The 55,097-nt window shown below is 65.1% G+C and carries 53 protein-coding genes, 1 other RNA gene and 3 pseudogenes (1 of these 57 only partly in view); 21 read left to right on the plus strand and 36 right to left on the minus strand.

Translation table 11 applies throughout. From position 1 onward, the window contains the following. Window positions 1-19: 19 nt before the first annotated feature. The 8 genes from ACVWZM_RS20975 to soxX form a co-directional block, all read right to left on the minus strand. Complete coding sequence (locus ACVWZM_RS20975) at window positions 20-1,060, minus strand: MBL fold metallo-hydrolase (protein ID WP_253588628.1); 1,041 nt, start codon at window positions 1,058-1,060, stop codon at window positions 20-22. Window positions 1,061-1,399: 339 nt separating this feature from the next. Further along, complete coding sequence (locus ACVWZM_RS20980; RefSeq protein WP_057021234.1) at window positions 1,400-1,855, minus strand: DsrE family protein; 456 nt, start codon at window positions 1,853-1,855, stop codon at window positions 1,400-1,402. Next, a complete protein-coding gene (gene soxB, locus ACVWZM_RS20985; protein WP_057021267.1) occupies window positions 1,852-3,600 on the minus strand; it encodes a thiosulfohydrolase SoxB in 1,749 nt (582 codons plus the stop codon). The genes ACVWZM_RS20980 and soxB overlap by 4 nt, the downstream gene beginning before the upstream one ends. Window positions 3,601-3,634: 34 nt before the next feature. After that, window positions 3,635-3,949 carry a hypothetical protein gene (locus ACVWZM_RS20990; protein ID WP_456854547.1) on the minus strand — a complete coding sequence of 105 codons (315 nt, stop codon included), beginning with the start codon at window positions 3,947-3,949 and terminating at the stop codon, window positions 3,635-3,637. Continuing rightward, on the minus strand, window positions 3,946-4,806 hold the full coding sequence (gene soxA, locus ACVWZM_RS20995) for a sulfur oxidation c-type cytochrome SoxA (RefSeq protein ID WP_057021235.1): 861 nt from the start codon (window positions 4,804-4,806) through the stop codon (window positions 3,946-3,948). The genes ACVWZM_RS20990 and soxA overlap by 4 nt, the downstream gene beginning before the upstream one ends. Further along, on the minus strand, window positions 4,803-5,114 hold the full coding sequence (gene soxZ / locus ACVWZM_RS21000; RefSeq protein ID WP_057021236.1) for a thiosulfate oxidation carrier complex protein SoxZ: 312 nt from the start codon (window positions 5,112-5,114) through the stop codon (window positions 4,803-4,805). Before soxZ ends, soxA begins: the two co-directional genes overlap by 4 nt. 69 nt (window positions 5,115-5,183) lie before the next feature. Further along, a complete protein-coding gene (soxY, locus tag ACVWZM_RS21005; RefSeq protein ID WP_168859289.1) occupies window positions 5,184-5,678 on the minus strand; it encodes a thiosulfate oxidation carrier protein SoxY in 495 nt (164 codons plus the stop codon). 33 nt (window positions 5,679-5,711) lie between these two features. Further along, a complete protein-coding gene (gene soxX, locus ACVWZM_RS21010; RefSeq protein ID WP_051448082.1) occupies window positions 5,712-6,002 on the minus strand; it encodes a sulfur oxidation c-type cytochrome SoxX in 291 nt (96 codons plus the stop codon). 265 nt (window positions 6,003-6,267) lie between these two features. On the opposite strand from soxX, the gene ACVWZM_RS21015 reads away from it, so the two are divergent. Next, a complete protein-coding gene (locus tag ACVWZM_RS21015) occupies window positions 6,268-6,942 on the plus strand; it encodes a DUF938 domain-containing protein (protein WP_057021239.1) in 675 nt (224 codons plus the stop codon). A 6-nt stretch (window positions 6,943-6,948) separates the two neighbouring features. Here ACVWZM_RS21015 and ACVWZM_RS21020 read toward each other — a convergent pair whose 3' ends face one another. Beyond that, window positions 6,949-7,821 carry a protein-L-isoaspartate O-methyltransferase family protein gene (locus ACVWZM_RS21020; protein ID WP_057021240.1) on the minus strand — a complete coding sequence of 291 codons (873 nt, stop codon included), beginning with the start codon at window positions 7,819-7,821 and terminating at the stop codon, window positions 6,949-6,951. 86 nt (window positions 7,822-7,907) lie between these two features. Between ACVWZM_RS21020 and ACVWZM_RS21025 the strand changes: the two genes are divergently transcribed. The 4 genes from ACVWZM_RS21025 to ACVWZM_RS21040 all read left to right on the plus strand — a co-directional run bounded on the left by ACVWZM_RS21025 (window position 7,908) and on the right by ACVWZM_RS21040 (window position 12,719). Further along, window positions 7,908-8,399, plus strand: a complete 492-nt coding sequence (locus ACVWZM_RS21025; protein WP_057021241.1) for a type II toxin-antitoxin system HicB family antitoxin — start codon at window positions 7,908-7,910, stop codon at window positions 8,397-8,399. Between the two features lie 301 nt (window positions 8,400-8,700). Continuing rightward, the gene (locus ACVWZM_RS21030; protein ID WP_456854549.1) at window positions 8,701-9,945 is read left to right on the plus strand and encodes an MFS transporter; all 1,245 of its coding nucleotides are present in this window, start codon (window positions 8,701-8,703) and stop codon (window positions 9,943-9,945) included. 172 nt (window positions 9,946-10,117) lie between these two features. Then, on the plus strand, window positions 10,118-11,332 hold the full coding sequence (locus tag ACVWZM_RS21035) for an MFS transporter (protein ID WP_456854551.1): 1,215 nt from the start codon (window positions 10,118-10,120) through the stop codon (window positions 11,330-11,332). Between the two features lie 223 nt (window positions 11,333-11,555). Then, entirely contained in the window at window positions 11,556-12,719 is a 1,164-nt protein-coding gene (locus tag ACVWZM_RS21040; protein WP_057015126.1) for an IS4 family transposase, read from the plus strand. 84 nt (window positions 12,720-12,803) lie between these two features. On the opposite strand, the gene ACVWZM_RS21045 is transcribed toward ACVWZM_RS21040, so the two are convergent. Next, window positions 12,804-13,238, minus strand: coding sequence for a helix-turn-helix domain-containing protein (locus ACVWZM_RS21045; protein ID WP_057019001.1), 435 nt, complete (start codon window positions 13,236-13,238; stop codon window positions 12,804-12,806). An 82-nt stretch (window positions 13,239-13,320) separates the two neighbouring features. On the opposite strand from ACVWZM_RS21045, the gene ACVWZM_RS21050 reads away from it, so the two are divergent. Next, window positions 13,321-14,184: a class I SAM-dependent methyltransferase gene (locus ACVWZM_RS21050; protein ID WP_456778590.1), complete on the plus strand. Its 864-nt coding sequence runs from the start codon at window positions 13,321-13,323 to the stop codon at window positions 14,182-14,184. Next, window positions 14,177-14,674, plus strand: a complete 498-nt coding sequence (locus ACVWZM_RS21055) for a DUF2938 domain-containing protein (RefSeq protein WP_456854553.1) — start codon at window positions 14,177-14,179, stop codon at window positions 14,672-14,674. Before ACVWZM_RS21050 ends, ACVWZM_RS21055 begins: the two co-directional genes overlap by 8 nt. A 374-nt stretch (window positions 14,675-15,048) precedes the next feature. Here the strand turns inward: ACVWZM_RS21055 and ACVWZM_RS21060 are convergent, their stop codons facing one another. Both ACVWZM_RS21060 and ACVWZM_RS21065 read right to left on the minus strand, forming a co-directional pair. Then, window positions 15,049-15,543 (minus strand): VOC family protein, encoded by a 495-nt coding sequence (locus ACVWZM_RS21060; protein ID WP_057018998.1) that lies wholly within the window; start codon window positions 15,541-15,543, stop codon window positions 15,049-15,051. Window positions 15,544-15,680: 137 nt separating this feature from the next. Continuing rightward, window positions 15,681-16,226 carry a carboxymuconolactone decarboxylase family protein gene (locus tag ACVWZM_RS21065; RefSeq protein WP_456782856.1) on the minus strand — a complete coding sequence of 182 codons (546 nt, stop codon included), beginning with the start codon at window positions 16,224-16,226 and terminating at the stop codon, window positions 15,681-15,683. A gap of 170 nt (window positions 16,227-16,396) precedes the next feature. Here ACVWZM_RS21065 and ACVWZM_RS21070 point away from each other — a divergent pair, with 170 nt between their 5' ends. Continuing rightward, window positions 16,397-17,581 (plus strand): acyl-CoA dehydrogenase family protein, encoded by a 1,185-nt coding sequence (locus ACVWZM_RS21070; protein ID WP_456854555.1) that lies wholly within the window; start codon window positions 16,397-16,399, stop codon window positions 17,579-17,581. Between the two features lie 152 nt (window positions 17,582-17,733). Further along, window positions 17,734-18,873 carry an acyl-CoA dehydrogenase family protein gene (locus ACVWZM_RS21075; RefSeq protein ID WP_456782855.1) on the plus strand — a complete coding sequence of 380 codons (1,140 nt, stop codon included), beginning with the start codon at window positions 17,734-17,736 and terminating at the stop codon, window positions 18,871-18,873. Window positions 18,874-19,191: 318 nt separating this feature from the next. Here the strand turns inward: ACVWZM_RS21075 and ACVWZM_RS21080 are convergent, their stop codons facing one another. From ACVWZM_RS21080 to ACVWZM_RS21120, 9 genes and pseudogenes are all read right to left on the minus strand, one after another. Beyond that, complete coding sequence (locus tag ACVWZM_RS21080) at window positions 19,192-20,229, minus strand: amino acid ABC transporter substrate-binding protein (protein ID WP_141339963.1); 1,038 nt, start codon at window positions 20,227-20,229, stop codon at window positions 19,192-19,194. Window positions 20,230-20,287: 58 nt separating this feature from the next. Then, window positions 20,288-20,881: a L,D-transpeptidase gene (locus ACVWZM_RS21085; protein ID WP_057018994.1), complete on the minus strand. Its 594-nt coding sequence runs from the start codon at window positions 20,879-20,881 to the stop codon at window positions 20,288-20,290. Window positions 20,882-21,051: 170 nt separating this feature from the next. Then, the gene (locus ACVWZM_RS21090) at window positions 21,052-21,180 is read right to left on the minus strand and encodes a DUF2474 domain-containing protein (protein WP_156436394.1); all 129 of its coding nucleotides are present in this window, start codon (window positions 21,178-21,180) and stop codon (window positions 21,052-21,054) included. Then, window positions 21,180-22,181, minus strand: a complete 1,002-nt coding sequence (gene cydB / locus ACVWZM_RS21095; protein WP_456854557.1) for a cytochrome d ubiquinol oxidase subunit II — start codon at window positions 22,179-22,181, stop codon at window positions 21,180-21,182. Before cydB ends, ACVWZM_RS21090 begins: the two co-directional genes overlap by 1 nt. Window positions 22,182-22,336: 155 nt before the next feature. After that, window positions 22,337-23,585, minus strand: a pseudogene (locus ACVWZM_RS21100) (cytochrome ubiquinol oxidase subunit I); the annotation flags it as partial. Window positions 23,586-23,775: 190 nt separating this feature from the next. Beyond that, entirely contained in the window at window positions 23,776-24,354 is a 579-nt protein-coding gene (locus ACVWZM_RS21105; RefSeq protein WP_310881109.1) for a thioredoxin family protein, read from the minus strand. Window positions 24,355-24,371: 17 nt separating this feature from the next. After that, window positions 24,372-25,127, minus strand: coding sequence for a cytochrome c biogenesis CcdA family protein (locus ACVWZM_RS21110; RefSeq protein ID WP_076834956.1), 756 nt, complete (start codon window positions 25,125-25,127; stop codon window positions 24,372-24,374). A gap of 411 nt (window positions 25,128-25,538) precedes the next feature. Next, window positions 25,539-26,150 (minus strand): sigma-70 family RNA polymerase sigma factor, encoded by a 612-nt coding sequence (locus ACVWZM_RS21115; protein WP_456854559.1) that lies wholly within the window; start codon window positions 26,148-26,150, stop codon window positions 25,539-25,541. Window positions 26,151-26,396: 246 nt separating this feature from the next. Further along, window positions 26,397-27,464: an acyltransferase family protein gene (locus ACVWZM_RS21120; protein WP_456854561.1), complete on the minus strand. Its 1,068-nt coding sequence runs from the start codon at window positions 27,462-27,464 to the stop codon at window positions 26,397-26,399. Between the two features lie 211 nt (window positions 27,465-27,675). Here ACVWZM_RS21120 and hrpB point away from each other — a divergent pair, with 211 nt between their 5' ends. The 3 genes from hrpB (at window position 27,676) to ACVWZM_RS21135 (ending at window position 32,516) form a co-directional block, all read left to right on the plus strand. Beyond that, window positions 27,676-30,144: an ATP-dependent helicase HrpB gene (gene hrpB / locus ACVWZM_RS21125; protein ID WP_456854563.1), complete on the plus strand. Its 2,469-nt coding sequence runs from the start codon at window positions 27,676-27,678 to the stop codon at window positions 30,142-30,144. Between the two features lie 219 nt (window positions 30,145-30,363). Further along, window positions 30,364-31,815, plus strand: a complete 1,452-nt coding sequence (locus ACVWZM_RS21130) for an NCS1 family nucleobase:cation symporter-1 (RefSeq protein WP_456854565.1) — start codon at window positions 30,364-30,366, stop codon at window positions 31,813-31,815. A gap of 188 nt (window positions 31,816-32,003) precedes the next feature. Continuing rightward, window positions 32,004-32,516: a TIGR02281 family clan AA aspartic protease gene (locus ACVWZM_RS21135; RefSeq protein ID WP_092078840.1), complete on the plus strand. Its 513-nt coding sequence runs from the start codon at window positions 32,004-32,006 to the stop codon at window positions 32,514-32,516. A 276-nt stretch (window positions 32,517-32,792) separates the two neighbouring features. Here ACVWZM_RS21135 and ACVWZM_RS21140 read toward each other — a convergent pair whose 3' ends face one another. Together ACVWZM_RS21140 and ACVWZM_RS21145 are read right to left on the minus strand one after the other, a co-directional pair. After that, the gene (locus ACVWZM_RS21140) at window positions 32,793-33,182 is read right to left on the minus strand and encodes a hypothetical protein (RefSeq protein ID WP_456854567.1); all 390 of its coding nucleotides are present in this window, start codon (window positions 33,180-33,182) and stop codon (window positions 32,793-32,795) included. 241 nt (window positions 33,183-33,423) lie between these two features. Then, window positions 33,424-33,999, minus strand: a complete 576-nt coding sequence (locus ACVWZM_RS21145) for a hypothetical protein (protein WP_456854568.1) — start codon at window positions 33,997-33,999, stop codon at window positions 33,424-33,426. Between the two features lie 441 nt (window positions 34,000-34,440). Here ACVWZM_RS21145 and ACVWZM_RS21150 point away from each other — a divergent pair, with 441 nt between their 5' ends. After that, window positions 34,441-35,940, plus strand: a complete 1,500-nt coding sequence (locus ACVWZM_RS21150; protein ID WP_456854570.1) for a phosphomannomutase/phosphoglucomutase — start codon at window positions 34,441-34,443, stop codon at window positions 35,938-35,940. 120 nt (window positions 35,941-36,060) lie between these two features. On the opposite strand, the gene ACVWZM_RS21155 is transcribed toward ACVWZM_RS21150, so the two are convergent. The 6 genes and pseudogenes from ACVWZM_RS21155 to ACVWZM_RS21180 form a co-directional block, all read right to left on the minus strand. Beyond that, window positions 36,061-37,527: a methyl-accepting chemotaxis protein gene (locus tag ACVWZM_RS21155; protein ID WP_456854572.1), complete on the minus strand. Its 1,467-nt coding sequence runs from the start codon at window positions 37,525-37,527 to the stop codon at window positions 36,061-36,063. Continuing rightward, window positions 37,508-37,819 (minus strand): hypothetical protein, encoded by a 312-nt coding sequence (locus tag ACVWZM_RS21160; RefSeq protein WP_456854574.1) that lies wholly within the window; start codon window positions 37,817-37,819, stop codon window positions 37,508-37,510. Before ACVWZM_RS21160 ends, ACVWZM_RS21155 begins: the two co-directional genes overlap by 20 nt. Window positions 37,820-37,980: 161 nt before the next feature. Beyond that, window positions 37,981-38,481, minus strand: a complete 501-nt coding sequence (locus ACVWZM_RS21165) for an Lrp/AsnC family transcriptional regulator (protein WP_016848075.1) — start codon at window positions 38,479-38,481, stop codon at window positions 37,981-37,983. Window positions 38,482-38,557: 76 nt separating this feature from the next. Then, on the minus strand, window positions 38,558-39,505 hold the full coding sequence (locus ACVWZM_RS21170; protein WP_456854576.1) for a sugar kinase: 948 nt from the start codon (window positions 39,503-39,505) through the stop codon (window positions 38,558-38,560). 78 nt (window positions 39,506-39,583) lie between these two features. Next, a pseudogene (nudC, locus tag ACVWZM_RS21175) lies at window positions 39,584-40,535 on the minus strand (NAD(+) diphosphatase). A gap of 7 nt (window positions 40,536-40,542) precedes the next feature. Next, complete coding sequence (locus ACVWZM_RS21180) at window positions 40,543-40,962, minus strand: HIT domain-containing protein (RefSeq protein ID WP_253588645.1); 420 nt, start codon at window positions 40,960-40,962, stop codon at window positions 40,543-40,545. A gap of 111 nt (window positions 40,963-41,073) precedes the next feature. On the opposite strand from ACVWZM_RS21180, the gene ffs reads away from it, so the two are divergent. From ffs to ACVWZM_RS21205, 5 genes are all read left to right on the plus strand, one after another. Then, window positions 41,074-41,170: signal recognition particle sRNA small type (ffs, locus tag ACVWZM_RS21185), an RNA gene on the plus strand. Between the two features lie 112 nt (window positions 41,171-41,282). Then, the gene (locus tag ACVWZM_RS21190) at window positions 41,283-43,136 is read left to right on the plus strand and encodes a DNA polymerase III subunit gamma/tau (RefSeq protein WP_456854578.1); all 1,854 of its coding nucleotides are present in this window, start codon (window positions 41,283-41,285) and stop codon (window positions 43,134-43,136) included. Between the two features lie 23 nt (window positions 43,137-43,159). Further along, window positions 43,160-43,480: a YbaB/EbfC family nucleoid-associated protein gene (locus tag ACVWZM_RS21195; protein ID WP_028335943.1), complete on the plus strand. Its 321-nt coding sequence runs from the start codon at window positions 43,160-43,162 to the stop codon at window positions 43,478-43,480. Beyond that, window positions 43,481-44,086, plus strand: coding sequence for a recombination mediator RecR (gene recR, locus ACVWZM_RS21200; protein WP_028335942.1), 606 nt, complete (start codon window positions 43,481-43,483; stop codon window positions 44,084-44,086). 147 nt (window positions 44,087-44,233) lie between these two features. Beyond that, a complete protein-coding gene (locus tag ACVWZM_RS21205) occupies window positions 44,234-44,677 on the plus strand; it encodes a hypothetical protein (protein ID WP_456854580.1) in 444 nt (147 codons plus the stop codon). 299 nt (window positions 44,678-44,976) lie between these two features. Here ACVWZM_RS21205 and ACVWZM_RS21210 read toward each other — a convergent pair whose 3' ends face one another. Beyond that, entirely contained in the window at window positions 44,977-46,347 is a 1,371-nt protein-coding gene (locus ACVWZM_RS21210) for an AmpG family muropeptide MFS transporter (RefSeq protein WP_229192583.1), read from the minus strand. Between the two features lie 187 nt (window positions 46,348-46,534). Next, window positions 46,535-47,752, minus strand: coding sequence for a DNA recombination protein RmuC (locus ACVWZM_RS21215; protein ID WP_456854581.1), 1,218 nt, complete (start codon window positions 47,750-47,752; stop codon window positions 46,535-46,537). Between the two features lie 170 nt (window positions 47,753-47,922). Between ACVWZM_RS21215 and def the strand changes: the two genes are divergently transcribed. The 3 genes from def to truA all read left to right on the plus strand — a co-directional run bounded on the left by def (window position 47,923) and on the right by truA (window position 50,384). Further along, on the plus strand, window positions 47,923-48,450 hold the full coding sequence (def, locus tag ACVWZM_RS21220) for a peptide deformylase (protein WP_038385628.1): 528 nt from the start codon (window positions 47,923-47,925) through the stop codon (window positions 48,448-48,450). A 150-nt stretch (window positions 48,451-48,600) separates the two neighbouring features. Then, complete coding sequence (fmt, locus tag ACVWZM_RS21225) at window positions 48,601-49,536, plus strand: methionyl-tRNA formyltransferase (protein ID WP_456854583.1); 936 nt, start codon at window positions 48,601-48,603, stop codon at window positions 49,534-49,536. Between the two features lie 110 nt (window positions 49,537-49,646). After that, complete coding sequence (gene truA, locus ACVWZM_RS21230) at window positions 49,647-50,384, plus strand: tRNA pseudouridine(38-40) synthase TruA (protein WP_057018975.1); 738 nt, start codon at window positions 49,647-49,649, stop codon at window positions 50,382-50,384. Window positions 50,385-50,521: 137 nt separating this feature from the next. On the opposite strand, the gene dapE is transcribed toward truA, so the two are convergent. The 5 genes and pseudogenes from dapE to ACVWZM_RS21255 all read right to left on the minus strand — a co-directional run. After that, the gene (gene dapE, locus ACVWZM_RS21235) at window positions 50,522-51,688 is read right to left on the minus strand and encodes a succinyl-diaminopimelate desuccinylase (RefSeq protein ID WP_057018974.1); all 1,167 of its coding nucleotides are present in this window, start codon (window positions 51,686-51,688) and stop codon (window positions 50,522-50,524) included. Between the two features lie 17 nt (window positions 51,689-51,705). Next, window positions 51,706-52,317 carry a DUF805 domain-containing protein gene (locus tag ACVWZM_RS21240; RefSeq protein ID WP_229192578.1) on the minus strand — a complete coding sequence of 204 codons (612 nt, stop codon included), beginning with the start codon at window positions 52,315-52,317 and terminating at the stop codon, window positions 51,706-51,708. A 241-nt stretch (window positions 52,318-52,558) separates the two neighbouring features. After that, a complete protein-coding gene (gene dapD, locus ACVWZM_RS21245; protein ID WP_028335932.1) occupies window positions 52,559-53,404 on the minus strand; it encodes a 2,3,4,5-tetrahydropyridine-2,6-dicarboxylate N-succinyltransferase in 846 nt (281 codons plus the stop codon). Between the two features lie 169 nt (window positions 53,405-53,573). Further along, window positions 53,574-54,265, minus strand: a pseudogene (locus tag ACVWZM_RS21250) (pyrimidine 5'-nucleotidase). Between the two features lie 186 nt (window positions 54,266-54,451). Beyond that, window positions 54,452-55,097, minus strand: partial view of a DUF1036 domain-containing protein gene (locus tag ACVWZM_RS21255; protein WP_456815294.1) — the 3' portion only. Its footprint extends 341 nt past the window's final position; 646 of the gene's 987 nt are visible here — the last part of the coding sequence; its start codon lies beyond the right edge, outside the window; the stop codon is at window positions 54,452-54,454.

The raw sequence follows: 55,097 nt of genomic DNA on the forward strand, positions 1-55,097 counted from the left end.
GAGCTAAAGGGTTATGAGACTATCCCATCACCACCGGCCCGCCGGCCTTCTTCCAGGCGTCGATGCCGCCATCGATATGCGCGGTGTTGGCCAGTCCCGCCTTCTTCGCGGCGGCCACCGCCATCGCCGAGCGCTCGCCGAAGGCGCAGAAGAACACGACGCGGCGGCCGGTTGCGGCGGCGACCTCGCGCAGCATGCCGCCGGGCTGCAGGGTGGCGCAAATCCCCGGATAGGGCGCGTGCAGCGCGCCCGCGAGCGTGCCGTGCTTGGCCCGCTCGGCGCTCTCGCGCAAATCGACCAGAAGGATATCGGGGCGGCCGAGACTCGCGATGGCGTCGCGCGCGCTGAGGGAGAGGCCTTCCTTGGCGAGTTCGTCCTGGTGCAGGCCGACATGCATGTTGGCGGGCACCACGACGTCCATCAGCTTCGGGTTCGGCAAATTGAGGTTGTTCATCAGCTCGACATAGTCGTCGATCGATTTGACCTGCAGCCGCGGATTGTAGCGCTTCTCCTCGCCGATGGTGGAGACGGTGTCGCCCTTGTAATCATGCGCGGGGAACACCATGGTCTCCTCCGGCAGCTTCAGCAGCCGGTTGAAGATCGAATCGTACTGCGCCCGCGCGCTGCCGTTCTGGAAGTCGGTGCGGCCGGTGCCGCGGATCAGCAGCGTGTCGCCGGTGAAGACGCGGTCGCCCATTAAATAACTATAGGAATCGTCGGTGTGGCCGGGCGTGTACAACGCCTCGAGGCAGAGGCCCTCGATCGTCACCTTGTCGCCGTCGGAGACGCGCATCGACACCACGTCGGCCTTGCTCTGCTCGCCCATGATGGTGATGCACTGGGTGCGGTCGCGCAGCTCGCCGAGGCCGGTGACGTGATCGGCGTGCAGGTGCGTATCGACGGCCTTGACCAGCCTGAGGTCAAGTTCCTGGAGCAGCTTGCAGTAGCGATCGGCCTTCTCCAGCACCGGATCGAGGATCAGTGCCTCGCCGCCGGCGCGGCTCGCGAGCAGATAGCTGTAGGTTCCGGATACGCTGTCGAAGAGCTGGCGAAAGATCATGACGGCTTACCTATTCTCCGGGCCGAGGTCACATGGAGGATATTATTCCATAGATAGGGTCCGTTCAAAGCAAATCCATCCCCACCCCAGCCGGATCCCGTCACCCTGAGGAGCGCGCTCTTGCGCGCGTCTCGAAGGGTGGACGGCCCGGGTCTTTCCGCGAATGGGACAAGGCATCTGGGCCGTGCATCCTTCGAGGCTCGCTCCGCTCGCGCCTCAGGATGAGGGGATATGCATCGAGGTCGTGGAAGAGACGAAGTTACGGCCGCACGTAACTCCAGCCTGCTCCTGCGGGCGCGCGTTCGCGCGACCCGTTGGCTCGCAATGACGACGGGGCCGTTACGGCCGGACCAGCGTGTATCCGTTCTCGGTGAGCAGCAAGATCTGCGCGACGCCGACCTGCACGGGGGTGGCGGCGGCGATGTAGTCCGGCCGCTTGCCGCTGTCGCGTTCGATCGTGTCGACGGTGTTGAGGCAGATGTCGACCCGCGCGCCCTGCGCGACCAGGCTCTCGACCAGCTTGCGGTTCGGGTTGTCGGGCTTGAGCAGGTCGATGCCCGGGCCGAAGGCGACGATCTCGACCGCGACCTTGTCGGGGTCGTAGTGCTTCATCAGATTGTTGGCGACGCTGATGACGAGGCCTTGCTTCCTCGGATCGTTGTCGGAGAGCTGCAGCACGACCTTGTGCTCGGCGAACGGCTTGTCCTGCAACGGCGCCTGCTGGGCACGCGCGAGCGGCGTCGCCAGCGCGAGCGCAGCAAGGCCGAATGCCGCGATCAGCGCGCGGCGCGTCATCCGTGCCTCGCGATGCCCGGGTTGTCCTCGACGCCTTTCAGCGTCACGCCGGGTTCGTCGCGGTTCGGCGGCCGGCCGGAGCGCAGGTGCCTGGCGACGACATCCCAGATCGGCGCGCCGCTCTGCTGGTTGACCGAGGCCCAGCCTGCGACCTTGTAGTGCTTGCCGGCTTCGAGACGCTTGCCGTTGCCCAACTTCAGCTCGGAAATGCGCTTGCCGACAGTCTCGGCCGGCGTGCAGGTGTAGGCGAGGCCGCCGACGCGAACCATGTCGCCGCCCTGCTGATAATAGGGATCGACGTTGAACAGATTGTCGCAGACGTCTTCCAGCACATCCTTGATCTGGCTGCCCGTCATCTTGGCGACGTAGGTCTCCGGATAGGTGATCGCGGTTTCCGACAGCACGTCTTCCATGGTTAGCGGCTGGCCGGCGAGCGTGGTGATGCCCCAGCGGAAGCCCGGCGACAGCGCGATCTCGGCGTCGAGCTCGTTCAGCAGCGCATCGCAGATCAACTGGTCGACGGTGCCGGAGAAATTGCCGCGGCGGTAGAGCAGCCGGTCGGCCGAGGCCAGCTTGGTGTTCCATTCGTCGGCATGCGGATCGCGCATCTTGTCGATCAGCGTCTGCATCGCAGGATCGGGCTTCAGCAATTCGGCGAACACCGGCAGCAGCCGGTAGCGGACGTTGGCGACCTTGCCCTTGGCAAGATCGAGATCGAGCACGCCGATGAACTTGCCGTTGGAGCCGGCATTGGTCACCAGCGTGACGCCGCCGGCATTGGTCACCGTGATCGGGATCGGGATCGCGTCGTGGGTGTGGCCGCCGAGGATGACGTCGATGCCGGTGACGCGGCTGGCGAGCTTGAGGTCGACATCCATGCCGTTATGTGACAGCAGGATCACCGCCTCGACCTTGTCGTTGTTGCGATGGCCGTCGACGAGCTTCTGCAGCTCCTCGTCGCGGATGCCGAACTTCCAGTCCGGCGTGAAGCGCTTCGGATGCGCGATCGGCACGTAGGGGAAGGCCTGGCCGATGATCGCAACGCGATGGCCGCCGATCTCCTTGATGAAGGACGGCTTGAACACCCGTCCCGAAGCCGGGTCGAACGCCTTGGCGTCGTTGAACGCGGCTTCCTCGGTCAGGAACACGTTCTGCGCCAGGAACTCGCCCTTGAAGCGGGAGAGGTTGTCGCGCAGCACCTGCTCGCCATAGGTGAATTCCCAGTGCCCGGTCATCGCCTCGATGCCGAGCAGATTGGCGGCCTCCACCATGTCGGCGCCGTTCATGGCGTTGGCGAGCGCCGAGCCCTGCCAGAGGTCGCCGCCGTCGAGCAGGATCGAACGCTTTTCGCCGACATCGGCGCGCAGCTTGTCGACCAGTGTCTTCAGGTGGGCGAAGCCGCCGAGCCGGCCGAAGCGGCCGGCGGCCTTCTCGAATTCGACGCAGGTGAAGGCATAGGCGTCGGCGCTGTCGGGCCGGATGCCGAAGCGGTCGAGGAAGGCCTTGCCGACGAGGTGCGGCGGCTGGCCGGCCATCGCGCCGACGCCGAGATTGACGCCGGGCTCGCGGAAGAACACCGGCTTCAGCTGCGCATGCGTATCGGTCATGTGCAGGATGCGGGCGTTGCCGAACCGCTCGAGGTCGTAGACGCTGGCGGTATCGGCGCTGCGCGCAAGGCGCGGCAGACCGGCCGTCAGCGTTGCGGCGGCCGCAGCTTTCAGGAATTCCCGGCGGCGGATGATCATCATTCTCTCCGCGCGGCCCCTGGCCTGCGCGCTCTTAACGAACTTCCATGTCCTTCCAGCGTTCCTTTTCGCTGGTGGCCTGGAAGATCGAGGCCTTTGCCAGTGCCTCGGCCTCCTTGGCCTTGGCGACGGCGGTGTCGAAATCACCAGCCTCACCGGCCTTTTTTGCGGCAGATAGTGTCGAGGCGGTGGTGGTCCACTGATTGCGCAGGCTGCCTGCCTCCTTGTTGGCGGCTTCGGCGGCGGCGTAGGCGGCCTTGTAGTCGGCTTCGGAGGCGGCGAGGGCACAGGTCGCCGCTGCGATCAGCAGGGCTGATGCTGCGAGGACAGTTTTGATGGCCGCGCTCATGGCCGTGCTCCCGGACCCGAAATCGGCAGCCCGTTGCTGACATAGGACAGATAGTATTCGAGGTTGCGGTACTCGTCGTCCTGCGGATTGAGCGGCACGCCGCGGATCTGGCTGTTGCAGGTGGTGAAGCGGCGGCTGGTCGTGCCCATGCCGCTCCATTCGGAGCGGTAGATCGGCATCGCGTTCAGGATGCCGAGCGCCGGCGCCAGCACCTCGGCGCGGATCCGCTCGCCCGGGCTCTGGATGTGGCAGGTGGCGCAGGAGAAATTGAGCTGGCCGCGGCGGGTGTAGAAATACTCCTTGCCCTTCTGATAGGCCTCGAGCGCGCGCGGATCGTTCGGGATCTTGATGTCCATCGGCTTGCCGCGCGAGGTGAAGGCCATGTAGGCGGTGAGCGCCGCCATGTCGTCCTTCACATAGGAGAACGGCGCCTCGCCATTAGCTTCGCGGCAGCGGTTGAGCGCGAGCTCGAGCGTGACGACCTTGCCTTCCTTCTCGTCGAAATAGGGATAGTTCTGGCGGATACCGATGCCCTTGTTCGGGAAGCAGTCGGCGTAGGTCTTGCCGTTCTTGAACGGCGTCGCGAACATCTCTTTGCCGGCTTCGAGCGAGAACTCGTAGGGCGGAAACTGCTCCTTCTCCTCCCACTGCCTGTGCAGGTCCTCATTCATCGAATAGGGACCGTTGACGAAATCCTCGAGCTTCAGCTTGGGGAATTTGCTGGTGAAGAATTTCTGGAACGCGGCCTTGTCGGCGGCGGGATCGACGGTGTCGGCCGCCCGCGCGGCCGGCGCGAGCGCCAGCACGCCGAGCGCGAACGTCGCGAGTGCTGCACGGATTGCGAGGCGCCGCGTCATTGAATCTTCGCCGTGGCGGTGTCGGTCGCGCCCTTGTTGTCGACCCAGCTGACCTTCAGATCGTCGCCCTTCTTGCCGCCCTTGAAGGCGAACTTGACATAGGGATCCTTGGAGACGCCGCCGCCCCAGTCGGCGACGAACACCGGCTTGCCGTCATATTCGAAGGTGAGCTGCTGGATGAAATGCGGCGGAATGATCTCGCCCTTGGCGTCCTTGACGAAGCCGGAATCCATCGGATGCTGGATCAGAGCCTGCACCTCGGTGGTGTCGCCGTTTGACGTGGCGCGCACGCGAATGCTCGATGCCATCTGATTATCCCTATTGTTTGCGCATGATCTTGTCGGAAAACCGGTTCCCACTTTCCGGATCATGCGTACTCAGCCGCCGCAGCCGCCGACGGTGACCTTGATTTCCTTTTTGGCGCTGTAGAGCTTGCCGCCGGCCTCGACGATCGCGGTGACGTTGCTGGTCTTCGCCATCTTGATGCGGTTGGAGACGGTCGGCAGCGTGCCGGCCGGAATCCTGTATGAGGCGACCAGCGAGATCGGATTCTCGCTCACCAGAAACGAGATCGAGGTGACGTCGGCCAGCGTCGTGGTGGCGGAGATCGGCACCACCGCGCCGTTCTCGGCGATCTCCGGCGCATCCATCTTGATCTTGTCCGACGGCTCGGCGGTCTTGCCATAGAGCGCCTTGATCGCGTCGGCCTCGTTCTTCTGCTTGAATGCGTCTTCGGGATATTTGTCGTTGGCGGCGGCGAGCGCCTGCGGCACGTCGAACGGAATGCCCCCGAGGCCGATCAGCGCGGCGATGCCGGCGCCCTTCAGCACCATGCGGCGCGCTTTGAAAAATTCGGTGGTCGTGATGTTCATCGAAAAAAATCTCCTCAAGCGACGGTCGCGGCGTCACAGCGTCTGCAGGAAGTCCACCACCGCGTCGATTTCCTTCTCGCTCAAAATCCGGTTTCGGCCGAACGGCGGCATCACCGTCTGCGGATTGCGCTTGGTTTCGTCGGTCACGATCGCGATCAGCTCGTCACGGCTGTATTTGGCCTTCAGGCCGCTCAGCTCGGGGCCGATCGTGCCGGGCAGGTCGCCGCCCTTGATGACGTGGCAGGTCAGGCAATTGCCCTTGCCGCGGTCGAAGGCGAGCTTCTGTCCCTCGGCGGCGGACTGGGCCTGCGCGGGCGCGGCCATGGCGGTGCCTGCGAGCAGCGCCAGGACGAAGGCTGGCTTGGAGAAAGTGGCGATCAAGGACGTTTCCCGGGCTTCAATCTCGATGATCCCATCGCAATATAAAGAGTGGAAAGCACAAAGGCCATCGGCTGGCAACACGGAGAATAGGCGCGTTGCGACGGGGTTAATGCCACAGGGGCAGTCCGGCACTGGAGCGCATGTCCTGCGCCTTCCGCCTGTCATGTTTGTGCGGTTGAGATGCGGCTGAGGCGTAGGGAGAAGCGCGGTGGCGGAATTCGTGGCGGAGTTTGGCAAGGACGGCCGGCCGGTCGAGGCGGACGGGCGGCTCGATGCGCCGGCGTTCCATCGCAACCATCAGCCGATCTGGGCAGTTCTGAAAGATCACCTCGCCGGCCAATCCGGCGATGTGCTGGAAGCCGGCAGCGGCACCGGCCAGCATGTCGTCTATTTCGCCGGTCAGACGCCCGACATCACTTGGTGGCCGAGCGACCTCCATGCGGCGCACCTGCGCAGCATCGAGGCCTGGCGCGCGCATGCCGCCCTTCCGAACATCCGGCCGCCGCAGCCGATTGATCTGTCCGACCCGGCTTGGTCGCCGGTGCCGTCGGACGGCAAAGGTCCGGACAAACTGCTCGCGATCTTCTGCGCCAATGTGATCCACATCGCGCCGTGGCGCGTGGCCGAGGGCCTGTTCGCCGGCGCCGCGCGGCACCTGCGCGCCGACGGCCGGCTGTTGCTCTACGGCCCGTTCAAGCGCGGCGGCAAGCACACCGCGCTCAGCAATGCCGTGTTCGACACGTCGCTGCGCGAGCGCGACGCCGAGTGGGGGGTGCGCGATATCGCCGATCTCGAGACGCTTGCGGAGCGCGTCGGGCTCAAGCTCGCCGGCAGCTTCGAGATGCCGGCCAACAACATGATTTTGGTCTTTGCCCGCAAGTAGCCGCGCTCAATCGTAAGCCAGGCACCAGCCTGGCCCACGCAGCCAGCAACGTTCATCGGGGATCCCGGCGTCGCGATAGAGCTGCGTCACCTTCTGCCAGCCGCCGCGGGCGAAGGCTTCGGCGAGCGTTTTTTCGGACGTCTCGTCCCGGCCGCCGTCGCAGGGAATGATCGCGACCGGTGATATCCAGTCCGCCCGGTACGCTGCCTCCTCGCGCCGGATCCGGAACACGGCGCCGGATCGCGCCACCTGCTCCGGCGCGCCGCCCTTGAATCCCTCATCCGAAGTCAGCGGCAGGATCAGACGGCCGCCGGCGGCGAGCCCGTCGAGCCATCGCGCGACAGGCCGGGTGCAGCCGGCGTTGACATAGATCACGTCGGCGGACTCGAACGCGACCTGTGTGCCGTCGCCCTGGATGATCTCGACATTTGCGCAAGCGGCGAGATTGGCGCGAGCGTCTGCCGCAAGGTCCGGATCGTATTCGATGCCGGTCACGCGGCCGGACGGTCCGACCAGATGCGCGAGGATCGCGGTGTAGTACCCCGTGCCCGTGCCGATATGCACCACGTGCTCGCCGGCGGTGGGTGCGGCCTGGTGCATGAGATAGGCATGCAGCGAGGGCTGGCCGTTGTTGAGACGTCGCTCGGGTCGCAAGGCGACGAGATCGTTGGTGTAGAGATAGACCGGGTCGGCATCGGGCGTCGGCGCATAGTCGCGGCTCCACCAGCGCAGCATCATCCATGGTCCCGGGCCGACGAAGTCCTCGCGGCGAATGGCGGCGAAGGCCTCCGTCAGCCGCGGATTGATGGTGTTGGCGGCGGCCAGGATCTGCTTGGCATAGGCCGCGCGGACGATGCGGAGTTCGGCTTGCGGGTCCATTGCCGCGCGCTCCCACGATGTCGCGTGTTGTGTGATTTGACACACCGAGGTGTGTGAAATAGCATACTGCGGCGACGGAGGCCAGAATGAAGAGACGGCTTTATCCGGCCGTGCTGGAGCGCGGTCCGCGCGGCGCGTTCGGGGCGTGGTTTCCGGATTTTCCCGGCTGCGTCGCCGCGGGACGATCGCAGGAAGACGCGATCGAGCGCGCCGAGCAAACGCTGGCGCAAACCGTCGACGGCTGGGTCGAGCAAGGCAAGCCATTGCCGGAGCCGACCCCGATCGAGCGCATCGTGCTGCCGAAGGGCTCCGACGTTGCAGCCTTCTTCATGGTCGGCGTCGATCCGCCCGACCCGTCCGAGCGCGTCAACGTCTATTTGCCGAAGAGCCTGATCGCACGGATCGACAAGCATGCCGCCGGACTCGGCATGAGCCGTTCGAGCTTTTTTGGTTTCGCCGCGACGCTTGCGCTTGAATGGCACGTTCACAAGCCGCACCTCGTCGGGCCGCGCTCCAAGGTGCACAAGACCGGCGCGCTGCGCGCCGAGAAGCGGATGGGCAAGAAGCCGGCGCGGTAGGCGATCGATCATCGAGCAGCTCTCTCACCGTCACCCTGAGGAGGCCGCAGAGCGGCCGTCTCGAAGGGTCGACGGTCCGGCTGTTGGCCGTGCATCCTTCGAGACGCGCTACGCGCTCCTCAGGATGACGGTACTGATAGAAGTGCCGGGCTGCTGTGACGTCACTCTGTGAGAGCAAGCGATCCCCTCGTGCGCCTCCTGCATGGCGTACGTCCGTTTGCGCCGGTTGATCGGCCTCGACCCGCTCTCCATAGTGCGCCCGATTGGGGGCTCCCGCCGGGGCTTCGGGGCGGGACCACCGATGATTGACGTGACGGCTGCGGATGAGGCGAGCGACGACGCGCGGGCGCGCAGCAATGTGTGGCGGCTTGCGGCGGCGCAGGCGCTGACCGGCGCCAATTCGGCGGTGATCTTCGCCACCGGCTCGATCGTCGGCGCGACGCTGGCACCCGACGTCTCGCTCGCGACGGTGCCGCTCTCGATGTATGTGCTCGGGCTTGCCGCCGGCACGCTGCCGACCGGCGCGATCTCGCGCGCCTATGGCAGGCGCGTCGCCTTCATCATCGGCACCTTCTGCGGCGCGCTCACCGGCGCGCTCGGCGCCTGGGCGATCCTGCATTCATCGTTCTGGCTGTTCTGCGGCGCGACCTTCCTCGGCGGGCTCTACGGCGCCGTCGCGCAGTCCTACCGCTTTGCCGCGGCCGATGGCGCCAGTGTCGCGTTCCGGCCCAAGGCGGTGTCCTGGGTGATGGCCGGCGGCGTGTTCGCCGGCGTGCTCGGGCCGCAGCTCGTGCAATGGACCATGGACATCTGGCCGCCCTATCTGTTCGCGTTCTCCTTCGTGATGCAGGCGCTGGTCGCGCTGGTGGCGATGGCGGTGCTCTCGGGCGTCGACGCGCCGAAACCTGCGGCTGCGGACCTGCATGGCGGCCGCCCGCTGCTCGAGATCGCAAAGCAGCCGCGCTTCATCGCCGCGGCGCTGTGCGGCGTGATCGCCTATCCGATGATGAATCTGGTGATGACCTCGGCGCCGCTCGCCATGAAGATGTGCGGGCTGTCGGTCAGCGATTCCAATTTCGGCATTCAGTGGCACATCGTTGCGATGTACGGCCCGAGCTTCTTCACGGGCTCGCTGATCGCGCGGTTCGGCGCGCCCGTGATCGTCGCGCTCGGGCTGGCGCTCGAGGCGGTCGCCGCGATGATCGGACTGTCAGGCGTCACTGCGCCGCACTTCTGGGCGACGCTGTTCGTGCTCGGGATCGGCTGGAATTTTGCGTTCGTTGGCGCTTCCGCGCTGGTGCTGGAAACGCACCGGCCGCAGGAGCGCAACAAGGTGCAGGCGTTCAACGATTTCCTCGTGTTCGGCATGATGGCGATCGGCTCGTTCTCGTCGGGCCAGCTGCTCGCGCATTACGGCTGGAATGCCGTCAACTGGGTGGTGTTCCCGCCTGTGCTGCTCGGCCTTGCCGTGCTTTCGTTCGCTTCATTCGCCAAGCGACGCGCGAAATTGCGCGCGGTGGAAGAAATCCCGGATCCCAGCATCTAAAGCTTGTCGTTTGACCATGGTCTGTTCGGAAAACCGCTTCGCACTTTTCCGGACCATGCTGCTGCCAATTGCTGACACTTCGATCGGCTTCGAAATGATCCGCTTGCAACGCTGTTCACATCATGGGATCGGGTTGGTCCGGCCATGACGATGTGAGAAGCAAAAGCAAGAAATGGACGCATCCTCAGCCACGCTGCCTGATGAATCCTCGCTTGGCTACGAAGGCTGGCGCATCGTCGTCGTCTGCTTCCTGCTCGCGACCTTCGGCTGGGGACTGGGCTTCTACGGCCAGAGCGTCTATGTCGCCGAGCTGCAGCGGCTGCACGGTTGGCCGGCATCGCTGATCTCGTCGGGCACGACCTTCTTCTATTTGTTCGGCGCCGCGCTGGTCGCCTTCGTCAGCGAGGCGATCAAGGCGTTCGGCGCGCGCAGCTGCCTGATCGCCGGCACCTTTGCGGTGGCGATCGCAGCGGTTGCGATCGGCGAGGTGCGCGAGCCCTGGCAGCTCTATCTCGCCGATGCGCTGCTGGCGTTCGGCTGGGCCGGCACCAGCCTCGGCATCATCACCAACACGCTCGGCCTGTGGTTCGACAAGAAACGCGGCATGGCGATCAGCCTGGCGCTGAACGGCGCGAGCTTCGGCGGCATCGTCGGCGTGCCGCTGCTGGTGGCGGGGATCGGCACGTTCGGCTTCTCCGGCGCGATGATCGCGGCCGCGGGGCTGCTGATCGTGGTGATGGTGCCTGTCATCCTGATCTTCGTCGGGCAACCGCCGGTGCATCTGCACGCGGTCACGGCCGCCGCTGCCGACGCGCCGTCAGCGACCCAGGTGCGCAGCCGGGCGCTGCGCGACATCCGCTTCCTCTCGGTCTCGATTGCCTTCGCGCTGGTGCTGTTCGCCCAGGTCGGCTTCATCGTGCATCTGATCGCCTATCTCGATCAGGTAATCGGCCGCGAGCGCGCGACGGTGGCGATGGCGCTCTTGACCGCGATGGCCGTGGTCGGGCGCGTCTCGTTCTCCTTCGTGATCGACCGGCTCAACCAGCGGCTGGCATCGGCGCTGTCTTTTATCAGCCAGGCGGTCGCGCTCGCCGTCATCATCAATGTGCACAATGACGTGGCGCAGATCGCCGCCTGCGCGCTGTTCGGCTTCTCGGTCGGCAATCTGATCACGCTGCCGGCGCTGATCGTGCAGCGCGAGTTCGATCCGCGTGCGTTCGGCGTGCTGGTCAGCCTGATCACCGCGATCAACCAGATCACCTACGCCTTCGGCCCCGGCGTGGTCGGGCTGCTGCGCGATCTCTCGGGCAGCTATTCGCTGCCGTTCTACGGCTGCATTGGCCTGGAGCTGATCGCGGCGGCGACGATCATGGCGAAAGGGAAGTAGCTTTCCACCTCCCCTTGAAAAGGGGAGGTCGCTTTGCTCACAGAGCAAAGCGGGTGGGGATCTGCTCTCTCCGCTTGCAACATCGCCTGCGGCTGACCCCCATCCCGACCTTCCCCCTTTCAGGCAGGGGTGTCCGGGGAATGATTCACTGTGTCGCGGTGCATGCTCGGCAGGACCGAGGCAAATCGGTCTTTTCTGGTTGTCGAGACACAGAGGGCCGAGCATGCGATATCGCGGTAGCATTTTTGGAAGGCTGCTTGAACCGATCAATCGACGGCAGTTTCAGACGGTTGTGGATCGTCTGGACGGGGATGCCTACGACAAGTCGTTCAGGAGCTGGGATCATCTGGTGGCGCTGATCTATGCCCAGCTTAGCGGCAACAGCAGTCTGCGCGGGGTGGTGACTGGCTTCAACGCCAATTCGCAGCATCACTATCACTTGGGAACCGGCAAGCTGTCGCGCTCGACGTTGTCCGATGCCAATGCCCGCCGTCCGATCGGCATTTTCGCGCAAACCTTTGCGGCGCTGTCGGCGATGGCGCGTCGCCAGCTGCGGAGTGAAGGCATGGAGATGGTGCGTCTGATCGACGCCAGTCCGATCCCGCTCGGCAAGGTCTGCAGTTGGGCGACGTGGAACGGCCGCATCCGCGGCATGAAGCTGCATGTCGTCTACGACCCAAGGAGCGATGTCCCGACCTGCGTCGAGATGACGGCCGCGAACGTCAATGACATCGAGATCGGCCGACAGACCCCAATCCAGCCCGCCACCACCTATGTGTTTGACAAGGGCTATTGCCGTTTCGACTGGTGGCAGAAGATCAATGATAGCAAGGCTTTCTTCGTTACCCGGGCGAAGACGAGCATCCGTCTTCGCTCGCTCAGGCATCGCGCCATCCGCAAGCGTAACGGGGATGGCTTCGAAATCCTTGCCGATGACGAGGTGAAGCTCACCAGCAAGGGCGATTCGCGCCTTCCAATCCCGCTCCGCCGCATCAAGATCAGACGCGAGAAAGGCGGCAAGATCACACTCCTGACCAACGACCTTGCCCGTAGCGCCGTCGAGATCGCCGCCCTCTACAAGAGCAGATGGCAAATCGAGCTGCTGTTCCGCTGGATCAAGCAGCATCTCGATATTCGCAAGTTCCTCGGCGCCAACGACAACGCGATCCGCCTTCAGGTGCTCGCTGCGATGATTGCCTACCTGCTGCTGCGCATCGCCGCTCACACCAACTGCATCAAAATGCTCCCGCTCAGGTTCGCCGAACTCGTCGGCCAGCTCCTGCTCACGCGTCGATCCCTCGCTGCCATCGACAAACCTCCGCCCATCAACCCCAGCCGTCGGAAATCAACCATCTCACCTGACCAGATGGAGCTCCGCTATGCCTGAATTTCCCCGGACACCCCTGCCTTTCAGGGGGAAGGGGAATAAAGACCTGTCCCCGGATATCGCTTCCCTCATCCGGGCTACGTTCTACGACTTGCGGCGTGACTTCCGCGCCTTCTTCTCGCCGATCTTGCCGGCCGCCGCGACCCGCAGCAGGCGGCGGAAGGTCGGGCATTCCATGTGGCTCGGCGCCGGGCAGACGGCGGCGTGGCGCAGGCCGTCGCGCATCGCGTTGAGCCTGCGGATGGTGCGGTCGAGCTCGTCGGCCTTGGCAGAAAGCATTTTCCGGTCGATGCGCGGTCTTCCATCGGGCGCGAACATCCTTGCGATCTCGTCGAGCGAGAAGCCGGAGGCGCGCCCGAGCGCGATCAGCGCCAGCCGGTCCAGCACCGCCGGATCGAACAGGCGGCGCAACCCGCGCCGGCCATGCGAGGCGATCAGACCTTTCTCCTCGTAGAAGCGCAAGGTCGAGGCGCGCACGCCCGATAGCTCCGCCACCTCCGCGATATCGATGTCCCGCATGGCCCTTGACCTCAAGTTCACTTGAACTGGCAGTATCCAGCCTATCGCTTGCGTAAGGCAAGCATCAACAAGGACGAGAATCATGGGTGTCGCAGCGCAAGTCGACGACGAGCAGGTCAAACTCTGGAACGGCGCCGCCGGCCGCGCCTGGGTCGAGACGCGCGAGGTGCTGGAAGGGATGTTCAGGCCGCTTGAAGAACTGCTCGTTCAGGCGGTGTCCGATGCCGCGGCAAGCCGGGTGCTCGATATCGGTTGCGGCACGGGCGCCACAACGTTCGCCGTTGCCCAATTGCTCCGCCAGCAGGGGCATTGCACCGGCATCGACGTTTCCGAGCCGATGATCGCGGCGGCGCGCGCCCGCGCGGAGCGGGAAGGGCGGCCGGTCAGCTTCATCTGCGCCGACGCGCAGACCTATCCGTTCGCGCCCGCGAGCTTCGACATGATCATCTCGCGCCTCGGCGTGATGTTCTTTGCCGATCCGGTGCAGGCTTTCGCCAATCTGCGCCGCGCGGCCCGGCCGGATGCTGCGCTCCGCTTCATCGCCTGGCGCGGCGCCGCCGAGAACCCGTTCATGACGACGGCGGAACAGGCAGCGAAGCCGTTGCTGCCGGATCTTCCGCCGCGGCGTCCCGATGCGCCGGGGCAGTTCGGCTTTGCCGACCGGAAGCGGGTCGAAACTATCCTGGAGGATAGCGGCTGGGACGCGATCGCGATCGAACCGGTCGATGTCGCCCTCGGCTTTCCGGCATCACAGCTGGCCCACTATGTGAGCTGGCTCGGCCCGGTCGGGACGATGCTGCAGGCGATGGAGGAGCCGCGCCGCACGCGAGTGATCGAGACCGTGCGCGGTGCGTTCGATCGCTACATCCACGGGACCGAGATTCGCTTCACCGCGGCGTGCTGGATGGTCGCGGCACGAGCGCCGGCGGAGGCCGCGCATGGTTGAAGCCGCGGAATTTGTGGCGAGCGCGGTGCTGACCGGGATCGGTGCGACCGTCGTGATGGACATCTGGGGGATGGTTCGAAAGCGCCTGCTTGGCATCCCGTCGCTGGACTATGCCCTGGTCGGTCGCTGGCTCGGCCATCTCGTATCCGCTCGCCTGCGCCACGACCGCATCGCCGCGTCACCACAGGTCGTGGGCGAACGGATCATCGGATGGACCGCGCATTATCTGATCGGGATCGGCTTTGCCGGCGTGCTGCTTGCGATCTTCGGCCTCGATTGGGCGCGGCAGCCCACCATCGCTCCGGCTCTGATGGTCGGGATCGGCAGCGTGGCCGCGCCGCTCCTGGTGATGCAGCCCGCGATGGGCGCCGGCATTGCCGCGAGCCGTACGCCCCATCCATGGGCGGCGCGGCTGCAGAGCCTCGTGACGCACACGGTGTTTGGGATTGGGCGCTTTATGCGGCCGGCTGGCTCGCGCACCCGTTCCTGAACTCGTAGCCCGGATGAGCGAAGCGCAATCCGGGAACAGTATCACCCCACGGTGCCAACCCCGGATTTCGCGGAGCCTGTCATCGGGCGCGCGCTCGCGCGACCCGTTGGCTCCATCCGAGCTACCTCTTCACCTCCCCTTGGAAAGGGGAGGTCGCTTTGCTCGCAGAGCAAAGCGGGTGGGGATCTGCTCTCTCCACTTGCAGCAGAGCCCGCGGCTAACCCCCATCCCGACCTTCCCCCTTTCAGGGGGAAGGGGAAAGCACTCGTAGCCCGGATGGAGCGAAGCGTAATCCGGGAGCAGTATTACCTCATGGAGCGAACCCCGGATTTCGCTGCGCTTCATCCGGGCTACGAAATTATCGCCTTGCGGAATTACGTCGCACGCTGTTTCAGCAGGTCGTCCAGGTCCAGCCGTCGCGTGAACATCGCGAGCTTGCCGTCCGCGCTGCGCGGCCATTCGGCCTCGGGGCGATCCCAATAGAGCTCGACGCCGTTCTCGTCGGGATCGCGCAGGTACAGCGCCTGGCTGACGCCGTGGTCGCTGGCGCCGTCGAGCTCGATGCCGGCCGACAGCACCCGGTGCAGCGCGTCGGCGAGCGCCGGGCGGGTGGGATAGAGGATGGCGGTGTGGAACAGGCCCGTGGTGCCCGGCGGCGGCGGATGGCCGCCCTTGCTTTCCCAGGTGTTGAGGCCGATGTGGTGGTGATAGCCGCCGGCCGAGATGAAGGCCGCGTCCGCGCCCAGGCGCTGCTGCAGCTCGAAGCCGAGCACGCCGCAATAGAAGCCGAGCGCGCGCTCGAGATCGGCCACCTTGAGATGGACATGCCCGATCCGGGTGCCCGCGATGATGGGGGGATTCTCTGGCATGAGCGGACTCCGTTGACGTCAATGCCCCTGCCATCAGGGGCGAGGTTTCGCCACCTGATATAGTCCGGATTTGCCGACGCCGGAGCGTTCGATCCGGAAACGCAAGGTTTTAGAAAGGCGCCACGGTCCGCCGGCGTCTAGCAGAGCTCCGACAGCTCGCCGCCGGGCAGCTGGAACTCGAACGTGTTCAGCGTCATCGACACCATGGTGTAGTAGCCGCAGAGGCCGATCACCTCGACCAGGCCGCGCTGGCTCAGCACCTCGACCGCCTCGTCATACAGTGCCTTCGGCAGGCCGTGACCTTCGTGCAGCGCCTTGGCGACGTCGTAGATCACCCTGGCCTTGGGATCGTCGAACGTCGGCGTCCGGCGCACGCGAATGTCCTCGATGATCTTCGGGTCGAGGCCGCCCTTCAGCGCCAGGCGCTTGTGGGCATACCATTCGTAATGCGCGGTCCAGTGCCGCGCGGTGACGAGGATCGCGATCTCCGACAGCTTTGGGGAAAAGATCGTGTCGAAGCGCAGCACCTCGCCGAGCCGCGTCGCATGCCGTGCCATCTCCGGGCTGTTCAGCCAGGCCATCATCGGCGCCGGTGGCGCGCCGCGCTTGCCGGCGATCGACTCGTCGTAGGTTTCTTTCTGGGCGGCGTTCATTTCGCTAGGCGAAAGCAGCTTCAGCCGCATGTCCGTTTCCTCTTGTTTTTCAAGCGTTACCCCATCTCGGCGATACACCCGATCGCGCGCAGTGAGTAGCGACGCCAGAGCATGGCGCGGCCGCGAGGCATATTGAATTCGGCGGCTGCGTAGGTCTAAGGTCGAATCCAATTCGACGATTTTTTGACTGGAAACGCACCATGGCCGACCTCGAGAAATTCCGCGCGGAGACCCGCGCCTGGCTGGAGCAGAATTGCCCGGCGGAGATGCGCAAGCCGATGACCTCGGATGGCGACACCTTCTGGGGTGGCCGTAACACGAAATTCTCGTCCGAGGCGCAGCGCGTCTGGTTCGAGCGGATGTGCGACAAGGGCTGGACCGTGCCGCATTGGCCGAAGGAATATGGCGGCGGAGGCCTCGACGGCGAGGAGGCCAAGATCGTGCGCCAGGAGATGGCTGCGATCGGCGCGCGTCAGCCGCTGACCTCGTTCGGCATCTCCATGCTGGGACCGGCGCTGCTGAAATACGGCACCGAGGAGCAGAAGAAGGAGCATCTGCCGAAGATCACCGCGGGCCTGATCCGCTGGTGCCAGGGCTATTCCGAGCCGAATGCCGGCTCCGACCTCGCCTCGCTGCAGACCCGCGCGGTCGGCGACGGCGACGATTACATCATCAACGGCCAGAAGATCTGGACGTCCTACGCCAACTACGCCGACTGGATCTTCTGCCTGGTGCGCACCGATCCGGCGGCGAAGAAGCATGACGGCATCAGCTTCATCCTGTTCGACATGACCTCGAAGGGCGTGTCGACCAAGCCGATCCTCCTGATCTCGGGCTATTCGCCGTTCTGCGAAACCTTCTTTGACAATGTTCGCGTGCCGAAGTCGCATGTCGTCGGATCAGTCAATCGCGGCTGGGATGTCGCGAAATATCTGCTGCAGCACGAGCGCGCGATGATCTCCGGCATGGGCGAGCGCGGCGTCGGTCGTCCGCTCGGCCAGATCGCCGCCGACTCGGTCGGTGCGGACGCGCAGGGCAAGCTCGATGACGCGCAGCTGCGCAGCCAGATCGCGAGCTTCGAGGTCGACGAGGCCGCGCTCGCTGCCGCCGCCGAGCGCGCGGTCGATCTCGCCAAGGCCGGGCAATCGCATCCGGCGTTCTCCTCGGCGATGAAATATTACGGCACCGAGCTCAACAAGCGCCGCTATGAGATCCTGATGTCGGCCGGCGGCATCGATGCGCTGGAATGGGAGAGCGACCGCTCCAAAGGCGGCGCCCGCCCGCGCGCCTGGCTGCGCACCAAGGCCAATTCGATCGAGGGCGGCACCTCGGAGGTGATGCTCGGCATCGTCGCCAAGCGCATCCTCGATTTGCCGGGCGCGTGATCGCTGCACCGTCGTTCCGGGGCGTCGCGAAGCGGCGAACCCTAATGCGCAGTTGCGCATTGTGGAACCTCGAGATTCCGGGTTCGATGCTCTCGCATCGCCCCGGAATGACGAACTCAGACCGTTGCTTAGAACGTTAGATCGGATTTCCTATGGCCCTCGTCCTCACCGAAGAACAATCCATGCTGCGCGACAGTGCGCGCGGCCTTATCAGCGACAAGGCGCCGGTGGCGCATCTGCGCGGTCTGCGCGATGCCAAGGATGCCACCGGCTTCTCGCGCGAGCTCTGGAAGACATTTGCGGAGATGGGCTTCTCCGGCCTCCTGGTGCCGGACCAGTTCGGCGGTAGCGGGCTCGGCTGCGTCGAGGCCGGCATCGTCATGGAGGAGATCGGCCGCACCTTGATGCCGTCGCCGTTCCTCGCGACCTCGGTGCTCGCCGCCTCGGCGCTGTCGCGCGGCGGCAGCGAGGCGCAGAAGGCGCAGCATCTGCCGAAGATCGCCGACGGCTCGCTGCTGGCGGCGCTCGCGATCGATGAGGGCGCCAAGCATCGCCCGCTGCAGACCAAGTTGCAGGCCACGCGCTCCGGCAACGGCTTCAAGCTGTCGGGCGACAAGGCCTTCGTGCTCGACGGCCACACCGCCGACCTCCTGATCGTCGCGGCGCGCACGGCCGGCAGCGCCGGCGACAAGAACGGGCTGACGCTGTTCCTGGTCGATCCGAAGGCGAAGGGGCTCGCGGTCGAGCGCACCGCGATGGTCGATTCGCACAACGCGGCGCGCATCGTGTTCGACAATGTCGAGGTCAACGCCGACAGCGTGCTCGGCGAAGTCGATCAGGGCTTTGGGTTGCTCGAGGGCGTGCTCAATATCGGCCGCGGCGCGGTGGCGTCCGAAATGGTCGGCCTCTCCGACGAGGTGTTCGGCCGCACCGTGGCCTATCTGAAGGAGCGCAAGCAGTTCGGCAAGGCGATCGGCGAATTCCAGGCGCTGCAGCACCGTGCCGCGCAGCTCTACATCGATATCGAGATTACGCGCGCCGCTGTGTTGAAGGCGCTGCAGGCGCTCGACACGGACATCGACAAGGCGGCCACCGCGGTCGCGGTGGCAAAGGCCCGCGCCGGCACCACTGCGACGCTGGCCGTGCAGGAGGGCGTGCAGATGCATGGCGGCATGGGCATGACCGACCAGTTCGACATCGGCTTCTTCATGAAGCGCGCCCGCGTCTGCCAGGAGCTGTTCGGCGACAGCAACTTCCACACCGACCAGCTGGCGAGCGGCAAGGGGTATTGATCTTCGCCGCGTCATTGTTGCTACGCAACACGCTGTCATCGCCCGGCTCGCCGCCTTCGCTCAAGCTTCGGCGCGCCTGAAAGCGAAAGCCTCGTCGAAGCCTTGGCGTAGACGGGACCGGGCGTTCCAGTATTCCAGAGACGTCGGCGCTTGAGCCGAGAAGCCGCGGCGTACTGGATCACCCGCTTTCGCGCGGGTGATGACAGCGGTGAGGGCGGCTTGGCATAGGCTCGTCATTGCGAGCGAAGCGAAGCAATCCATCTCTCCACTTGTGGCGAAATGGATTGCTTCGCTTCGCTCGCAATGACGATGGAGAGTCTACCGGATCGGCGGCGCGTACTGGACGCCGCCGGCGTTCCAGAGCTGGTTCATGCCGCGCGGGATCTTCAGCTTGGAGTCGGCGCCGACGTTGCGGTCGTAGACCTCGCCGTAATTGCCGACATGGCGGATGATGCGCACCGCCCAGTCCTTGGTCAGACCGAGATCCTCGCCATAGCTGCCCTCGGTGCCGACCAGCCGCATCACCTCCGGCTTCTTCGACTTCAGCGCCTCGTCGATGTTCTTCGAGGTGATGCCGAGCTCTTCGGCGTTGATCATGGCGTACAGCGTCCACTTCACGATCATCATCCAGTCGTCGTCGCGCAAGCGCACCACCGGCGCCAGCGGCTCCTTGGAGATGATGTCGGCGAGGATCGTGTGGTCGCTCGGCTTGGCGAGGTTGAGCCGCAGCGCATAGAGCTGCGAGGCGTCCGATGTTAGCGTATCGCACTGGCCGGAGTTGTAGGCGTTCACGACGTCGTCCAGCTTGTCGAACTTCATCTCCGTGTACTTCATGTTGTTGGCACGGAAATAGTCGGCGAGATTGAGCTGCGTCGTGGTGTTGGCCTGCACGCAGACCTTGCTGCCGTTCAGGTCGAGCGCGGAATCGATGTTGCGCGAGCGTGGCAGCATGAAGCCCTGGCCGTCATAATAGGCGACCGCGGGGAAATAGAGGTCGTAATTGGTCTCGCGCGACATGCTCCAGGTGGAGTTGCGCGAGAGGATGTCGACCTTGCGGTTCTGCAGCTCCTTGAAACGCTCGCTGGCGTCGAGCGGAACGAACTTCGCCTTCGACGGGTCGTCGAAGATCGCCGACGCGACCGCGCGGCAGAAGTCGACGTCGAAGCCGGTCCAGTTACCCTTGTCGTCCGGGATCGAGAAGCCCGGCAGGCCCTTGTTGACGCCGCACAGCACGTCGCCGCGGCGGACGGTGCGCTTCAGCGTGCGGGTGTCGTAACGCTCATAGGTGATGGCGGCGGCCGCAACCAGCGCGGCGATCGCGAGCCCGATCGTCAGGCCGCCTCGAAATGTACGCATGGGTTCTCTCTCGCGAAGGATCGGGGAAATCAGGGCGGATATCGAAGGCGGGTAGAGATCAGAGTTCGGGCTTCTGCCGGATGATCACCTTGGTGCCGACCGGAACGCGGTTGTAGAGATCGGCGACGTCGTTGTTGACCAGGCGGAAGCAGCCGGAGGAAACGGCGGTGCCGATGGTGTCGGGCCGGTTGGTGCCGTGGATGCGGTAGACCGTGGTGCCGAGATACATCGCGCGTGCGCCGAGCGGATTGCCCGGGCCGCCCGCCATGAAGCGCGGCAGATAGGGCTGGCGTGCGATCATTTCCGGCGGCGGCACCCAGTCCGGCCACTCGGCCTTGCGGGTGATGCTCACCAGGCCCTGCCATTGAAAGCCTTCGCGGCCGACGCCGATACCGTAGCGGAGCGCGCGGCCATTACCCTGCACCAAATAAAGATGGCGCTCGGCGGTCGCGACGATGATGGTGCCCGGCGCCTCACTGGTCCGGTAATATACGACCTGCTTCTGCCATTCCGGGTCGAGCTCGTAGCCGTCGTCAGCAACAAGGCCGGGCTCGTCGGCGTCCGGGCGGTTTTGGGCGAAACCCTGCGACGTCGACAGCACGAGCGCGCCCGTCGCGATCAACATCCAGACCAGGTGACGAAACTTCGTCATTGAAAGCTCTCCTCGTTGGCACGCGGCCAAATGGTTGCTCCACCCGCAAATCAGGCAGCATCAAATCTCAGCGGCAGCTTGATGGCAAGCTTAGGGCCGCACCACAGGTATATCCCTGTAATGCTTCTGTTTTTTGTCATTGATTGTCGCGGCACGTTGCGCGGGCCGCCTCATTTCGGCGCGATCCAGAGTCGCAAGGCGAACGAGATCAGCGCCACGGTGCCGACGCCGCCGAGCCACAGCGCTGCGAACCACAGCAGGCGCTGACCGAGCGGCCGCTGATTCGAGCCCTCGGGCATCAGTGGTATCCGTGGCCGGGGCGCACCTTGCCGCGGAACACCCAATAGGCCCAGGCGGTGTAGCCGAGGATCAGCGGCACCAGGATCGAGACTCCGACCAGCATGAAGACCTGGCTGTTGGTCGGTGCCGCCGCCTGCCAGATCGTGATGCTCTGCGGCACGATGTACGGATACATGCTGATGCCGAGTCCGGCATAGGACAGCGAGAACAGCCCGAGCGTCAGGAAGAACGGCTGGTGGTCGTTCTTGTTGCTCAGCGCGCGCAGCAGCAGTGCGGTGACGGCGGCGACCGCGATCGGCACCGGCGCGGTGAGGATGATGTTGGGCCAGGCGAACCAGCGCTGGGTGTACTGCACGCTGAGGAAAGGCGTCGCGATGCTGACGGCGCCGATTGCGCCCAGCATCGCGACCAACAACATCCAGCTCAGATGATAGGCGCGGTCGCGCAACTCGCCCTCGGTCTTCATCACCAGCCAGGTCGCGCCGAGCAGCGCGTAGCCGATCACCAGCGCGACGCCGGTCAGGACGCTGAACGGCGTCAGCCAATCCCACCAGCCGCCGGCGTATTGGCGGCCCTCGACATGGATGCCCTGCAGGATGGCGCCGAGCGCGATCCCCTGCGCCAGTGTCGCAAGCAGCGAGCCGCCGGCGAAAGCGATATCCCATTTGTTGCGCGCCTTCTGGGTCCGCCAGCGGAATTCGAAGGCGACGCCGCGGAACACGAGGCCGAGCAGCATCGCGATCATCGGCGTGTAGAGCGCCGGCATCAGCACCGCATAGGCCAGCGGAAACGCCGCCATCATGCCGCCGCCGCCGAGCACCAGCCAGGTCTCGTTGCCGTCCCACACCGGCGCCACCGTGTTCATGATGACGTCGCGGTCGGTCTTTTGCGGAAACAGTGGGAACAGGATGCCGAGGCCGAGATCGAAGCCGTCCATCACGACATAGACGAACACGGCAAAGGCGATGATGAAGGCCCAGATCGTGGCGAGATCGATCATCGCGCGCCCTCCACGGCTGCGCCCGCCGCCGGCGTGATGCCGGCCGCGCGGGCCGGAAGATCCTTCGTCGGGCCTTGCTCGCCGGGATGCGGCGGCTGCGCCATCAGCCGCAGGATGTAGATCACGCCCGCGGTGAACACGGCGAAATAGACGATGATGAAGGCGATCAGCGACGAGCCCACCGCGGGCGCCGCCAGCGGCGACGCCGAATCGGCGGTCCGCAGCAGCCCGTAGACCGTGAACGGTTGCCGCCCGGTCTCCGTGGTGATCCAGCCCGCGAGCACCGCGATGAAGCCGGCGGGGCCCATCAGCACGGCGAAGCGATGCAGCAGCGACGACTGGTACATCATCCCCCGCCAGCGCATCAAAAGGCTGAGCAGGCCGAGCCCCATGATCAGGAAGCCGAGGCCGACCATGATGCGGAACGACCAGAAGGTGATTGGCACCGGCGGCCAGTTCTCGCGCGGCACGGGTGTCGAGGCCGGCCAGCGGCGCGTCGAGCGAATGCTTCAGGATCAGCGACGACAGTTTCGGCACCTCGATCGCATACTTCACCTTCGCTTCACGCTGGTCGGGCCAGCCGAACAGGATCAGCGGCGCGCCGTCCTTGTGGCTCTGGTAATGCCCTTCCATCGCCATCACCTTGGCGGGCTGGTGCTCCAGCGTGTTGAGGCCGTGCTGGTCGCCGGCGAGGATCTGGATCGGCGCCACGAGGGTGGCCATCCACATCGCCATCGAAAACATCACGCGCGCTCCCGCCAGATGCTGGTCGCGCAGCAGATGCCAGGCGCCGACCGCGCCGACCACGAGCGAGGTGGTAAGGTACGCCGCCAGCACCATGTGCACGAGGCGATAGGGGAACGACGGATTGAAGATCACCTTGAGCCAGTCGGCGGCGACGAACTGGCCATCGGCGTTGACGGCGTGGCCGGTCGGTGTCTGCATCCAGGAATTGGCCGACAGAATCCAGAACGCCGAGATCAGCGTGCCGATCGCGACCATCAGCGTCGCCACGAAGTGCAGCCTGGGGCCGACGCGTTCGAGCCCGAACAGCATCACGCCGAGGAAGCCGGCTTCCAGGAAGAATGCGGTCAGCACCTCATAGGCCATCATCGGGCCGATCACCGGCCCGGTCTTGTCGGCAAAGGACGACCAGTTGGTGCCGAACTGGTAGGACATCACGATGCCCGAGACCACGCCCATGCCGAACGCGACCGCGAAGATCTTCAGCCAGTAATTGAACAGGTTGATGTAGACCTCGCGCCTGGTGGCAAGCCACAGCGCTTCCAGCACCGCGAGATAGCTCGCAAGCCCGATCGAGAATGCGGGAAACACGATGTGGAACGACATCGTGAAAGCGAATTGCGCGCGGGCGAGTACGACCGCATCCCAGCCTTCGAACATTACGCACCATCCGTCGTCGACCTGGCGTGGACCTTACCACGTCAGCTGTGACGACAAAGAGGGCGGATTGTCCGACTGGAGCGGGTTGAGTTTTGGCTGGATCGCCTTGGTGCGGTCCCGGTTCACCTCTCCCCGTCGGGGAGAGGTGAGCTTTCGACGCCGTTCCAGCTCAACCTGATTTCATCAGGCTTTAGCTGTTGGCGTTGAGCAGCCGCGCGACGGTGCGGTCGATCTCGTCGTACTGTCCCTCGCCGGCGTGCTGGAACACGATCTTGCCGTTCTGGTCGATCACGTATTGCGCCGGCCAATACTGGTTGCGGTAGGCGTTCCAGGTCTGCGAATTGTTGTCCTGCGCCACCGGATAGAGGATGCCGTGCCGCTTCAGCGCCGCCTGCACGTTGGAGGCCGAATGCTCGAACGGGAATTCCGGCGTGTGGACCCCGATCACGACGAGGCCGCGATCCCGGTACTTCGAATAGAGCTGGGTGACGTGCGGCAGCGTGTTGACGCAGTTGACGCAGCCATAGGTCCAGAAATCCACCAGCACGACCTTGCCGCGCAGGTCGGCGAGCTTCAGTGGCTGCGAATTGAACCAGTTGCTGATGCCGACGATTTCGGGCGCGGTCTGGCTCTGTCCGGTCGTCATGGCGATCGCCCGCGGCACTGGCTGTGCCGGCGCGTCTGACTCGGTGCAGAGGCCGGGAATGACGGCGCCGCCGAGGCCAAGGCCCGTAACCAGAGCGGATACGGCAATCAAGCGCAGGGACATCGATATCTCCTTTGGGCTTACAGGCCGATCTGGCCGTTGGGATAGAACTGGGTCAGCCACGCCACGATCAGCGTGTCGTATTGCAGGTAGGACAGCGCGGCGAATGCGACGATCACGACGCCGAAGCCCTGCTGCAGGCGCGGCGCGATCCGCGCCATGCTGCGCGCGCGCGTGGTGACGGCCTGTCCGCCATAGGCAATCGCAAGCATCGGGATCGCGGCGCCGATCGCGTAGGTGACGAGCTGCAGGCTCGCCCACGCGGTGTCCTTCGAGGTCGCGACGATGGTCAGGATCGAGCCGAGCACGGGGCCGGCGCACGGCGTCCACACCAGGCCGAGCGTAGAGCCGAGCACGAAGCCGCCGAACAGGCTTTGCGACGGCGCGGCATGACCGAGGCTGCCCCCTTGTTTGGACGTGTTTTCTTGACGCGAACCGGTATCCACTTCGCTCGAAAACGCTTTGGTAGCGCCGGTGAGCCGGATCGACAGCCATTCGAACGGCGCCGGCCAGATCATCAGGAGGCCGAAGCCCGCGAGCAGCACGGCCGCGCCGGTCCGCAGCACGTTCGGATCGAAATCGAAGGCGCGCGTGATCGCGCTCAGCAGCAATGCCACCGCAGAGAATGACATCACGAAACCGAGCGCGATCATCGCGGGCCGCGCCTTGCCGGTCTGGCCTATCGATACCCCGAGCAGGATCGGCAGCATCGGCAGGGTGCAAGGGGCGGCGACGGTGGCGACACCGGCAAGCAGGGCAAGGGCAAGGCTGAGCATCGTCATCCGTCCATCAGAGCCCCGGCGCGCCAGAGGGCCGTGCCGGGTACGCCTGATGTTCTTCGCGAGGACGGTTTGGCCGTTACGGCGGGCCGGTCGCGGGCCGCGTCACGTCTGTGTGAGGCGAGGTGCACTCGGCTTCACGACGTCGCGCCAAATACAGAGCGACCCGGCTGGGGGGCATCCCGGCCGGGTCGTTGGAGGCTACTTGGGAGGTTAGAACGAAGAGGTATCGAAATCGGTTCAGTGGATTGGAGTTGGGGTTGCGTCGTTGGATATAGGTATAGAGGTCGCGTTTTTCCGGGTGATGTCGTCGATTGTTTCAATTGTTTCGTCGCCTGAATTTTTCGGCTTCGTGGACAATTGCCCGGGTCGCGTGATTTCCCTTTAAGATATTGAATTTGCAGTCTTTTATGCGGCGACGCTATCCACGCCGGCACCCCGCAGGAGGTCGGCGAGCTGCTTGCGGGCATAGAACATGCGGGTCTTCACCGTGCTCTGCGGGATCCCGATGATCTGCCCGGCCTCCTCGACCGACTTCTCATGGTAGTAGACCAGATTGATGATCTCGCGGTGAGCCGGCGACAGCTTGGCCACGCAGGCGCGGAGGATCTCGCTGGTGGTGGCGCGATCGAGCGAGGTTTCCGGCGTGTCGGCGCCGTCGGCGATCTCCAGCACGTCGTCCTGGTCGATGTCCTCATGCTTGCGCTGGCGTAGCGCGGTCAGCGCCTTGAAGCGGGCGATCGAGAGCAGCCAGGTCGAGACCTGCGAGCGGCCCTCGAATTGGGCCGCGGTGCGCCAGACGTCCAGGAACACCTGGCTCACCAGGTCCTCGGCCATCGTGGTGTCGCGCACCATGCGGAGCACGAAGCGGTAAACCCGGACGTTATGACGGGAATAGAGCGTGTGCATCGAGGTGCGGTTATTCTTGGCGATACGCGCGAGCAGCATTTCATCCGAGGTCGCGCGAGCAGCGTCGATATGCTTCGTGGCTGCAGAGTTGATGGCGATGACGTTCGGCATGACAGGCTCCCAGTTCGCCGTTGGGCGGCGGTTCGTTGGGAGAATTGTTAGTTACGGCCCGTTTCCGGATGTCTGCGCGAAAAGCGGAAAATGGTTTCGTGAACGGGAGAATTGTTTCGTCGCCGGCCCGACGACGAAACATTCGGGACCAAAAAGCCAATAATTTCAATGCGAGGAAAATTCGAACGGCCGGATTCCCGCCGTCGGAACGAATCCGGCTGTTATGACTTCTGGCACTGTCGGGGCTTATTCGGCCGCCTGCAGCGAGGGCGCCGCCTTTTTCGGGGCAATCCAGAACGCATCGGGCCGTTCGAACAGGAAATTGGCCCGCGCCGCCAGCGCCAGCCGCCAGATCACGAGCGAGCCGGCGACGCCGACCGCGGTCACGATCAGCGAGATCAGGCCGATGTCGTGGATGACGCCGAAGCGCAGCAGAAGGGTGCGTGACGCCGCCATCGGCAGGAAGAAGGCGAGATAGATCACGATCGAATGCTCGCCGCAGAAGCGCAGGAAGCCAAGCCAGTGCGCGCGCGCCAGCAGCGTGCCGGTCACGATGATCGCGCAGGCGCCGGCAAAGCCGAGTGCCAGCGAGACGACCGGCCATTCGCTCACCTCGAGCGCAACCAGGCCGCCATTGATCAGCGCCCAGAGCCCAAGCCCGAGCAGGGCAAGCGCAGGCCGTGCCCGCGCGCGGTCCGAGAGCGCGAACACGTAATCGGCGAGGACATAGCCGGTGTAGAAGTAGACGAAGCGGGAGCAGAACTCGTCGATCACGGTCCAGCCGGTCGCGACATGCGCGGTCTCCAGCGCTGCTGCGATCAGCCAGATCACGAGCGGGTGGACGTTGCGCGCGAGCTTGGTGACGACGAAGAAGATCGGCAGCAGATAGATGAACCACAGCGTGCCGAACGGCTCGATGAAGGATTCGAGGTATTGCAGTCCAACCTGGGGCCAACCGGTCTCGGCGGCCAGCGACGGCGCCTTGAAGCCGAACTGGATCGTCACCCAGAGCACGTAGAAATAGGCGAAGTGCATCACCTTGCGGTCGAGATAGGTGCGCCAGTCGCGATCGATCACGACCGACAGGAACAGGCCCGAGATCAGGAAGAAGTCCGGCATCCGGAACGGCTTCGCGAACATCACGACGTAGTGCATGAAGCCGGTCTGGTCGGCGGCCTTCTCGACCCCCAGCACCGAATGCATCATCACGACCATGATGATGCAGATGCCCTTGGCATAGTCGACCCAGTCGACGCGTCCGCTCGCGCGCGGGCCGGAACGATCTGTCGCAGCGGCTGTGCCGTTCGTGGTCATCTTTGTCTCGTTCCGGCGTGATCGTGCCTATCATCGGCCCGATCGGTTGCTTTCTCCTTTATTGATACAAATGGTGTGCCACCAAACCGGACCTTTCCGCGGGTTTCCCGTAGCCGGCGAATGGTCTAAGAGGCCGTGGAATCCAAGAGAAGAGACCGTTTGTTAACCATGGGACGCACCGGCCCGAGCGCCGCTGCGATGATGAGAATCCTTGCCGCGCCAATTCGATAGTCCGCTGCCGATCGACGCCGTGCTCGACGAGCTCGATCGCACGCTCGAGGGCCACAACGCCGCGGTGCTGGTGGCGCCGCCGGGCGCCGGCAAGACCACGCGCGTGCCGTTGGCGTTGCTCGATGCACCCTGGGCGAGGGGCAAGAAGATCATCGTGCTGGAGCCGCGCCGCATCGCCGCGCGCGCCAGCGCGGAGCGGATGGCGAAGACGCTCGGCGAGCGTGCCGGCGAGACCGTCGGCTATCGCGTGCGCTTCGGCTCGAAAGTGTCGCGCGCGACTCGGATCGAGGTCGTCACCGAAGGCATCTTCTCGCGCCAGATCCTCGACGATCCCGAGCTCAACGGCATCGCCGCGGTGCTGTTCGACGAATTCCATGAGCGCTCGCTCGATGCCGATCTCGGGCTGGCGCTGGCGCGCGACGCGCAGACCGGCCTGCGCGAGGATCTGCGGATCCTCGTGATGTCGGCAACGCTCGACGGTGCACGCGTCGGAAAACTGCTCGGCGACGCGCCGGTGGTCGAAAGTGAGGGGCGCGCCTTTCCGGTCGAGACCCGTTACGTCGGCCGCAAGGTCGACGCGCCGCTGGAGCGGCAGATGGCCGAGACGATCGCGACCGCGCTGCGTGCCGATGCCGGCTCGGTGCTTGCCTTCCTGCCGGGCGCCGCCGAGATCCGCCGCACCCAGACCTTCCTCACTGAGCGTGTGCACGACGCCTCTGTCGAGATCGTGCCGCTGTTCGGCGCGCTCGATGCCAGCGTGCAGGATCGCGCCATCGCGCCGGCGCCGAAGGGCACCCGCAAGGTGGTGCTGGCGACCTCGATCGCCGAGACCTCGCTGACCATCGAGGGCGTCCGCATTGTGGTGGACTCTGGCCTTGCGCGGGTGCCGCGCTACGAGCCAGACATTGCATTGACGCGGCTCGAGACCGTGCGGGCGTCGCGCGCCGCGGTCGATCAGCGGCGCGGCCGCGCCGGCCGCATCGAGCCCGGCGTCTGCTACCGGCTCTGGGACGAGCCGCAGACCGCGTCGCTGCCGGCCTACACCGCGCCCGAAATCCTCTCCGCCGATCTGTCCTCGCTGGTGCTCGACCTCGCGCAATGGGGCGTCAGCGATCCCGCGGGCCTTGCCTTCCTCGATCCACCGCCGGGACCGGCGCTGAAGGAAGCCAGATCGCTGCTGTCGGAGCTCGGGGCGCTCGACGGTGATGGCCGCATTACAGAGGAAGGGCAGAGCCTGCGCGCGCTGGCGCTGCCGCCGCGGCTGGCGCGCATGATCGTGGATTCCGCCCGCTTCGGTATGGGCGAGGAGGCGGCCGAGATCGCCGCGGTTCTGACCGAGCGCGGGCTCGGCGGCGACAGTGTCGATCTCGACGTCAGGCTCGACCAGTTCCGCCGCGACCGTTCGCAGCGCGCATCGAGCGCCCGCAGCATGGCGGCGCGCTGGGCCGCGCAGGTGAAGTCGGCGGTCGGCGAAGCGAAAGATCTCTCCATCGGCGTCATGCTGGCCTTCGCATTCCCGGATCGGGTCGCCAGGAACCGCGGCAATGGCAGCTTCGTGCTGGCCAACGGCCGCGGCGCCGCCGTCGAGCAGACCGCGGCGCTGGCGCGGCTGCCTTATATCGCGGTTGCCGAATTGACCGGCACGGCGGCGAGCGGCCGCATCCTGCTGGCGGCGCCGATCACCCAGGAGGAGATCGAGCAGCGTTTCGCCGACCAGGTCGAGAACGTGGAAGAGGTGACGTTCGACCGCGGCGCGATGGCGCTGCGCGCGCGGCGCCGGCGTTCGCTGCACGCGATCACGCTGTCGGAAGCACCGATGTCGCTGTCGCCCTCGGCCGAGACCGCGCGCGTCTTCGCCGACGGGCTCATCGCGGCCGGGCTCGACCGGTTGCCGTGGTCGAAGCACTCCAAGCAATGGCGCGACCGTGTCATGTTCCTGCGCAAGGCCGAGGACGAGAGCTGGCCCGATCTGTCCGACACCGCGCTCGCCGCGCGTGCCGACGACTGGCTGGTGCCGGCGCTCTACGACAAGACCGCGCTGAAGGACCTGTCCGCCGGCGACCTGTCGGACGCGCTGATGGCGTTGCTGCCGTGGGAATTGCGCGCGCGGCTCGATCGCGAGGCGCCGACGCATTTCGAGGCGCCGACCGGAACGCAGCTCGCGATCGATTACGAGGCCGAGCAGGGCCCGACCATCGCGGTGCGGCTGCAGGAGCTGTTCGGGCTCAACACCCATCCCTCGATCGCCAAGGGCGCGGTGCCGCTGGTGCTGGAACTGCTGTCGCCGGCACAGCGGCCGGTGCAGGTGACGCGCGATCTGCCCGGCTTCTGGCGCGGCAGTTACGCTGCGGTGCGTTCCGACCTGCGCGGCCGCTATCCGCGCCATCCCTGGCCGGAAGATCCCGCCAGCGCGATGCCGACCAGGCGCGTGAAACCGCGCGGCACGTGACGGGTCGCGAATCTCATGCATCGCCGTCATTGCGAGGAGCGATAGCGACGAAGTAATCCATCGTTCCGCGCATGCCGCACGATGGATTGCTTCGCTTCGCTCGCAATGACGGGCATAGACCCGCACCATCCGGGACGTAACGCTGGCGAGCGTCCGCAAACGATGGTTAGATTTGCACGCTGGGATGGGATCACGGGCTCGCAGTTTGGGGAGGTCACCGTGGAGATCAAGAACGCATCGCCGTCGCTGTACAACGAAGACCTGGCGCCGGCCAAGGAACGCAACTGGGGCGCCTTCAGCATCTTCAACGTCTGGACCTCGGACGTGCACAGCCTGTGGGGCTATTACCTCGCCGCCAGCCTGTTCCTGCTCTGCGGCAGTTTCGTCAATTTCATCCTCGCGATCGGCGTCGGGTCGCTGGTGATCTTCGTGCTGATGAGCCTGATCGGCAATGCCGGCGTGAAGACCGGCGTGCCCTATCCGGTGCTGGCGCGCGCCTCGTTCGGGGTCTGGGGCGCCAACATTCCGGCGCTGGTCCGCGCTGTCGTCGCCTGCTTCTGGTACGGCGCGCAGACTGCGGCGGCCTCGGGCGCGATCGTTGCGCTGCTGACGCGCATCGACAGCTTCAAGGCGTTCCACCAGTCCAGCCATATGCTCGGCCATTCCACGCTCGAGGTGATCTGCTTCGTCGTGATCTGGGCGCTGCAGCTCCTGATCATCCAGCGCGGCATGGAAACGGTGCGGCGCTTCCAGGACTGGGCGGGACCTGCGGTGTGGTTGATGATGCTGATCCTTGCGATCTATCTGTGCATCGCGGCCGGCGGCATCTCGCTCACCGCGCCGATCCCGCAGGACGTGCTGCTGGAGAAGACCAAGGAGGCTGGCGTACCCGGCGTGCCCGGCTCGTTCCCGGCGCTGTGCGCCGTCGCCGCGACCTGGATCACCTATTTCGCCGCGCTCTATCTCAACTTCTGCGACTTCTCGCGCTATGCGCCCGATGCAGCCGCGCTGCGCAAGGGCAATATCTGGGGCCTGCCGGTCAATCTGATCCTGTTCTCGCTGGTCGCCGGCGTCACCACGATCGCGGCGTTCAACGTCTATCACGAGGTGCTGCTGCATCCCGACCAGATTTCGGCGAAGTTCGACAGCTGGTTCCTGGCGCTGCTCGCGGCGGTCACCTTCGCGGTGGCGACGCTCGGCATCAACGTCGTCGCCAATTTCGTCTCGCCGGCGTTCGATTTCTCGAACGTGTTTCCGCGGCATATCGACTTCAAAAAGGGCGGCTATATCGCGGCGCTGATCGCGCTGGCGCTGTATCCGTTCGCGCCCTGGGAGGGCAGCGCCGCCTCGTTCGTCGGGCTGATCGGCGCGACGATGGGACCGATCTTCGGCGTCATGATGGTCGACTATTACCTGATCGCCAAAGGCCGTGTGAACGTGCCGGCGCTGTATCAGGAGAACGGCGAATATCGCTTTCAGAACGGCTGGAACGTCAGCGCGCTGATCGCCGCCGGCATCGGCGCGCTGTTCTCGTCGGTGCTGCCGAACTTCACCTCAATCCTTCCGGCGTGGTGGGCGGTCTATGGCTGGTTCTTCGGTGTCGGGATCGCGGGCACGGTCTATTACGCGCTGCGCGTTGCGATGCCGAGCCCGGTCGCCAGGACGGCCTGAGAGACGGCCTGAGGGCCGGAAATTGCGGCCCTCGTGGGCGACCGACGTCATTCGGCCGCCCCTTGGGGCTCGCATTAACCCTTCGCTCATCCTTTTCGCCAAAATGGCAGGCTCGTGCCGCCGCCCTCGCTCGCGGCGGGGCGGGCGGCGTGGTGAAATTGCGTGTTCGGTTTTCCGAGTATGGTGTCATGCGTAACCTGATGATTTTCGCGGCCATCCTGATCGGGCTGGGCACCTTCATGGCTCAGATGGCCAGCAAGATGTCGCCCGCCGCCGCGACCACCACAAAGCAGACCATGGCCCCAGCCGTCACGGTGGCGCAGGCCAGCGCCCGCACGCTCAGTATTGCGCCCGATCCTCGCGGTCACTTCGCGACCGACGGCCGGATCGACGGCCAGCGCATCAACTTCATGGTCGACACCGGCGCCTCGGTGGTAGCCCTGAACGAAACGTCCGCGGCACGCTTCGGCCTGCGTCCGGTGCCGGGCGATTACACCTCGCGCGTCACCACTGCCAACGGCACCATCAAGGCCGCGCGCGCCCGCATCGCCATGATCGAGATCGGCGGCCTCACCGTGCGCGACGTCGATGCCCTGGTGCTGCCCGACGAGGCGCTGTCGGAAAACCTGCTCGGCCTGTCCTTCCTGTCGAAGCTGAAGCGCTTCGAATATGCCAACGGCAAATTGTTGCTGGAGCAGTAAGGCCGATTGGCATCAAAGCCTATCCAAGTCTTCCGCCGGATGTCTTCCTCCGTGATGCGCATCGTCTCCTCAGAACGGCAGAAATTCCGCCGAAACTGAGGAAGGCGGACACACGAGTCGCCGCGAGGGAATTCAGTGCGCTGCTTGTTCACATTTTGGGAATGAGAGCGTAGTCGAGTCGATCTTCGCGACGGCGCGGCATTTGCGCCAGACGTTCGCGGGCAACGTCAGACCTGAGGCGCTTTCGCAGAGCGTCGCGCCGATCTCCCGGCGTGCTCACTGTAAATCCCTACTGCACTCTCTGATATAGCCGGGCGGGTCGTCGACATTCGGGCAGCGCACGACCTGAACGCAAAAGACTTCATCACCGTGTTTGAATATCGAGACTTTTAAACGCTCGCCTCTCTCCGTCGGTTTCCCGGTAATAGCTATGCCTAGGCCGGCATCGTCACCCGATAGCGACACCTCATCTTCCCCAAAAGGAAAAACGGATAGACACTCTTTCGGCACATCAATCCATTGCCCATTGTGTTCAATGCGCATCGACCGTTCCAAGCCTACCCCAAACCCCTTCTTTTCCAGGTTTCGGTCGCAAACTGCCTTGAGGGTGCGAAGTTCGATCTTCGCAAGATCCCCGCCTTGTTGATTTTTGAAAGTCAAAGTCACGACACCGGCTTACACCAGGGGCCCGAGTTTGCCTTGCATACCGTTGAATTGGCGAGCAGAAGGCATAAGGCTCCGGCGAGCACGAACATTTTCATCGGCATGACTCAATATTTGTATCGATTCCAATCAGGCATTCTCGACCCCGTTGGCTTGCCGTGAAGCCAATACAGATAGCTCCCATCCCAAGATCCAACCCACGCTCGATAATCCGGAGTTTTCTGCGAATAAGCCTTCGCATTGTCTAGATCTCCATCAATCTCGTGCTGATCATCCCAGTGCATGTGCCGACGTGCCACCGCACCGCTGTCGCCAAACCCCACACCACCGCCAGCGCTCCGTCTTGGAATCCGCGCGCTATCTGATCGTAGTAATATAGTCCGCCGCGCTTATGAATTTCCACGCCCAGTTCCGGGATAAAACCCCTGCTCTTGGTCTCTTCCGGGTAATATTGGGCACCAAGGTCTATCATTTCCTTACGGGCAGCGTCCCATGCGCGCTCCGCGCTCTCGAAACCGATCCCCGCATTGCGGCTCGGAAAGTCGCCACCTTCGGCGCCGCCAAAGCGCTTGATGCCAGCGACGCCACCCGATCCGCTGGGGCTGTTGCCAGTCGCCGGCCCGTTGACGCCGGGCTGACCGGTTGCTGTCGCAGGCTGCTGCAGCTGGGGTTGCGCTGGTTGAGTCGGTGTCGGCGGCTGCTGAATCTGCGCCTGTTGAGTTACGCCATCCGCGGCGAACGGGTCGTGGTCAACGGGAACGAGCGAGTAGTCATCGAAATCCGGCTGATGGTCCACCGGCACCAGAAAGTAATCAGGCATTGATCATCACCTACAGATATTGCGGGCATCTGCGGGCGAGCGCGTGCGGCGCGCCTCGCGGAGAGTGCTGGGTTGGCTTTAGATGTTTGAAGCCAAGTGCTTGAAGGATGGCTTGCGCAATGGCGCGGAAGTGTCGCTTCCGGTTCGGCTTGCAAATCGTCTTCGCCGGACGCCCGCCTGTCGGCGGGGGCGGCCTTGGCCGTCAGCCAGTTCGGCTCGCTGCGGTGGCCGATTTCGGCGCGCTGCTGGGTCGGAGCGATTAGCGGTCAAGCAGCGCGTAGGGCGCAACAGCGCGGCGTATTGCGCCGGCGTGCAAGTATTGGCCGACGCCAAATCTGGCGCAATTATTAGCCACCAGCCCCAGTCTCTGCTTTCGCCCGGCCCGCGCATTCGCTAAAGGCTGCGACGATGTTTTTCTGCATACGACCATAAGGCCGAACCATGTTTCCCAAGCCGAAATCCGCGCTGGTTCCGAACACCTATGCCTTCGAATCCGAGCCGATGGTGAAGCCGACCGGGTTTCGCGAGTACGACGCGCGCTGGCTGTTCAACAAGGAAATCAACCTGATGGGCGTGCAGGCGCTGGGCATGGGGCTCGGCGCGCTGATCGCGGAGCTCGGCGTCCGCCAGGAGATCGTCACCGGTCACGATTTCCGCGGCTATTCCGCCTCGATCAAATACGCGCTGATCTCGGGCCTGATGGCGGCGGGCTGCAAGGTGCACGACATCGGGCTCGCGGTGACGCCGATGGCCTACTTCGCGCAGTTCGATCTCGACGTGCCCTGCGTTGCCATGGTCACCGCCTCGCACAACGACAATGGCTGGACCGGCGTCAAGATGGGCGCCAACCGCCCGCTCACCTTCGGTCCCGACGAGATGTCACGGCTGAAGGCAATCGTGCTCAACGCCGAATTCAACAACACGGCCGGCGGCTCCTATCAATTCCACGAGAATTATCCGGCGCGCTACATCGCCGACCTCACCAGCCGGCCGAAGCTGAAGCGCAGGCTGAAGGTCGTCGCGGCCTGCGGCAACGGCACCGCGGGCGCGTTCGCGCCGCAGGTGCTGGAGGCGATCGGTTGCGATGTGATCCCGCTCGACACCGAGCTCGATCACACCTTCCCGAAATACAATCCGAACCCCGAAGACATGGAGATGCTGCACGCGATCCGCGATGCGGTGCTGGCGCACAAGGCCGATGTCGGCCTCGGCTTCGACGGCGACGGCGACCGCTGCGGCGTGGTCGACAACACCGGCGAGGAGATCTTTGCCGACAAGGTCGGCGTCATGCTGGCGCGCGACATGTCGGCGATCAACGCCAACGCGCAGTTCGTCGTCGACGTGAAGTCGACCGGGCTGTTCGTGACCGATCCCGTCTTGCGGAAGCAGGGCGCGAAGACGGTCTACTGGAAGACCGGCCATTCCTACATGAAGCGGCGCACCAATGAGCTGGGCGCGCTCGCCGGCTTCGAGAAGTCGGGCCACTTCTTCTTCAACAAGCCGTTCGGCCGCGGTTATGACGACGGCCTGGTGTCGGCGATCGCGATCTGCGAAATGCTCGACCGCGCCCCCGGCAAGTCGATGGCCGACCTGAAGGACGCGCTGCCGAAGACCTGGTCGTCGCCGACCATGTCGCCGCATTGCGCCGACGAGGCGAAGTACGGCGTCGTCGACGCTGTCGTGAAGCACTTCGAGGCGTTGCAGCAGCAGGGCGGGAAGGTCGCGGGCCAGAACATCCGCGACCTCGTCACCGTCAATGGCGTGCGCGTCACGGTCGAGGACGGCAGCTGGGGCCTGGTGCGCGCGTCCTCGAACAAGCCGGAGCTCGTGGTCGTGGTGGAAAGCCCGGTCAGCGAGCGGCGCATGCACGACATGTTCGAGGCGATGGATGCCGTGCTGCGCACGCATCCCGAGGTCGGCGAGTATAATCAGAAGATTTGAGCTGGGTGCTCCTGGGTCGTCATTGCCGGGCTTGACCCGGCAATCCATCTCGGAAAAGCTTTCTTGAAAATCGATGGGCACGCGGGTCAAGCCAGCGTGCGACGGTCGGTGTCCGCAGCTTCACGCCGCCCGCAGCGAGGCCAGGAAGCGGTCCAGCTCGGTCTTCAGCCACTCCGATTGCGACGACAGGCCGTTGGCCGCATCGAGCAGTTGTGCGGTCGCGCTGCCGGCCTGTTCGGAGGCGCGGTTGACGTTCAGGATGCCCTTGTTGACGTCCCGCGTGCGATCGGCGGCCTGCTGCAGATTGCTGGAGATCTCGCGGGTCGCCGCGCCCTGCTGATCGACGGCGGCCGCGATCTCGCCGGAGACGTGGTCGATCTCCGCGATCGTGGTGCCGATGCTGCCGATCGCGCTGACGGCAGCACCCGTCGCGCTCTGGATGTCCTGGATCTGGGCCGAGATCTCCTCGGTCGCCCTGGCGGTCTGGTTGGCCAGTGCCTTGACCTCGCTCGCGACCACGGCGAATCCGCGGCCATGCTCGCCGGCGCGCGCCGCTTCGATGGTGGCGTTCAGGGCGAGCAGATTGGTCTGGCTGGCGATGTTCTGGATCAACGTCACCACCTCGCCGATCTTCTGCGTGCCGGCGGCAAGGCCTTCGACGACGCTGTTGGTGCGGCGTGCCTCGTCGGCGGCCTTGGCGGCGATCCGCGCCGAGCGCGTCACCTGCTCGGCGATGTTGTTGATCGAGGCCGTCAGCTCCTCGGTCGCGGACGCGACGGTTTCCACATTGCTCGAGGCCAGCGTCGATGCGGAGGCGGCGGCGGTGGCCTGGCGGATGGTTTCCGCGTTGCTGCCGTTCATCGTTGCCGAGAGGTCCTGCATCGCGCCGGCCGCCACCGCGACGGCCTCGACGACCTCGCCGATCTTGCGCTCGAAGCCGGCGGCGAGTTCGCGCCGCGCGGCATCGCGATCGTGCTTGGCGCGTTCGGCCTCGATGCGCTCGGCGTTGGCGCGCGCCTCGGCGGCACCGGCGGCCTCGGCCTCCGCCGCTTTCTGCGCCGACGTCCTGAACAGTTCGGCAAGCGTGTGCGCGAGCCAGATCAGCACGCCGGCCTCGATCAGCAGGATCACGGCGTGGAGAACGACGCGACCGAAATCGGCGCCGCCGGGATAGATCGCAGCCGGCAGGATGAAATTCAGCGTCAGGTGGTGCAGGGCAACCGCCAAAGTGCCGGCGACGATCGGCCGATAGTCGCAATAGGCGACGAGGCACGCCAGCGCGGCGAAGAAGTACATGTGCATGTCGACCTGCCAGCGGTGGCCGGCGAACTGGTAGACCAGCATCGACACGCCGGCCATCAGGGCCACGGCAACGATCAGGCGGGTTGAAACGCCATTCCCCGATACGCGCCACGACAATGTCGCGGCCAGCGCCATCGCGACCATGAAGCCAGCCGGCATCAGCCAGTCGGTGTGCAGCGTGATGCCGACGATGATCGCGATCGGAACGTGCAGCCACAGCACCACGAGCAGGATCTTGCTGGCCGTCTCGCGCAGCGCGGCCATTTCATCGCCTTCGAAGGTCATCCCCAACCCCCAGATCGTCATCCGCCCCGAAGCAGCCGGCGATCGCCTGCGGATCCATGGTCAGCAAGGCGCCGGCCTCGTACAGCCGGCTCAGCCCGCCATTGCGGTCAGGCCGCACCACCAGCAGGGCCGGGATCGCGGTCATCCGAACGATCGACGCATTGGCGGATGCGGCGGCCAGCAGCGCGCGCTCGGCGCGCCACCATGGCGGAAAGGCCACCGCCACCACGTCGCTGCCCGCACGCACCTTTAGCGACAGCGTTGCGACCGCGATCCAGCTCGCGATCAGCAATGCGGCCGCGCCCAGCCAGGCAGGCCGTCGTCTCGCTGGGATGATCTCCCCCGGCTCCATCGCAGCAGGATACCGCTGCCGGCGCTAACTTCAGGTAAATACCGAACCGGCGAACTACCTGGGAGCGTATCGACGTCTCGTGTGGGGTTGTGCGGCGGCGCTTACGCCGCGGGCACCGGCAGCGCCGTCACCGACTTGATCTTCTCCATTGCGAAGCGCGAGGTGACGTTCTTCAGCGGCACGGCACTGATCAGCTTCTTGTAGAACACGTCGTAGGCCTGCATGTCCGCGACCACGACGCGCAGCATGTAGTCGACGTCGCCGGCCATCCGGTAGAACTCCATCACCTCTGGCATGGCGCTGACGGCGTCGGCGAATTTGCGCAGCCAGGCTTCCGAATGGTCGGCGCTCTCGACCGAGACGAACACTGAAATCCCGAGCCCGATCTTGTTCTGGTCGACCAGCGCCACGCGGCGCAGGATCACGCCGTCGGCCTCCAGCCGCTGGATGCGCTTCCAGCACGGCGTCGACGAAAGGCCGACCCGGTCGCCGATCTCGGCGACGGAGAGCGACGCATCCTCCTGCAGCACGGTTAGAATCTTGCGATCGATCGCATCGAGGCGGCGGCTGTTGTCATGAAGCTGAATGGCGACATCGGTCATAGAAGAAAGTTCCATATGGAGGTTCAATATCCCTCATATAGAGAAGAATCTTCCAAATCAAGCGATTCGTGGCGGCTCAGGCTGGCTTGGCGTCGGCGTGCTGACCCAAAAACTCTTCAACTTCAGTACGTTGCGGTGCGGCATAAGCGCCCCCGAAGCGGGTGCATTTCAGCGCTGCAGCAGCCGAGGCGAAGCGGAGCGCGTCGCGCAGCGGCTGTTTCTCGGTGATGGCGAGGGCGAAGGCCCCGTGGAAGACGTCGCCGGCCCCGAGCGTGTCGACGGTATGGACCGGGAAGGCCGGGGTTTCCTCCAGCTCGCCGTTCTCGTTGAGCCAGATCGTGCCCATCGGCCCGCGGGTGCCGGCCAGGAAGGAGGGGGTGAGCTTGGCGAGCTTGTGCAGCGCCTGGCCGTCGTCGGTGACGTCGGCGGTCTCCTGCAGCGGCTCGCTGGAAAACACCAGGTGGGAGGAGGCGGTGAGCAGCCCCTCCCGCATCGACATCGCGCGGTCGACGTCGACCACCACGGGGATACCGCGCTTGACCGCCTCGGCGCAAAGCTCGGTGCAGAACGGCGCGCAGCGGCTCTCGGTCAGGATCGCCGCGCAATCCTCCAGCAAGAGTTCGGTCGGCGGCAGCTTGACCTTCCAGAGCTCCGGATCGCGGAAGGTGACGATGGTGCGTTCGCCGCTGTCGTCGATCATGATCGCCGAGATCGGGGTGACGAGGTTCGGCATGTGGATCAGATGATTGGTCTCGATGCCTTCCTGGGCGAGCTTGTCGAAGATGTAGCGGCTCGAGGTCTCCTGCGAATCGCCCATCGGTCCGCAGATCGAAGCGCGCCCGCCCAAGCGGACGATGCCGATGGCGGCGTTCAGCGCATTGCCGCCGCAGATCTCGTCGAAGTGCGTCGCGTTCTCCTTGGAGCCGCGCGCCGGAACGCTGACGCGAAAGGTCAGGTCGCGCACCGGCAGGCCGATGCAGAGGATGCGGGGCGGGACTCTCGGGGCGCCGTTCTGAAAATTCATGCGGGGATCCGTCGCAATGGTTCCGTTACTGCCAGAACTGTGTCCAGCTTTAATCGGCAGAACGATGTCCGGTTCCCGCTATTTGTCCAACGGGTTCTGGTGATGCACCCAGCGGCCGAGCAGATGATGGGCAATCGCGAACGGATGCGGGGCCGGCGAGCCCTTCGGGATGCTGGCGCTTCAGCATCAGCGACGCCTCGGCATGGTCGAACCAGCGCGCATCTTCCAGCTCGGTGCGGTCGACCACGATGTCCTCGTTGGTCGCGCGCGCGGTGCAGCCGATCATCAGCGATGACGGATAGGGCCAGGGCTGCGTCATGTAGTAATTGACGTCGGTGCAGCGGATGCCGGACTCCTCGAAAATCTCGCGCCGCACGGCGTCCTCGATGGTCTCCGCGGCCTCCACGAACCCGGCGAGGCAGGAATACATGCCGGGCATGAACTGCTTCTGCCGTCCCAACAGCACCTTATCGCCATACGTGACCAGCATGATCACCACCGGGTCGGTGCGCGGAAAGTGCTCGGCCTTGCAGCTCGGGCATTCGCGCTTCCAGCCGCCGTCCTTCATCGCCGTGCGGGTGCCGCAGTTCGGACAGAAGCCGTGGCGCTGATGCCAGGTCACCATCGATTTCGCCATCGCGATGGCCGAGAGCTGCTCGGGCGGCACCACGCCCTGCATCGCCATGCCGCGCAATTCGGTGATCGCGACGTCGGCGCGTCCGACCAGCTTCTCGGCCGCCTGCGGCGCGATCCCCATGCCGAAGATCGGCGCGGCGTTGCGCAGCCCCAGGAAGATCGTGCCGGGATTGGCGCCGTAGCTGCGGGCTTCCTCCAGCGACAGCAGCGCGCGGGCGCCGCCGTCCTCCTGCTTCACGACCAGCGAGTCGCGATAGATCACATAGGCTCTCGCCTCGCGGTGGCCTTCCAGCGCGAACAGCTTCTCGTCGTTGGTGCGCAGATGCGCGGCGCGGTCCAGCACGTGGGTGACGAAGGCCGGCTGGCCGAGCGGAAATGAATCGAATGCAGACATTGAATGTTCAACCCAACCAGATCTTGCGGCGAAGCGCGCTGATGAAATTCTGCACTTCCTCGGCGTCATGCGCCAGCGGCGGCATCACGCCCCAAACGGGACGCGGCCATGCAGCGTCGCTGGTGCGGCGCGCGATGATGTGGACGTGCAGCTGCGGGACGAGGTTGCCGAGCGCGGCGACATTCAGCTTGTCGCACTTGGTGACCTCTTTCAGGGCCCGCGAGACGCGGGTGATTTCCGTCATCAGCTGCGCTTGCGCGACCTCGTCGAGGTCGATGATCTCGACCGCGCCGTCGCGCCGCGGCACCAGCAGCAGCCACGGATAATGCGCATCCTTGATGACGAGCACCTTGCACAGCGGCAGGTCGCCGATGTCGATGGTGTCTTTCTTGAGCTGCGAATGCAGCGACCAATTGGAGGCGGGCATGGGGGGCAAATAATGCCTTTCCGTGTTCCCAGACAAGCCCCGCAAAGCCAGCCTTACAAAGCCGGGTCAGGCCGCTTGCTTTCCGGCGGTTTTGGCCCCAAATAGGGATCGGGAGATTGGCGGTGGACGAGCCACTCGCCAACCGGGTCAGGTCCGGAAGGAAGCAGCCCTAACGAGGTCCGGATCGGGTCGCTCGTCAGTCTCCTACCTGTTTTTCCGAGCGAATCGCGCTGGAATGGCGGTCTCCGCGCCCGGCGCTCGATTTTGGCTCCTATCCGCACGCCGGCTGAAGAGACAATTCCCAAGTTGCGGATCGATGCATGAATGACGCTGGCGACCCCTCCCATCCGTCCGACGGCGCAGGCAAAGGGAGCCTTGACGGCGGTTTCGATCTCGGCGGCGCGCCGGACGCCGCAAAACCCTACCGCGTTCTTGCCCGCAAATACCGCCCCTCCAGCTTCGAGGACCTGATCGGCCAGGAGGCCATGGTGCGCACCGTCTCGAACGCGTTCGAGACCGGGCGAATTCCGCAGGCCTGGATCCTCACCGGCGTCCGCGGGGTCGGCAAGACCACCACCGCGCGCATCCTCGCCCGCGCCTTGAACTACGCCAAGCCGGACGGCTCGGTGCAGGGGCCGACCATCCACATGCCGGACCTCGGCATCCACTGCCAGGCGATCATGGAAAGCCGGCACATGGACGTGCTGGAGATGGACGCCGCGTCCCACACCGGGGTCGACGATGTCCGCCAGATCAATGACAGCGTGCGCTACGCGCCGGCCAGCGCGCGCTACAAGGTCTATATCATCGACGAAGTCCACATGCTGTCGACGGCGGCCTTCAACGCCTTCCTGAAGACGCTGGAGGAGCCGCCGGAGCACGCCAAGTTCGTGTTCGCCACCACCGAAATCCGCAAGGTTCCGATCACGGTGCTGTCGCGCTGCCAGCGCTTCGATCTGCGCCGCGTCGAAGCCGACGTGCTGATGAAGCATCTCGGCAACATCGCGGCCAAGGAAGGCGTCGAGGTCGAGCCCGAGGCGCTCGGCATCATCGCGCGCGCGGCCGAGGGATCGGTGCGCGATTCGCTGTCGCTGTTCGACCAGGCGATCGCGCATGCCGCGGGCAACGTAAAGGCCGACGCGGTCAGGCAAATGCTCGGCCTCGCCGACCGCACCCGCGTGATCGACCTGTTCGAACAGCTGGCGCGCGGCGATATCGCCGCCGCCTTCGCCGAATTCCGCGCGCAATATGACGTGGGCGCCGATCCGGTCGTGGTGCTGTCCGACCTTGCCGAGTTCGTCAATTTCGTCACCCGCGTGAAGTTCGCGCCGGGGACGGCCGACAATGTCGCGTTCGGCGAGACCGAGCGGGTGCGGGCGCGCGAGTTCGCCGCCAAGCTGTCGATGCGGGTGCTGTCGCGGATGTGGCAGATGCTGCTCAAGGGCATCGCCGAGGTGCAGACCGCGACACGCCCGGCCGCTGCCGCCGAAATGGTGCTGGTGCGGATTGCCTATGTCGCCGATCTGCCGACGCCGGATGAGGCGATCCGGATGATCGAGCAGAATGGCGGTGGCGCTGCGCCCGCGACGTCGGGTTCCGCCGCGTCGTCACCGTCACGCGGCGCACCGAGCTCGGCGATGTCGGCCATGCCGTCGGCGCCGGTGCGCACGCCGCAGGCCGCGCCGCGCGGCGATCTCGCCGCGCGTCCGCAGATGGCAGCGCCGGTCGCCGATGCCGCGCCGGCGCTGCGGATATCAAGCTTTCCGCAACTGATCGCGCTCGCCGGCGAGAAGCGCGACATCATGATGAAGAGTGCGCTGGAAGCCGATGTGCGGCTGGTGCGCATCGAGGACGGCCAGCTCGAGATCGCCCTCGAGCCGAAGGCGCAGCGCGCGCTGGTCACCGATCTGTCGCGCAAGCTCGAACTATGGACCGGGCGGCGCTGGACCGTGATCATCTCCAACGAGGCCGGCCAGCCCACGGTGCGCTCGCAGAACGAACTGGCGCGCAGCGAGCACCAGCGCGCCGCCGAGGCCGATCCGCGCGTGCAGGAGGTGCTGGCGCGCTTCCCCGGCACCAAGGTGGTCGAGGTTCGCCGCCTTGCCGCCGAGGTTCCGGTTTCGGATGCGTCAGGCGAAGACCCGATTGAAACTTCCGACAGCGACGACGATTGATATTTGGCTATAGGGACGCACGCATGGCTGATTTTCTCGGCATGATGAAGCAGGCAGCGCAGCTGCAATCCAAGATGCAGGAGATGCAGGAACAGCTCGGCAATGTCGAGGTCGAAGGCATCTCCGGCGGCGGCCTGGTCACGGTGCGCATGACCGCCAAGATGGAAGTGAAGGGCATCAAGATCGATCCGTCGCTGATGAAGCCGGAGGAACGCGAGGTGCTCGAGGATCTCCTGGTCACCGCGCATGGCGATGCACGCCGCAAGGCCGAGACCGCGATGCAGGAGAAGATGATGGCGCTCACCGGCGGGCTCGGCCTGCCGCCGGGATTTGGTCCGACTTAAATGGCTGCAAGCGTTGCCGGCCCCGAGATTGAACGCCTGATCCAGTTGCTGGCGCGGCTGCCGGGCCTCGGGCCCCGTTCGGCGCGGCGCGCGGCGCTGCATCTGATCAAGAAGCGCGAAGCCCTGATGACGCCGCTGACCGCGGCGCTGCAGGTCGCGATCGACAAGATCCAGGTCTGCAAGACCTGCGGAAACATCGATACACAAAACCCCTGCACCGTGTGCACCGATCCGCGCCGCGATCCCTCGATCATCGTCGTGGTCGCTGACGTCGCCGACCTCTGGGCGCTGGAACGCGCCAATGCGACCAATGGCCGCTATCACGTGCTCGGCGCAACGCTGTCGCCGCTCGACGGCGTCGGTCCGCAGGATCTCACCATCGATCAGCTGGTGGCACGCGCGCATGCGCCTGAGGTCAGCGAGATCATTTTGGCGCTCAATGCGACCGTCGACGGCCAGACCACCGCGCATTACATCACCGACCTGTTGTCGGAGGCCAATGTGCGGGTGACGCGGCTGGCGCATGGCGTGCCGGTCGGCGGAGAGCTTGATTACCTCGATGAAGGTACGCTATCTGCAGCCATGCGGCAGCGGACGCTGTTCTAGCGCGCGATGCTGGCGCCGAGCACGCGTCAGGCGCCAAGCGATCGGTCACAATCCGAAAAGATCGCACCAAAACAAAATGGTAGGGTGGATGCCGATTCGGGGACGGTCATTCACGCTCTGACGAATCAAGATACGGAACCACTGACAATGACGGCACACCGATTCGGCGTACGCTTGTTCGGCGTACGTTTGGGCTTTGCGCTTCTGACGGCAACGTTCGCCGCGCCTTGCGCGCTCGCGCAGCAGGCCGACGCCCCGCAGAAGCCCGGCAAGATGATCCACGCCGGCGACGTGCTGTCGGGAGAGCTCGGTGTCATGAAGGTGCGTGACGCCAAGAACCGCGGCAAGCGCGTCGCGACCTACCAGATCACCAGCGAGCCGCGCCGCCTGCCGCCGCCGAACGGTCTGTGCAATCTCGAGACCGGGCCGGAAACCTTCCAGCTGATTCCGACCAACGACGCCCAGGCCGCGCAACTCAAAAGCCTCTCCGGCAAGGAAATCTCGGTGAGGGTCGACGAAGTCGCCTGCGCCAAGGACGCCGGCGAGATGAGCGAAGCCATCGTCACAAAGTGGAGCGTAGTGGCGAAGTAGGATCGTGCCTCGGTTACGGTGTCATCGCCTGGATGCGCGGGTAATGACACCGCGCTGTTTCTTGAGTTGCGACCCATCCTCATCGTCGTCCTGGCGAAGGCCAGGACCCATAATCACCGGCCTTGCTTGTCGGATGGATCGTGGCCTCGACATCGCGCAACAATTCGCATTTGGGGTAATGGGTCCTGGCTTTCGCCAGGACGACGCGCGGAGAGAGTGGTTCCGCCGCTTCCCCGCTGAATTACGGACGCCTCCGGAATACAGGGCGGATTCACCCGGTCAAGCCGGGCTACAGGCGACTAAACCCGCACCGGCCCCAGCTCGTCGAAATGCCCGCGCCGCTGCAGCCAGGCGAGCAGGATCAGGCTCGGGATCGCGACCAGCACGCAGATCACGAAGAACATCTGCCAGCCGACGGCCTTGGCGACATAACCGGCGCCTGACGACAGATAGGTGCGGCCGACCGCGGCGAGCGCCGTGAGCAGCGCGTACTGGGTCGCGGTGTGCAGCGGATTGCGGCACAGCGCCGACAGATAGGCGACGAAGATCACGGTGCCGATCGCGCTGGTGAAATTCTCCGCGGTGATCGCAAGCGCGAGCGCCCATTGATCGACGCCGACATGGGCGAGCCAGGAGAATGAGAGATTGGCGACCGCCTGCAGCACGCCGCCGATCCAGAGGCTGGTCGCGAGCGAATAGCGCCGCGCCACGAAGCCGCCGGCAAAGCCGCCGATCAGGGTCGCGGCAAGGCCGACGCCTTTCACGATCGCCGCGTAATCGACCTTGGAAAAGCCGATGTCGATCACGAACGGCGCGGTCATGGTGCCTGAAAACGCGTCGGTGAACTTGAACAGCACCACAAAGGCGAGCGCCGCGAAGGCGTCCTTGCGGCTGAGGAACTCGGAGAACGCGCCGAGCGCGGCATGTAGCACGCGTTCGGCCGCGTTCTGCGCATGCGTCGCCGCCTCCGCGCCCTTCGATTGCGTCGGCTCGGTCGCCGCAAGCGCGGTGACGATGCCGATCACGACCAGCGCGGCCATCACCACATAGCCCCACATCCAGGCCGACAGGCGCACGAGGCCAGCGGACTCGAAGCCGCTGACGATGAACAGCGCGCCTGCGGTCGAGACCAGCATGCCGACGCGGTAGGCCGCGACATAGGACGCCATGCCGGCGGCCTGCTCGCTTTCAGGCAGGCTTTCGACGCGGAAGGCATCGACCACGATGTCCTGCGTCGACGATGCGGTTGCGACCAGCAGCGCGGCGAAGGCCGCGAACCACGGCGATCGCGCCGGATCGGCCATCGCCAGCACCAGGATCGCCGCGATCAGCAGCAGCTGCGAGAACAGCAGCCAGCCGCGGCGGCGGCCGAACATCTGCGTGAACAGCGGAACATGCAGCGCGTCGACCAGCGGCGCCCAGAGGAATTTCAGCGTGTAGGGCGTGCCGATCAGCGCCAGCAGCCCGATGGTGCCGAGATCGACCCCGGCCTCCTTCATCCAGACCTGCAGCGTCGAGCCCGACAGTGCCAGCGGCAGCCCCGAGGAGAAGCCCAGCAGCAGCACGATCAGCACCCGCGGCTGCAGATACACCGCAAAACTGTCGCGCCAGGAGGTGGCGGCGGGGGGATTCTTTTCCGATTGGGTCGCGGTCACTTCGGGCGCGGTCATGTCCCTCTGTTAGCAGATTCGACCGCAGCTGCCTTGGCTCCCTCTCCCCGCTCTTTCGCGGGGAGAGGGTTGGGGTGAGGGGCTTTCTCAGCGAATTATGACGGGTGCAATGTGCGGAAGCTCCCCCTCACCCGAAATTCGCGCGATGCGCGAATTTCGACCTCTCCCCGCAAGCGGGGCGAGGTGGCTACTCCCCTGCCTGCAGCTTGCGCGGGGCGGGGAACAGGTCGGGGGCGGGCTTGACGAAGCGGGGGACCTCGATCGGGGTCTCGGACTTGCTGAAGTCGAGTTCCTCGATCCGGCCGGCGCGTTTCTCGATCTTGTCGGCGGAGATCAGGATCTGCCTGACGTCCTCGTTCACCTGGCCGAAATGGGTCTGCAGCTTGAGCACGCGATCGCGCAGGCGGCCGAGGTCGTCGCCGAGATGCATCACCTCGTTGCGGATCTGGTCGGCGGCGTCGCGGATGCGGGCGTCCTTCAGGATCTGCTGCATCACCTGGATCGCCAGCATCAAGAGCGAGGGCGATACCAGCACGACGCGCGCGCGATAGGCCTTCTGGATCACGTCGTCGAAGCCGTCATGGATCTCGGCATAGACCGATTCCGACGGCACGAACATCAGCGCGGTGTCCTGGGTCTCGCCAGGGATCAGGTACTTCTCCGCGATGTCGCTGACATGCTTCAGCACGTCGGCGCGCAGCCGCTGGCTGGCGAATTTGCGCTCCTCGTCGCTGCGCGCATCGTGCAGCGCGGTCATGGCCTCGAGCGGGAATTTCGCGTCGATGCAGAGCGGGCGCTGGTCGGGCAGAAACACCACGCAGTCCGGCCGCTTGCCCGACGTCAGCGTGTACTGGAACTCGAACGAGCCCTTCGGCATGCCGTCCTGGACGATCGCCTCCATCCGCGCCTGGCCGAAGGCGCCGCGCGATTGCTTGTTGGCGAGCACGTCGCGCAGCGTCGTCACCTGGGTGGTGAGCTCGTTGAGGTTCTTGTGGGCGTGGTCGATGATGCCGAGCCGCTCGTGCAGCACGCGCAGCGAATCCATCGTGTTGCGGGTCGATTGCTCCATCGACTGGCCGACCCGGTGGGTCACCGAATCGAGCCGCTCGTTGACGGCGCGGGCCATCTCGGCCTGGCGGCCGGCCAGTGCCTGCGCCATAGTATCAACCTTGGCATCGACCCGCCCGGAGGATTCGCTCTGGGCCCGCAGCATGTCGGCGAGGCGCTCCTCCAGTTCGTCGGCGCGGATGGCCTGGGCCATTGCGAGTTCCGCGCCGCGCTGGCTGGCGCGTGCGATCACCAGCGCAATGGCGAACAACAGGATCAGCGCCAGCGCCCCAAGGCCGATCAAGGCGTCGGAGACACGGACGGGAAGGTCGCCAATCGTGAGGAGAATCTCGTTCATGCCGGCAGTTGTAGCCGATTCGCGGCCCGGCGCGAACGAAGAGGGAACGCTTATGGGAAATGCATCCCTGATTTTCCGGGTTAATGCGGAGTGAAGAAACGTGGTTAACGTTGTCCTAACGGGTTCCTGAGCGCATTGACCCCATGAAGTCAGCAGCTTAAATCGCCGCCATGGCATTAAGAGAAATTATCATCCTGCCGGACAAGCAGTTGCGGCTGGTGTCGAAACCGATCGAGAAGGTGACGCCGGAGATCCGCAAGCTGGCCGACGACATGCTCGAGACCATGTATGACGCGCCCGGCATTGGGCTGGCGGCGATCCAGGTCGCGCAGCCGCTGCGGCTGATCACCATGGACCTCGCCAAGCGCGACGAGAACGGCGAGACCACGGCGAAGCCGCGCGTCTTCATCAATCCGGAGATCATTGCGCGTTCGGAGGAGCTGTCGGTTTACGAAGAGGGCTGCCTGTCGATCCCCGAATATTACGAGGAGGTCGAGCGGCCGGCGCGGGTACGCGTGCGATTCACCGATCTCGACGGCACGGTGCATGAGGAGGATGCGGAAGGGCTCTACGCCACCTGCATCCAGCACGAAATCGATCATCTCAACGGCGTGCTGTTCGTGGATTATCTGTCGAAACTGAAGCGCGACCGCGTGTTCAAGAAATTCGAGAAGGCCGCCAAGCGCGCGGCGGAGTAGGCGCGGTCGCTTTCCCGGACGCGTCATGGCCGGGCTTGACCCGGCCATCCACGTCTTGCTTCGCTGTCGCCGAAAACGTGGATGCCCGGGGCTTCTTGTGCGAAGACGCGCTTCGCGCTTAAGCACTCCAACTGCTACCGAGCCTGTCTAATGCCTCTCCGCCTGATCTTCATGGGCACGCCCGATTTCGCGGTGCCGACGCTGCTGGAGCTCGTAGCCCATGGCCATGAGGTCGTGGCGGTCTACACCCGCGGGCCGAAGCCGGGCGGGCGGCGCGGCCTGCAATTGCAGCCGACGCCGGTCGAGCAGGAGGCGCGCCGCCTCGGCATTCCCGTGCTGACGCCGAAGACCCTCAAAACGCCGGAAGCACTCGAGGAGTTTCGCGCGCATGACGCAGACGCCGCCGTCGTCGTCGCCTATGGCATGATCCTGCCGCAGGCCATTCTCGACGCGCCGAAGCTCGGCTGCTTCAACCTGCATGCCTCGTTGCTGCCGCGCTGGCGCGGCGCCGCGCCGATCAACCGCGCCATCATGGCGGGCGATGCCGAGAGCGGCGTGATGGTGATGAAGATGGATGTCGGCCTCGACACCGGCGACGTCGCGATGGCCGAGCGGTTGCCGATCACGGACAGTATGACGGCATCCGATCTGCACGACGCGCTGGCGCCGCTCGGTGCCGACCTGATGGTGCGCGCGATGGCGGCGCTCGGGCGCGGCGGCTTGCAACTGACGAAGCAGAGCGCGGACGGCGTCACCTATGCGGCCAAGATCGAGAAGGCCGAGGCGCGGATCGACTGGACACAGCCGGCGCATATGGTGCTGCGGCACATTCACGGGCTCTCGCCGTTTCCCGGCGCCTGGTGCGAGCTTGCCGGCGAAGGCGAGCCGGTGCGGCTGAAGATCCTGCGCTGCGAGCTGGCGAAAGGCTCGGGCGCACCGGGCGCTGTGCTCGACGACAACTTCGCGATCGCCTGCGGCGACGGCGCGATCCGGATCCTCGAACTGCAGCGCGCCGGCAAGGCGCCGATGAAGGCAGCGGACTTCTTGCGCGGCACGCCGCTGAAGCCCGGCGCAAAGGTGTCCTGAGATTTTCATGCGCGGGCTTGACCCGCGCATCCATCTCGAAAAGAAGCTTGTCCCGAAGACGATGGATTGCCGGGTCAAGCCCGGCAATGACGGCCAAACCAGATTGAATGATGCCCCGCTACAAGCTCACCATCGAATATGACGGCACGCCGTTCTCCGGCTGGCAGATCCAGGACACCGCGCCGACCGTGCAGGGCGCGCTGGAGGCGGCGGTCAAGGCGATCTGCGGCGAGGACGTGCGCGTCCACGGCGCAGGGCGTACCGATGCCGGAGTGCATGCGCGCGGCCAGGTCGCGCATTGCGACATCGCCAAGCATTTTCCGCCCGGCCGCTTTCGCGACGGGCTGAATGCGCATCTGCGGCCCAATCCGATCGGCGTGCTCGCGGCTGACATCGTGCCCGACGATTTCGAGGCGCGGTTCTCCGCGACCAGGCGGCACTATCTCTATCGCATCACCAACACGCGCGCGAACCTCGCGCTCGACATCGGCCGCGTCTGGCGCGTGCCGCGCGCGCTCGATGCTGACGCGATGCACGCCGCCGCGCAGCGCCTGCTCGGCAAGCACGATTTCACCACCTTCCGCGACACCGAGTGCCAGGCCAAATCGCCGGAGAAGACGCTCGATCAGCTCGACGTCACCCGTGATGGCGCCGCCATCAACATCGTGACGTCGGCGCGCTCGTTCCTGCACAGCCAGGTGCGCTCGATGGTGGGCTCGCTGGTCTGGGTCGGCGAGGGTCGCTGGAGCGCCGACGATCTTGCCGGTGCGCTCGCCGCCCGCAACCGCGCCGCCTGCGGCCCCGTGGCGCCGCCGGACGGGCTCTACCTGATGCGGGTGGATTACTAGGCGGTGTGAATGATCTTGTAGGGTGTGAGCCTACCCGAAATACCACGCTGTATCTGGTGCAGGTGGATGACTGGTAGCCCCAACCCCTACTGTGCATGGGGTTGTTTTCGATGTTTTTGTCCAGCCGGGCGGCTGGCCTACCCGAAATATCGCTCCAGCACGCCGCGATAGATCTTCGTCAGCTTCTCCAGATCAGCCACCGGCGTGCGCTCGTCGACCTGGTGCATGGTCTGACCGACCAGGCCGAATTCGATCACCGGGCAATAGCTCGAGATGAAGCGCGCATCCGAGGTGCCGCCGGAGGTCGATAGCTCCGGCCTGCGGCCGGTGACCTCCTCGATCGCGGCGACCGCGAGGTCGGTGAACGGGCCGGGCTGGGTGACGAACACGTTCGAGTTCGAGGGTTGCCAATCGATATGGGCGCGGATCCGATTGCCGCAGGCTTTCGCCAGCCGCTCATCGACGATCTGCCGCAGGCTCTCCTGGGTGTGGTTGTCGTTGTAGCGGATGTTGAACTTCGCCCGTGCCTGGCCGGGGATCACGTTGGTCGCGGTGTTGCCGACATCGACGGTGGTGAATTCGAGGTTGCTGGCCTGGAACTGCGCGCTGCCGTGATCGAGCGGCTCGTCGCTCAGCGCCACGATCAGCCGCGAGATATCAGGCACCGGATTGGAGGCGCGGTGCGGATAGGCGACGTGGCCCTGCACGCCCTCGACGACAAGCGTGCCGGACTGCGAGCCGCGCCGGCCGATCTTGATCATGTCGCCCAGCACCTCGACATTCGAGGGCTCGCCGAGCACGCAATGATCGAATGTCTCGCCACGCTCGGCGCACCATTTCAACAGCTTGACGGTGCCGTTGATCGAGACGTCTTCCTCATCGCCGGTGATCAGGAAGGAGATCGAGCCGTTGCCATTCTCTTGTGGCTTGCCGCCGTGGTCCTGCAGATATTGCAGCACCGCGGCGACGCTGCAGGCGATACCGCCCTTCATGTCGACGGCGCCGCGGCCATAGAGATAACCGTCCTTCACCTCGCCGGAGAACGCGCCGAGCGTCCACGCGGCTTCATCGCCAGGCGGCACGACGTCGGTGTGGCCGGCGAAGGTGATATGCGGCGCCGAGGTGCCGATGCGCGCATAGAGGTTGTCGATATCGGCGGTGCCGGGCTCGGAGAAGGTCACGCGGTGGACTTCGAAGCCTGCGGCTTTCAGCAGGTTTTCGAGCACGCCAAGCGCGCCGGCGTCGGCCGGGGTGACGGAGGGGCAGCGAACGAGATCGCGGGTAATCGAGACGGCATCACTCATGCGCCTCGCTTAACACGTCACACGGCGGGTGGACCAGCTTTGTGCGGCACGATATCGAGCTCGCTCTGCTGATCCCAGCCGCGCGCGGAGCGCGACCCGCTGTCGCGGCCTTGCCGCACATGGGTTTTCCCAAGCGGATTGGGGCCGTAGCGATTGGGGTAGCTGGTGCCGCGCAGAAAGGCGAGCTCGACGAAGCCCCAGACATAAAGCACGAAGACGATCAGGCCCGCGGCCGTCACCCAATAGGATTCATCGGGGAGCCGGTCCGAGAACTGGCTCATGAGACCCGGGATCGCGAAGAACGGGACCATCCACCAGCCGCTCTTGTCGCGGTCGTGCAGTCGCTTGATCGAGACAGCGACATAGACCCAAACGAACAAGAACGTTCCGCAGGCCTTGACCAGCAATGCCGGCAATCCGGCCCAGCTCAGCGATTTGTAGCTGTCGGGGTCGAAGGCCCGGAAGATGTCGTCGACATTGAAGCTGAACCCGTTCTTGCCGCCGAGGCCGGCCGAGACCGCGAGTAAAGCTAGGAACATCATCCAGCAGACGATGATCAGCCCTGCGAGCCAGAATTTGGCCCGGTTGACGCGGCCCTTGAAGCCGAACAGGTAGTTGGCCCAGTCCATGAAAATAAGCTCCGGGCTGCGGCAATTCTTCGCAGCCCGGAGATATGTCGGCGTCGGATCGAAATTGGTTCGATCAGTCCAGACCCGTCGTCCTGAGGTGCGAGCCTTGCGGCGCAATTGCGCCGCTGGGCGAGCCTCGAAGGATGCACGGCCCCGCTGGTGGCCGTCGACCCTTCGAGACGCCTGCTTCGCAGGCTCCTCAGGGTGACGGTGATGGACTGATCTCGCGGCGGAAAAGCGATCAATCCCGCAGCAGCTCGTTGATGCTGGTCTTGGCGCGGGTGCGCTCGTCGACGCGCTTGACGATCACGGCGCAGGCGGTGGCAGGTCCCGGCTGGCCGTTCTTCAGCGGCTTGGCCGGCAGGGTGCCGGGCACCACGACGGCATATTCCGGGACCTCGCCGACGAAGATTTCGCCGGTCTCGCGGTCGACGATCTTGGTCGAGGCGCCGAGGAACACGCCCATCGACAGCACCGCGCCCTTGCGCACGATCACGCCCTCGGCGACCTCCGAGCGCGCGCCGATGAAGCAGTCGTCCTCGACGATCACGGGCTCGGCCTGCAGCGGCTCGAGCACACCGCCGATGCCGACGCCGCCGGAGATGTGCACGCGCTTGCCGATCTGGGCGCAGGAGCCGACCGTCGACCAGGTGTCGATCATGGTGGCTTCATCGACATAGGCGCCGAGATTGACGAAGGAGGGCATCAGCACGACGTTGCGGGCGATGAAGGCCGAGCGGCGCACAATCGCGCCCGGCACGGCGCGGAAGCCGGCGTCGCGGAAACGGTTCTCGCCCCAGCCCTCGAACTTCGACGGCACCTTGTCCCACCACGATGCCTTGCCCGGGCCACCCGCGATCTGACCCATGTCGTTGAGGCGGAACGACAGCAGCACGGCCTTCTTCAGCCACTGATTGACCTTCCACTTGCCGCTCGTCTCGCGCTCGGCGACACGGGCCTCGCCCTTGTCGAGCAGCTCCAGCGCGTGGTCGACCGCCTCGCGGACCTCGCCCTTGGTCGAGGTCGAAATGCCTTCGCGGGCGTCGAACGCGGTGTTGACGGTGGTTTCGAGGGCGGACAGCGACATCGGGACAATCCTTGGCGTATCGGGGATTATGACGGGATTTTGCGGGGCTTTTTCGGAATTTGGGGCCGCGGAGTCAAGGCAAACTCCTCCGTCGCCGAGTGGTCTCTCTTCCGTCGTCTCCGTCGTCTCCGTCGTCCCGGCCTTCGCCGGGACGACACCTGTTGAGAGGCTACGGCTTCAGCTGCTGCAGGAAGCCGGTGAGATCGTCCGTGACATGGTCGACATGGTCGGCGTCGCGGCCTTCGAGCTCCCAGGTCTCGCGCCCACCTCCTGGCTGCCGTCGGGCACGACCAGCACGGTGGTCATGCCGAGCTCATGCGGCACCACGAGGTTGCGCGCGAGGTCCTCGAACATCGCAGCCCTCGCCGGATCGACGTCGTGGAGCCTGAGGAACTTCTGGTAGGTCTGCGGTGCCGGCTTCGGCTCGAGATCGGCGGCGATGATGTCGAACACGCCGTCGAAATGGTTGCCGATGCCGAGCCGGCCCAGCACCGCATCGACATGGTCGACCGAGCCGTTGGTCAGGATCAGCTTGCGCCCCGGCAGTTTTGCGATCGCGGCTCCCATCGCCGGATTCGGCTGCAGCGGCGAGTGGTCGATCTTGTGCACATAGGCGAGATAGTCGTCGGCCTGCACGCCGTGCTCGGTCATCATACCGCGCATCGTGGTGCCGTAGCGCAGGTAGTAGTCCTTCTGCAGCCGCCGTGCTTCCTCGGCAGAGATCTTCAGCCAGTTGCTGACGAACTCGCCGATCCGCGCATCGACCTGCTGCCACAGGTTGACGTGATGCGGGTACAGCGTGTTGTCGAGGTCGAACACCCAGGTCTCGACATGGCTGAAGCTGCGGGGAGTTTTAGTCATGGCTTTCTCCGCGTGTCGGCGCGATCGCCCAGTCTTCCGCCGTCGTCCTGGCGAAAGCCAGGACCCATACTGCGGAATCTATCAATGTGGCACGGTGCTCGTCGTTCTTCGCCAAACGCAGTCTTGTGGTAATGGGTCCTGGCCTTCGCCAGGACGACATCGATGTTTGCGGCCTCATTATCTTCATCACGGCATCGCAAAGCGCAGCGTCTTGCCGCCGCTGGTCATGTCGACGGTGGTGAAGCCGAGTGCGGCGAGGCCGCGGGTGCTGCAGTCGCCCTGTTCGTTGATCTCGAACTTGCTTTCGCGGGTGCAGAGCTGGACCCCGCCGCCCCAGTTCAGCGGCTTGTCCCTGATGCGGATGGCCCGGTTGTCGTTGTCGACCGCTTCAGCAAACGAATAGATCTGCTTCGGCGTGCCTGACACGTCCGGATGCAGGCACTTGCCGGGGTCGATGCGATACCAGCCGCGGCTGGTCACCACCTTGCCGTCGTCGGTTGCAACCGCGGCCATCACCTTGTGCGGCGTGTCGTTGCACCAGGTCAGCCCCGATGGCGACGGCTTCTGCACGGCATCGATCATGGTGGCGAAGAAATTCGGCGACTGCACGATGTCGCTGGCGAGCCCGCGACTCCTGAGGAATGCCGCCAGCGCACTCTGGGTCTTCGGCCCGTCGACGCCGTCGATCGGCGCGGCATCGTAGCCCGCGATCACCAAGAGGCGCTGGATGCCGGCGAGGCGCGCCTGCTCGTCGTCATATTCGCTGTCTTCGGCGAGATAGGCGACCAGATGGCCGTCGTCGGTCTTGGTCGGCGTGATCTGGGTGAATTGC

The sequence above is a fragment of the Bradyrhizobium sp. USDA 4501 genome (genome assembly GCF_054062115.1).

What these genes read in the sequence shown, in the direction of transcription:
- ACVWZM_RS21205 (WP_456854580.1), top strand. Translation starts at nt 44,234, where the DNA reads ATGACGGCACACCGATTCGGCGTACGCTTGTTCGGCGTACGTTTGGGC.
- ACVWZM_RS21065 (WP_456782856.1), bottom strand. Translation starts at nt 16,226, where the DNA reads ATGCGGCTGAAGCTGCTTTCGCCTAGCGAAATGAACGCCGCCCAGAAA.
- ACVWZM_RS21035 (WP_456854551.1), top strand. Translation starts at nt 10,118, where the DNA reads ATGGACGCATCCTCAGCCACGCTGCCTGATGAATCCTCGCTTGGCTAC.
- ACVWZM_RS21070 (WP_456854555.1), top strand. Translation starts at nt 16,397, where the DNA reads ATGGCCGACCTCGAGAAATTCCGCGCGGAGACCCGCGCCTGGCTGGAG.
- ACVWZM_RS21080 (WP_141339963.1), bottom strand. Translation starts at nt 20,229, where the DNA reads ATGCGTACATTTCGAGGCGGCCTGACGATCGGGCTCGCGATCGCCGCG.
- ACVWZM_RS20975 (WP_253588628.1), bottom strand. Translation starts at nt 1,060, where the DNA reads ATGATCTTTCGCCAGCTCTTCGACAGCGTATCCGGAACCTACAGCTAT.
- ACVWZM_RS21180 (WP_253588645.1), bottom strand. Translation starts at nt 40,962, where the DNA reads ATGCCCGCCTCCAATTGGTCGCTGCATTCGCAGCTCAAGAAAGACACC.
- dapD (WP_028335932.1), bottom strand. Translation starts at nt 53,404, where the DNA reads ATGTCGCTGTCCGCCCTCGAAACCACCGTCAACACCGCGTTCGACGCC.
- fmt (WP_456854583.1), top strand. Translation starts at nt 48,601, where the DNA reads ATGCCTCTCCGCCTGATCTTCATGGGCACGCCCGATTTCGCGGTGCCG.
- ACVWZM_RS21215 (WP_456854581.1), bottom strand. Translation starts at nt 47,752, where the DNA reads ATGAACGAGATTCTCCTCACGATTGGCGACCTTCCCGTCCGTGTCTCC.
- ACVWZM_RS21240 (WP_229192578.1), bottom strand. Translation starts at nt 52,317, where the DNA reads ATGGACTGGGCCAACTACCTGTTCGGCTTCAAGGGCCGCGTCAACCGG.
- soxA (WP_057021235.1), bottom strand. Translation starts at nt 4,806, where the DNA reads ATGACGCGGCGCCTCGCAATCCGTGCAGCACTCGCGACGTTCGCGCTC.
- soxB (WP_057021267.1), bottom strand. Translation starts at nt 3,600, where the DNA reads ATGATCATCCGCCGCCGGGAATTCCTGAAAGCTGCGGCCGCCGCAACG.
- ACVWZM_RS21045 (WP_057019001.1), bottom strand. Translation starts at nt 13,238, where the DNA reads ATGCGGGACATCGATATCGCGGAGGTGGCGGAGCTATCGGGCGTGCGC.
- ACVWZM_RS21165 (WP_016848075.1), bottom strand. Translation starts at nt 38,481, where the DNA reads ATGACCGATGTCGCCATTCAGCTTCATGACAACAGCCGCCGCCTCGAT.
- ACVWZM_RS21055 (WP_456854553.1), top strand. Translation starts at nt 14,177, where the DNA reads ATGGTTGAAGCCGCGGAATTTGTGGCGAGCGCGGTGCTGACCGGGATC.
- ACVWZM_RS21030 (WP_456854549.1), top strand. Translation starts at nt 8,701, where the DNA reads ATGATTGACGTGACGGCTGCGGATGAGGCGAGCGACGACGCGCGGGCG.
- ACVWZM_RS21115 (WP_456854559.1), bottom strand. Translation starts at nt 26,150, where the DNA reads ATGCCGAACGTCATCGCCATCAACTCTGCAGCCACGAAGCATATCGAC.
- ACVWZM_RS21120 (WP_456854561.1), bottom strand. Translation starts at nt 27,464, where the DNA reads ATGACCACGAACGGCACAGCCGCTGCGACAGATCGTTCCGGCCCGCGC.
- ACVWZM_RS21195 (WP_028335943.1), top strand. Translation starts at nt 43,160, where the DNA reads ATGGCTGATTTTCTCGGCATGATGAAGCAGGCAGCGCAGCTGCAATCC.
- dapE (WP_057018974.1), bottom strand. Translation starts at nt 51,688, where the DNA reads ATGAGTGATGCCGTCTCGATTACCCGCGATCTCGTTCGCTGCCCCTCC.
- soxZ (WP_057021236.1), bottom strand. Translation starts at nt 5,114, where the DNA reads ATGGCATCGAGCATTCGCGTGCGCGCCACGTCAAACGGCGACACCACC.
- truA (WP_057018975.1), top strand. Translation starts at nt 49,647, where the DNA reads ATGCCCCGCTACAAGCTCACCATCGAATATGACGGCACGCCGTTCTCC.
- ACVWZM_RS20990 (WP_456854547.1), bottom strand. Translation starts at nt 3,949, where the DNA reads ATGAGCGCGGCCATCAAAACTGTCCTCGCAGCATCAGCCCTGCTGATC.
- recR (WP_028335942.1), top strand. Translation starts at nt 43,481, where the DNA reads ATGGCTGCAAGCGTTGCCGGCCCCGAGATTGAACGCCTGATCCAGTTG.
- ACVWZM_RS21105 (WP_310881109.1), bottom strand. Translation starts at nt 24,354, where the DNA reads ATGTCCCTGCGCTTGATTGCCGTATCCGCTCTGGTTACGGGCCTTGGC.
- ACVWZM_RS21075 (WP_456782855.1), top strand. Translation starts at nt 17,734, where the DNA reads ATGGCCCTCGTCCTCACCGAAGAACAATCCATGCTGCGCGACAGTGCG.
- ACVWZM_RS21145 (WP_456854568.1), bottom strand. Translation starts at nt 33,999, where the DNA reads ATGCCTGATTACTTTCTGGTGCCGGTGGACCATCAGCCGGATTTCGAT.
- soxX (WP_051448082.1), bottom strand. Translation starts at nt 6,002, where the DNA reads ATGGCCGCGCCCGCGCAGGCCCAGTCCGCCGCCGAGGGACAGAAGCTC.
- ACVWZM_RS21110 (WP_076834956.1), bottom strand. Translation starts at nt 25,127, where the DNA reads ATGCTCAGCCTTGCCCTTGCCCTGCTTGCCGGTGTCGCCACCGTCGCC.
- ACVWZM_RS21155 (WP_456854572.1), bottom strand. Translation starts at nt 37,527, where the DNA reads ATGACCTTCGAAGGCGATGAAATGGCCGCGCTGCGCGAGACGGCCAGC.
- ACVWZM_RS21060 (WP_057018998.1), bottom strand. Translation starts at nt 15,543, where the DNA reads ATGCCAGAGAATCCCCCCATCATCGCGGGCACCCGGATCGGGCATGTC.
- cydB (WP_456854557.1), bottom strand. Translation starts at nt 22,181, where the DNA reads ATGATCGATCTCGCCACGATCTGGGCCTTCATCATCGCCTTTGCCGTG.
- def (WP_038385628.1), top strand. Translation starts at nt 47,923, where the DNA reads ATGGCATTAAGAGAAATTATCATCCTGCCGGACAAGCAGTTGCGGCTG.
- ACVWZM_RS21040 (WP_057015126.1), top strand. Translation starts at nt 11,556, where the DNA reads ATGCGATATCGCGGTAGCATTTTTGGAAGGCTGCTTGAACCGATCAAT.
- ACVWZM_RS21050 (WP_456778590.1), top strand. Translation starts at nt 13,321, where the DNA reads ATGGGTGTCGCAGCGCAAGTCGACGACGAGCAGGTCAAACTCTGGAAC.
- ACVWZM_RS21135 (WP_092078840.1), top strand. Translation starts at nt 32,004, where the DNA reads ATGCGTAACCTGATGATTTTCGCGGCCATCCTGATCGGGCTGGGCACC.
- ACVWZM_RS21090 (WP_156436394.1), bottom strand. Translation starts at nt 21,180, where the DNA reads ATGCCCGAGGGCTCGAATCAGCGGCCGCTCGGTCAGCGCCTGCTGTGG.
- ACVWZM_RS21150 (WP_456854570.1), top strand. Translation starts at nt 34,441, where the DNA reads ATGTTTCCCAAGCCGAAATCCGCGCTGGTTCCGAACACCTATGCCTTC.
- ACVWZM_RS21025 (WP_057021241.1), top strand. Translation starts at nt 7,908, where the DNA reads ATGAAGAGACGGCTTTATCCGGCCGTGCTGGAGCGCGGTCCGCGCGGC.
- ACVWZM_RS21190 (WP_456854578.1), top strand. Translation starts at nt 41,283, where the DNA reads ATGAATGACGCTGGCGACCCCTCCCATCCGTCCGACGGCGCAGGCAAA.
- soxY (WP_168859289.1), bottom strand. Translation starts at nt 5,678, where the DNA reads ATGAACATCACGACCACCGAATTTTTCAAAGCGCGCCGCATGGTGCTG.
- ACVWZM_RS21020 (WP_057021240.1), bottom strand. Translation starts at nt 7,821, where the DNA reads ATGGACCCGCAAGCCGAACTCCGCATCGTCCGCGCGGCCTATGCCAAG.
- ACVWZM_RS21085 (WP_057018994.1), bottom strand. Translation starts at nt 20,881, where the DNA reads ATGACGAAGTTTCGTCACCTGGTCTGGATGTTGATCGCGACGGGCGCG.
- ACVWZM_RS20980 (WP_057021234.1), bottom strand. Translation starts at nt 1,855, where the DNA reads ATGACGCGCCGCGCGCTGATCGCGGCATTCGGCCTTGCTGCGCTCGCG.
- ACVWZM_RS21170 (WP_456854576.1), bottom strand. Translation starts at nt 39,505, where the DNA reads ATGAATTTTCAGAACGGCGCCCCGAGAGTCCCGCCCCGCATCCTCTGC.
- ACVWZM_RS21210 (WP_229192583.1), bottom strand. Translation starts at nt 46,347, where the DNA reads ATGACCGCGCCCGAAGTGACCGCGACCCAATCGGAAAAGAATCCCCCC.